Source organism: Scytonema sp. HK-05 (genome assembly GCF_963872035.1).
GTDB lineage: Bacteria > Cyanobacteriota > Cyanobacteriia > Cyanobacteriales > Nostocaceae > Kalymmatonema.
This window is the reverse complement of sequence record NZ_CAWMYC010000155.1, coordinates 1-43,570: the sequence shown is the minus strand read 5'-3', so window position 1 is coordinate 43,570 and position 43,570 is coordinate 1. Positions and strand designations below refer to the sequence as shown.

Annotated in this window: 39 protein-coding genes and 3 pseudogenes; 23 read left to right on the top strand and 19 right to left on the bottom strand. The window is 44.0% G+C overall.

Annotated elements, in window-relative coordinates:
* The coding region (locus AACT52_RS35990) for a CHAT domain-containing protein (RefSeq protein ID WP_143172954.1) at positions 1 to 1,657 on the top strand (1,657 nt) is incomplete at its 5' end.
* 262 nt (positions 1,658 to 1,919) lie between these two features.
* On the opposite strand, the pseudogene AACT52_RS41635 reads toward AACT52_RS35990, so the two are convergent.
* Positions 1,920 to 2,698 (bottom strand): annotated as a pseudogene (locus AACT52_RS41635) (Uma2 family endonuclease).
* 837 nt (positions 2,699 to 3,535) lie between these two features.
* On the opposite strand from AACT52_RS41635, the pseudogene AACT52_RS35975 reads away from it, so the two are divergent.
* Together AACT52_RS35975 and AACT52_RS35970 are read left to right on the top strand one after the other, a co-directional pair.
* Positions 3,536 to 3,841 (top strand): annotated as a pseudogene (locus AACT52_RS35975) (NAD-binding protein); the annotation flags it as partial.
* A gap of 492 nt (positions 3,842 to 4,333) precedes the next feature.
* Positions 4,334 to 5,536 carry a potassium channel family protein gene (locus tag AACT52_RS35970; protein ID WP_337251775.1) on the top strand — a complete coding sequence of 401 codons (1,203 nt, stop codon included), beginning with the start codon at positions 4,334 to 4,336 and terminating at the stop codon, positions 5,534 to 5,536.
* A 147-nt stretch (positions 5,537 to 5,683) separates the two neighbouring features.
* Here AACT52_RS35970 and AACT52_RS35965 read toward each other — a convergent pair whose 3' ends face one another.
* The 3 genes from AACT52_RS35965 to AACT52_RS35955 all read right to left on the bottom strand — a co-directional run bounded on the left by AACT52_RS35965 (position 5,684) and on the right by AACT52_RS35955 (position 8,320).
* The gene (locus AACT52_RS35965; protein WP_073635205.1) at positions 5,684 to 6,058 is read right to left on the bottom strand and encodes a hypothetical protein; all 375 of its coding nucleotides are present in this window, start codon (positions 6,056 to 6,058) and stop codon (positions 5,684 to 5,686) included.
* 214 nt (positions 6,059 to 6,272) lie between these two features.
* The gene (locus tag AACT52_RS35960; RefSeq protein ID WP_073635206.1) at positions 6,273 to 6,950 is read right to left on the bottom strand and encodes a tetratricopeptide repeat protein; all 678 of its coding nucleotides are present in this window, start codon (positions 6,948 to 6,950) and stop codon (positions 6,273 to 6,275) included.
* 44 nt (positions 6,951 to 6,994) lie between these two features.
* Positions 6,995 to 8,320, bottom strand: coding sequence for an Nramp family divalent metal transporter (locus tag AACT52_RS35955; protein ID WP_073635204.1), 1,326 nt, complete (start codon positions 8,318 to 8,320; stop codon positions 6,995 to 6,997).
* 253 nt (positions 8,321 to 8,573) lie between these two features.
* On the opposite strand from AACT52_RS35955, the gene AACT52_RS35950 reads away from it, so the two are divergent.
* From AACT52_RS35950 to AACT52_RS35935, 4 genes and pseudogenes are all read left to right on the top strand, one after another.
* Positions 8,574 to 8,906, top strand: a complete 333-nt coding sequence (locus AACT52_RS35950) for a YnfA family protein (protein ID WP_073635203.1) — start codon at positions 8,574 to 8,576, stop codon at positions 8,904 to 8,906.
* Between the two features lie 348 nt (positions 8,907 to 9,254).
* The gene (locus tag AACT52_RS35945; RefSeq protein WP_073635202.1) at positions 9,255 to 9,638 is read left to right on the top strand and encodes a YkvA family protein; all 384 of its coding nucleotides are present in this window, start codon (positions 9,255 to 9,257) and stop codon (positions 9,636 to 9,638) included.
* Between the two features lie 138 nt (positions 9,639 to 9,776).
* A pseudogene (locus AACT52_RS35940) lies at positions 9,777 to 9,986 on the top strand (ATP-binding protein); the annotation flags it as partial.
* 144 nt (positions 9,987 to 10,130) lie between these two features.
* Positions 10,131 to 11,054: a cation diffusion facilitator family transporter gene (locus AACT52_RS35935; protein WP_073635200.1), complete on the top strand. Its 924-nt coding sequence runs from the start codon at positions 10,131 to 10,133 to the stop codon at positions 11,052 to 11,054.
* A 35-nt stretch (positions 11,055 to 11,089) separates the two neighbouring features.
* Here the strand turns inward: AACT52_RS35935 and mutL are convergent, their stop codons facing one another.
* Both mutL and AACT52_RS35925 read right to left on the bottom strand, forming a co-directional pair.
* Positions 11,090 to 12,919 (bottom strand): DNA mismatch repair endonuclease MutL, encoded by a 1,830-nt coding sequence (gene mutL / locus AACT52_RS35930; RefSeq protein WP_073635199.1) that lies wholly within the window; start codon positions 12,917 to 12,919, stop codon positions 11,090 to 11,092.
* Positions 12,920 to 13,342: 423 nt separating this feature from the next.
* Entirely contained in the window at positions 13,343 to 14,389 is a 1,047-nt protein-coding gene (locus AACT52_RS35925; RefSeq protein WP_073635198.1) for an adenosine deaminase, read from the bottom strand.
* Between the two features lie 180 nt (positions 14,390 to 14,569).
* Between AACT52_RS35925 and AACT52_RS35920 the strand changes: the two genes are divergently transcribed.
* From AACT52_RS35920 to AACT52_RS35895, 6 genes are all read left to right on the top strand, one after another.
* A complete protein-coding gene (locus AACT52_RS35920; protein ID WP_073635197.1) occupies positions 14,570 to 15,913 on the top strand; it encodes an adenylosuccinate synthase in 1,344 nt (447 codons plus the stop codon).
* A 122-nt stretch (positions 15,914 to 16,035) separates the two neighbouring features.
* Entirely contained in the window at positions 16,036 to 16,626 is a 591-nt protein-coding gene (locus tag AACT52_RS35915) for a 50S ribosomal protein L25/general stress protein Ctc (protein ID WP_073635196.1), read from the top strand.
* Between the two features lie 98 nt (positions 16,627 to 16,724).
* Positions 16,725 to 18,272: a bifunctional aminoglycoside phosphotransferase/ATP-binding protein gene (locus AACT52_RS35910; RefSeq protein WP_073635195.1), complete on the top strand. Its 1,548-nt coding sequence runs from the start codon at positions 16,725 to 16,727 to the stop codon at positions 18,270 to 18,272.
* A gap of 9 nt (positions 18,273 to 18,281) precedes the next feature.
* Positions 18,282 to 18,782, top strand: coding sequence for a hypothetical protein (locus AACT52_RS35905; RefSeq protein WP_073635194.1), 501 nt, complete (start codon positions 18,282 to 18,284; stop codon positions 18,780 to 18,782).
* 243 nt (positions 18,783 to 19,025) lie between these two features.
* The gene (locus tag AACT52_RS35900; RefSeq protein WP_073635193.1) at positions 19,026 to 19,817 is read left to right on the top strand and encodes a YdcF family protein; all 792 of its coding nucleotides are present in this window, start codon (positions 19,026 to 19,028) and stop codon (positions 19,815 to 19,817) included.
* Positions 19,818 to 19,919: 102 nt separating this feature from the next.
* Positions 19,920 to 20,141, top strand: coding sequence for a hypothetical protein (locus AACT52_RS35895; RefSeq protein WP_041039143.1), 222 nt, complete (start codon positions 19,920 to 19,922; stop codon positions 20,139 to 20,141).
* A gap of 5 nt (positions 20,142 to 20,146) precedes the next feature.
* Here AACT52_RS35895 and AACT52_RS35890 read toward each other — a convergent pair whose 3' ends face one another.
* From AACT52_RS35890 to AACT52_RS35875, 4 genes are all read right to left on the bottom strand, one after another.
* Positions 20,147 to 20,413, bottom strand: a complete 267-nt coding sequence (locus AACT52_RS35890; protein ID WP_073635192.1) for a ferredoxin-thioredoxin reductase variable chain — start codon at positions 20,411 to 20,413, stop codon at positions 20,147 to 20,149.
* Positions 20,414 to 21,028: 615 nt separating this feature from the next.
* Positions 21,029 to 21,466, bottom strand: coding sequence for a hypothetical protein (locus AACT52_RS35885; RefSeq protein ID WP_073635191.1), 438 nt, complete (start codon positions 21,464 to 21,466; stop codon positions 21,029 to 21,031).
* 27 nt (positions 21,467 to 21,493) lie between these two features.
* Positions 21,494 to 21,910 carry a type II toxin-antitoxin system VapC family toxin gene (locus AACT52_RS35880; protein WP_073635190.1) on the bottom strand — a complete coding sequence of 139 codons (417 nt, stop codon included), beginning with the start codon at positions 21,908 to 21,910 and terminating at the stop codon, positions 21,494 to 21,496.
* Complete coding sequence (locus AACT52_RS35875; protein ID WP_073635189.1) at positions 21,907 to 22,197, bottom strand: hypothetical protein; 291 nt, start codon at positions 22,195 to 22,197, stop codon at positions 21,907 to 21,909. The genes AACT52_RS35880 and AACT52_RS35875 overlap by 4 nt, the downstream gene beginning before the upstream one ends.
* A 201-nt stretch (positions 22,198 to 22,398) precedes the next feature.
* Between AACT52_RS35875 and AACT52_RS35870 the strand changes: the two genes are divergently transcribed.
* Positions 22,399 to 22,527, top strand: coding sequence for a hypothetical protein (locus AACT52_RS35870; RefSeq protein ID WP_272937132.1), 129 nt, complete (start codon positions 22,399 to 22,401; stop codon positions 22,525 to 22,527).
* Positions 22,528 to 22,821: 294 nt separating this feature from the next.
* The gene (locus AACT52_RS41630; protein WP_443216683.1) at positions 22,822 to 22,953 is read left to right on the top strand and encodes a hypothetical protein; all 132 of its coding nucleotides are present in this window, start codon (positions 22,822 to 22,824) and stop codon (positions 22,951 to 22,953) included.
* Between the two features lie 182 nt (positions 22,954 to 23,135).
* On the opposite strand, the gene AACT52_RS35860 is transcribed toward AACT52_RS41630, so the two are convergent.
* Entirely contained in the window at positions 23,136 to 24,272 is a 1,137-nt protein-coding gene (locus AACT52_RS35860; RefSeq protein ID WP_073635188.1) for an AAA family ATPase, read from the bottom strand.
* 342 nt (positions 24,273 to 24,614) lie between these two features.
* Here AACT52_RS35860 and AACT52_RS35855 point away from each other — a divergent pair, with 342 nt between their 5' ends.
* Positions 24,615 to 25,175, top strand: coding sequence for a Uma2 family endonuclease (locus AACT52_RS35855; protein ID WP_073635187.1), 561 nt, complete (start codon positions 24,615 to 24,617; stop codon positions 25,173 to 25,175).
* Positions 25,176 to 25,191: 16 nt separating this feature from the next.
* Here AACT52_RS35855 and AACT52_RS35850 read toward each other — a convergent pair whose 3' ends face one another.
* Positions 25,192 to 26,274, bottom strand: a complete 1,083-nt coding sequence (locus AACT52_RS35850) for a beta-propeller domain-containing protein (protein ID WP_073635186.1) — start codon at positions 26,272 to 26,274, stop codon at positions 25,192 to 25,194.
* A 14-nt stretch (positions 26,275 to 26,288) separates the two neighbouring features.
* Positions 26,289 to 27,857 (bottom strand): NACHT domain-containing protein, encoded by a 1,569-nt coding sequence (locus AACT52_RS35845; protein ID WP_073635185.1) that lies wholly within the window; start codon positions 27,855 to 27,857, stop codon positions 26,289 to 26,291.
* A gap of 244 nt (positions 27,858 to 28,101) precedes the next feature.
* On the opposite strand from AACT52_RS35845, the gene AACT52_RS35840 reads away from it, so the two are divergent.
* Complete coding sequence (locus tag AACT52_RS35840; protein ID WP_073635184.1) at positions 28,102 to 28,686, top strand: Uma2 family endonuclease; 585 nt, start codon at positions 28,102 to 28,104, stop codon at positions 28,684 to 28,686.
* Positions 28,687 to 28,782: 96 nt separating this feature from the next.
* Here AACT52_RS35840 and AACT52_RS35835 read toward each other — a convergent pair whose 3' ends face one another.
* Both AACT52_RS35835 and AACT52_RS35830 read right to left on the bottom strand, forming a co-directional pair.
* A complete protein-coding gene (locus AACT52_RS35835; protein ID WP_073635183.1) occupies positions 28,783 to 29,346 on the bottom strand; it encodes a Uma2 family endonuclease in 564 nt (187 codons plus the stop codon).
* Between the two features lie 314 nt (positions 29,347 to 29,660).
* Entirely contained in the window at positions 29,661 to 31,613 is a 1,953-nt protein-coding gene (locus AACT52_RS35830) for a PP2C family protein-serine/threonine phosphatase (protein WP_073635182.1), read from the bottom strand.
* 237 nt (positions 31,614 to 31,850) lie between these two features.
* Between AACT52_RS35830 and AACT52_RS35825 the strand changes: the two genes are divergently transcribed.
* The gene (locus AACT52_RS35825; protein WP_073635181.1) at positions 31,851 to 32,285 is read left to right on the top strand and encodes an NfeD family protein; all 435 of its coding nucleotides are present in this window, start codon (positions 31,851 to 31,853) and stop codon (positions 32,283 to 32,285) included.
* Between the two features lie 275 nt (positions 32,286 to 32,560).
* The gene (locus AACT52_RS35820; protein WP_073635180.1) at positions 32,561 to 33,568 is read left to right on the top strand and encodes an SPFH domain-containing protein; all 1,008 of its coding nucleotides are present in this window, start codon (positions 32,561 to 32,563) and stop codon (positions 33,566 to 33,568) included.
* A 137-nt stretch (positions 33,569 to 33,705) separates the two neighbouring features.
* Here AACT52_RS35820 and AACT52_RS35815 read toward each other — a convergent pair whose 3' ends face one another.
* Complete coding sequence (locus AACT52_RS35815; protein WP_073635179.1) at positions 33,706 to 34,104, bottom strand: Fur family transcriptional regulator; 399 nt, start codon at positions 34,102 to 34,104, stop codon at positions 33,706 to 33,708.
* A 159-nt stretch (positions 34,105 to 34,263) separates the two neighbouring features.
* Between AACT52_RS35815 and purS the strand changes: the two genes are divergently transcribed.
* The 3 genes from purS to AACT52_RS35800 all read left to right on the top strand — a co-directional run bounded on the left by purS (position 34,264) and on the right by AACT52_RS35800 (position 36,439).
* Positions 34,264 to 34,542, top strand: a complete 279-nt coding sequence (gene purS, locus AACT52_RS35810; RefSeq protein ID WP_073635178.1) for a phosphoribosylformylglycinamidine synthase subunit PurS — start codon at positions 34,264 to 34,266, stop codon at positions 34,540 to 34,542.
* Positions 34,543 to 34,663: 121 nt separating this feature from the next.
* Positions 34,664 to 35,338: a phosphoribosylformylglycinamidine synthase subunit PurQ gene (gene purQ, locus AACT52_RS35805; RefSeq protein ID WP_073635177.1), complete on the top strand. Its 675-nt coding sequence runs from the start codon at positions 34,664 to 34,666 to the stop codon at positions 35,336 to 35,338.
* A gap of 297 nt (positions 35,339 to 35,635) precedes the next feature.
* Complete coding sequence (locus AACT52_RS35800; RefSeq protein ID WP_073635176.1) at positions 35,636 to 36,439, top strand: RNA-guided endonuclease InsQ/TnpB family protein; 804 nt, start codon at positions 35,636 to 35,638, stop codon at positions 36,437 to 36,439.
* A 56-nt stretch (positions 36,440 to 36,495) separates the two neighbouring features.
* On the opposite strand, the gene trpE is transcribed toward AACT52_RS35800, so the two are convergent.
* The 3 genes from trpE to AACT52_RS35785 all read right to left on the bottom strand — a co-directional run bounded on the left by trpE (position 36,496) and on the right by AACT52_RS35785 (position 40,772).
* Positions 36,496 to 38,043 (bottom strand): anthranilate synthase component I, encoded by a 1,548-nt coding sequence (trpE, locus tag AACT52_RS35795; RefSeq protein WP_073635175.1) that lies wholly within the window; start codon positions 38,041 to 38,043, stop codon positions 36,496 to 36,498.
* A gap of 91 nt (positions 38,044 to 38,134) precedes the next feature.
* Positions 38,135 to 38,557: a photosystem I reaction center subunit II PsaD gene (locus AACT52_RS35790; protein WP_073635174.1), complete on the bottom strand. Its 423-nt coding sequence runs from the start codon at positions 38,555 to 38,557 to the stop codon at positions 38,135 to 38,137.
* Between the two features lie 175 nt (positions 38,558 to 38,732).
* On the bottom strand, positions 38,733 to 40,772 hold the full coding sequence (locus AACT52_RS35785) for a DICT sensory domain-containing protein (RefSeq protein ID WP_073635173.1): 2,040 nt from the start codon (positions 40,770 to 40,772) through the stop codon (positions 38,733 to 38,735).
* Between the two features lie 1,558 nt (positions 40,773 to 42,330).
* Between AACT52_RS35785 and AACT52_RS35780 the strand changes: the two genes are divergently transcribed.
* Positions 42,331 to 43,356, top strand: coding sequence for a glycosyltransferase family 4 protein (locus AACT52_RS35780; protein ID WP_073635172.1), 1,026 nt, complete (start codon positions 42,331 to 42,333; stop codon positions 43,354 to 43,356).
* Positions 43,357 to 43,570 lie beyond the last annotated feature (214 nt).

Sequence of the window (43,570 nt, the reverse complement as noted above, 5' to 3'; positions counted from 1 at the left end):
TAGACGCTCCGTCGGCGATCGCACGGGCGTTGCCACAACCCTCAATAACATCGGTCGAGTCTACGACGATTTAGGACAAAAGCAGAAAGCACTAGAGTTCTACAACCAATCTCTGCCCCTAAGACGCTCCGTCGGCGATCGCTCAGGCGAAGCGATTACTTTAGGTAATATTGGTGGATTGTACCGGGATATAAATCGACCTACTGATGCCATCTCAAATTTAGAGCAATCTCTCAAAATTATCTTGGAAATGCGCCAAGGTTTACAGCGGCAAAATCGTCAAAAGTTTCTTGAGGTTAACGATTGGAGTGCATATCTCGTCGATGTCCTTATCGAGCAGAAACAATATGATAAAGCTTTTGAATGGGTGAACTTATTCACCACGGCTGAGTTAGCTGATTACACTCGCTTGATTAACGCCAAAGTTACCAACTTACAAGCACAGCTAACTCTTTCCAAGTGGAAGAGGCAAAATCAACAACTCGAAGCTTTGCGACAGCAACTACAAGATAAGTTTTCTGAGGAATTATCTAAACAAGTTCGGGAATTAGAAACGCAGGTTTACAAAGATGCTGAACGTATTTCCCAGAATTTTCCTGAAGTGGCAGAACTGTTTGAAACCACACCCCCAGATATTGAAAAGCTGAAATCTTCTATCCCAACAGGGACGGTTGTTGTTCAACCCGTCGTACTAACCGATTCCATCGCCATTTTTGTTTTAACCAAAGACCGTTTAAATGTCGTTAAAAGACCGATTCCCAGTGATTTTAATCAACTCCTCACGCAGTACCTCAAACAGGTACAAAATGAGGGTGATGATAGCTACATCGAAACTGGTAGCAGCCCACTGTACGATATCCTCATTCGTCCTGTGGAGAAAGAAATTCAGGCTTTGTCCCCCAAAGAGCTAAGTATTATCACGAGTGGGAAACTCCGCTACCTTCCTTTTGAAACTCTTTTTGACAAGGAAAAAAAGGAATTCTTAATCAAGAAATATCCCGTTAACTATCTTACCCGCATTTCTACTCGTTCTTTAGAACCACCGACAGCACAGAAGCTTGTACGCCAACAACAAACTGTCTTAGCATTTGGTAATCCCGTACCTCATGATCCACAAAATTTACCAGGCGCAGAGGAAGAAGTTAAAAATATCACCCAACTATTTCCATCAAGTCAAGCTTACCTCGGCAACGACGCCACCTTGAACAACTTCAAAACTTACGCCTCCCGCTTTCCCTTGGTGCATTTAGCAACTCACGGTTGCTTCCAAGAGGAAGATTGTAAAAAGTTGAACTTAAAAAAGAATACATTACTGTTTGCTGACACTCAATTTGATATTGCTGATGCTGCTCGTTTGGGGTTACAAGGTACGCAACTGCTGACTCTTAGCGCTTGTCAAACGGCTCAAGCAACCAATTCTTCTGGAGAGGGAATTGTAGGTGTTGCGTACATATTTGAGCGTGCTGGTGCTAAAGCAGTGATGGCGGGTTTGTGGGCGGTTGATGATAAAGCAACGCAGAGTCTGATGATTGAGTTTTATCAGAACCTCAAGCAGGGTATGAGCAAAGGAGAAGCACTGCAAAAAGCCAAGCTGAAGCAAATTGAGCGTCATCCTTATTATTGGTCGCCTTTTGTCCTGATTGGCGATGCGCGTTGAATAAAGTTGAATAAATTTGACTTTGCATATTATGAAGGGAGAATATAGCGGTTTGCAATTGGGTAAGATACACCGAAGAAATAATGAACCACAGATGGACACAGATGGACACAGATAAATTTGTACTTCATGCATCAGATCCCCGACTTCTTAAAGAAGTCGGGGATCTTATTTTTTCACAAATCATTTAGGAGTGCTATATTCAAATCCTGTGTATTATCGCCATTGTGTTGTCTTTGCAAATGATGTTTCATGTTGTTGACTACACTGAGGAACTGCTGGCAGCGTCAAAAATTTGTTGTGCAGTCAAGTTTAACTCAGGAAATGTTGGTGACTGGATACGCTCATCTCCCCTAAACTGGCTCACTTGGTACTCATCTTCAACTAACCAATAAATAGAGATAGTGGGTTGTTTGGGATTGCCAATTAAATTACGTCCACCAAGAGCAAGATAATCCACAATCCAGTATTCAGGAATGCCAATTCCTTCGTACTCACCATATTTTTTATGGTAATCATCTCGCCAGTTAGTACTAACGACTTCAATCACCAGAGGAATTGATGCACCTTGAGTAACAGTAGATTCCTTTTTCCAAAGTGGTTCCGCTGCCAAATTAGAACGATTTAGTATCAACACATCTGGCGAGTAACCTGATTCGCTCTCAGAGGATGTCTGAGAAGTCAAAAATGTCATGCTGAACGGAGCGACAGCGCAGTGAAGCATCTCACAAATTCACGGTGAATAGGGATTCTTCGCTCCACTTCGTTACACTCAGAATGACAAAATATACCTTATCCAATCTTTTCAGACATCCTCTCAGGTGGTTTGACTAGCGCTGTTTTAGGTATGGAATAGGGAAGCTTTAGTCGTTTAATTTCTACTGCTATTTCTAGGGTTAAAAAACCTATGATGTCTTCATGTCCTCCCAGTGGTTGCGGCTTTTTAACGATGACTCCATCGTGAAGTTCATAACGTCCATCTTCCGGTTTCAAGAGTGCAAACTCTTCAAATGTTACTAGTTTGCGTACAGCTTGAGTCATTTTTCTTTCTCCTCATTTCCTTGTTCTTCTATCCATTTTCCGATAAGGCTTGTGATTAGCAAGAAATCCTGTGTAGGGTGGGCACTGCTAGTCAAGCCATTGCAGTTCTAGAGTATCGGTGGGCAGTGCCCACCACTGTGGATCTTGTCTGTAAATCGTTCACACACTGCCCACCCTACGCTCAGCATAGTGATTAGCAAGAAATCCTGTGTAGGGTGGGCACTGCTACTCAAGCCATTGCAGTTCTAGAGTATCGGTGGGCAGTGCCCACCACTGTGGATCTTGTTTCTAAACGGTTCACACACTGCCCACTCTACGCATAACATAGTCATCAAAATATAATCGTTGGGAGGCAGCAGCCCACTTTTAGGCATTCCTATGCTGAGCATAGGAACCAGAGACAGGTACCCCTCTCCTTAGTAAGGAGAGGGGATGGGGTGAGGTTTGTAGAGCAATTTAGCTTCTATGGGTACAGTCGGCGTGTGCATATCCTGTGAAAATTTGGTTTTTTAAATTCTGGAATCTTGATAAACCGCTTTGTAGTTGTTATTATCAAACAAGATATATAAAATCTATTCCTAAAGACTTATGTTAATCCCCCCTGCGGCTACTTGCCAAAGGGGTATTTTAATGGATACCTGCAAAGGAAGGGCGATTCGCGGTTCATTAGACTTCTCCCCTTTTAGTAAAGCGCTGTCGGTTGCTCAATTTTTTTTAATATCCATATAATCCTAGTAAACACATACTGTTAGCAGTACCCAATGCTGCCATCAACAGAAAGTGCATCCTCCACATAGCACAAATTAAGACAAAAAGCAAGACCTTTTCTTAGTATGCGGGCTCAAAAGTTTAGGGCAACATTGTGTTGCAGTCCTAAAGGAGTACGATGTTAAAGTCAGCGCCATTGACGTTGTGCAGCCCGGAAGTTGGGAAGTTCCAGAAGTACCAAGCTTACTAGAAAAGTTAATCATAGGAGACTGCCGCCAACCAAGTATTTTAGAGCAGGCAGGTATACGTCAGTGTCGTTCAATACTTTTACTGACAAGAAATGAGCGGATGAATATAGAAGCTGCGTTTGCAGCACGGCGTCTTAATCCGCACGTTCGCCTGATTGTACGTTCTAACAAACAAAATTTCAACGAACTGTTGTGCGAAAACCTAGGCAATTTTGTTGCCTTTGAGCCTACCCATCTTTCGGCTCATGCCTTTGCTCTGACAGCCCTCGGTTCTGAAGCTATTGGATATTTCACCTTAGAGGGGCAACTCTTGCGAGTGATAGAGCATCAGGTACAACCAAACGAGCGCTGGTGCGATCGCAAGCCAGTACATAGACTCAATCTAACAACTCGCCGCATTTTGTGTCATACACCTGTTTCATCTGACGCACCTAAACAATTCTATGACTGGGACCCAGAGGCAGAAGTGCAGGCGGGAGACACACTCGTTTACATTGATGTTGCACACGAACTGGATTTATCTGAGCAAGATACAAGCAAATCTCACCACAAAAGGTGGCAGTGGCAACAGTTCGTCCGAAGCATCACACCAAAAAATCTTAAGCAAAAGATAGTGCTATTTTGGCAATCTTACTACCAAAGCCAAAATCAAATCCGGCGAATTGCGACAATCTATGCGATGACTGTAGTCATCCTGTGGCTCGTCGGAATAGTTCTTTACCGCTTGTATTATCCTCACATCACTCTGCAAGAAGCTTTCTATGCCACAGCAGTCTTGCTCTTGGGAGGGTACGGAGATTTATTTGGCGGCGTTGAGTTTGTATCGCAAGCACAACCCTCAGACCATATGCCGTGGTGGTTGCGGTTGTTCAGCCTGGGACTTACGTTGACAGGTCAAGCTTTCGTGGGAGTATTGTATGCACTGCTGACTGATGCTCTTGTCACTTCAAGGTTCCAGTTTTTCAACCCTCATCCTCCCATACCACAATCCAACCATGTGGTGCTTGTTGGCTTAAATCGCCTGGGGCAGAAGGTGGCTACTCTTTTGCAGGAACTCAACCAGCCGTTAGTAGGAATTCATACTACCACTCTCGACGAACGCACTTTACCCGAGATGCCCCTTATTGTTGGCAATGGTATCGAAGCACTTGCTCAGGTGAATCTCTCCTATGCCAAAAGCATCGTTTTAGTCGGGGACGATAACATGGAAAATCTGGAAATTGGTCTGATGGCTCATGCAATCAACCCCACCAGTCGCTTGATTATCCGCTCTCAAGATCGCCAATTTAGTGACAATATAGCTCCTCTGTTTCCCTATGCCAAAGTTCTGTGTGGCGCGGCTTTGTCAGCAGAAGTCTTTGCTTGTGCGGCCTTTGGAGAAAACGTTCTTAGCTTTTTTCACTTGAGCAATCAAATAGTCATGGTGACGGAATACAATATCGAACAGGGCGATACTCTCAATGAATTGCTTCTATCTGAAATAGCCCATGGTTACGGTGTTGTGCCGATTTTGTATCAGAAACGGCAAGAGAATTACTCGTTAATGCCCTGGGATGATGTCAAGCTTTGTGCTGGCGATCGCTTGATTATTTTAGCCACAAGCAGTGCCTTGCAGCGAATTGAATGGGGTGAAATGCTGCCTCGGCTTTTTAAGGTGCAGATTGAAAAAGCTTTGACTAGAAATGCTATTGCTGATGGTGCAGAAGAAATAGCGTTGATTACGGGATGTACTTTCACGACTGCTAGGCAATGGATGAATAATTTGCCTACAGTGTTGCCAACACCACTTTATAAACATCAAGCTCAGCATCTCGTCGGCAAGCTAAAAAAAGTACAAGTTTTGGCAAGTGTCATCTTCATTGGGCAACCATCAAATAGCTAACTTCACATTTTGCACCAGTTGCAGGATTTATAACATTTAAGTGGTTGTGCTGTAGTTATAGCGCTTATCAATTTCCACCCTACACCACAACCAACTTTGGTCGCGCAAAGAATGTTATTGCAGTGATACGACATGCGGTGTTAAAGCCTAATACACCATCGGTGCTTGATTTCGTAGAGCGCGTAAAGCATTCATGCAATATGGACAGTCACAGCCAAATAAGGCGATCGCCTTATCGCTTTCCTCTTCAGTAAAGTTCAACATAGCAATATTTTTGCCTGATGGATCTACTGCATTGACCCTAGATTGAGTTGTCGAGGCAGATGCTTGATTTGTTTGTGTAGCTCGTATACACACAAATTTATTGTAACTAGGATGTGGATGACGTATGCACGCCTCACCGTTTTTCGTGCGGATGACTGGCGAGACAGCATGGGCAGGATTGACCACTCCCAACACAGACATCATAGAGGCAAAAACTGTAGGGCTGGCAAGCAAACTTAGTATCAATTTCCTGTTCATGGGTTCCTTAAAAAAGTACCTGTTGACTCGAATTATCTAATTGCTCTCTACAGAGTAACTGAATTTCTACCCGGAGTAGTTCGCTTGACACTTTTTAACGCACAAAAGTTTCCGTTGCCGCTTAGTTTGATGAAAAAATTAGGGGGGCAAAGCTTATTGACTCAACAAACAAGCTTGTCAAAAAGGAGTTGACAATGCGCGAGCTTTATATTGTTTACCGCTGTAGCTGCTGCATGAGGGCTTGTACCTGTTGATAAGCTTGGGTATTTCCTTGTTCGCGGAAAAGTCTTGCAGCACGCTGTAGATCTTCAACAGCTTGCTTGTTATCTCCTAAAGCATACTGGGTAAGCCCTCGGTTGCTGTAGGCATCAGCTCGGTTAGGATTTCTATTGATAGTTTGGTTAAAATTGACAATCGCTTGCTTGTGATTTCCCAGCTTAAAATTGGCAAGTCCGAGATTGTAATAAGCATCTACAAACTGCGGATCTATTTTTATCGTCTGGTTAAAGTCTGCAATAGCTGCTGGGATATTTCCCAAGTCCGCATAAGCAGTTCCCCGGCTGTTATAAGCGTCTGTATGCTTGGGATTAAGTCTTAGTGCCAGGTTAAAATCTGCAATCGCTGTCTTAGAATCTCCTGATTGCACTCGTGCCAGACCTCGAAGACAATAGCCTTCGTAATATTGCGGATTCAGTCGCACAACCTGGTTAAAATCTTCAATAGCTCCACTGAAGTCGCCTTGTCCTAGCTTTAGCACACCTTGGTTATAATATTCTTGAAAATTAATTTGTTTTATAGGCGTCTGTGATGCCTGTGCATGAGCAACAGCAGGCATTCCTCCAAGTACAGCCGTTATTCCTAATATTGTAAGCGCTTGCTTGATACGTTTCATTGCCTTACCTCCAAAAGCAACCATTCTGCTTACCCTCATTCTAATTAAGAAGTAAAAGACAACCCGTTTGAAAAGGTTTGCACTAGCAACCAAGCATTTAAACCTACAATTACAGTTGCAACTAACCAGGATAAAGTTTTTAGCCATAAAGGATTGACAAATTCACCCATCAAACGACGGTTGCTTGTAAACATCACTAAAGGAACCACCGCGAACGATAGCTGTAAACTCAAAACAACTTGACTGAAAATCAGTAATCCACTGGTGCTGCTTTCACCAAACCAAATAATCGAAATCAACGCTGGAATAATCGCGAGTAACCTAGTTGCTAAGCGCCGCACCCAAGGTTTCAAGTGCAGATTCAGAAATCCTTCCATGACAATTTGTCCTGCTAACGTTGCGGTTATCGTGGAACTTTGTCCGGAAGCGAGTAATGCCAAAGCGAAAATTGCACTCGCTACATTCACACCTAGTAAAGGTGAAAGTAATTTATAAGCATCTTGGATTTCTGCGACATCTTGATGACCAGAAGAATGAAACGTAGCAGCCGAAATAATTAAAATGGCTGAGTTGATAAACAGTGCAAAAAATAAAGCGACTGTTGAATCAATGGTGCTAAATTTAATGGCTTCCCATTTCTTCTTAGGTGTCGGTTCCCAATCCCGTGTCTGTACAATTGATGAATGTAAATATAAATTATGTGGCATCACAGTCGCCCCTAAAATGCCAATGGCAATGTAAAGCATTTCGGGATTCTGCAAGATTTCGATTTTGGGAATATAACCTAATAAAATACTGCCCACATCAGGACGCGAAAAGATAATTTCTGCAGCAAAACAGATTCCTACGGTTGCGACTAACATCAATACCAAAGCTTCTGTATAGCGAAAGCCTTTATTAAGCAGCAACAGCAATACAATAACATCTAGCGCCGTAATGCAGACACCCAAAGCAAGAGGAATACCAAATAGTAATTGTAGGGCGATCGCACTTCCCAGTAATTCTGCTAAATCACAAGCAGCGATCGCTATTTCACAAAGTACCCACAAACAAAAGTTTACACGGGGGCTGAAATACTCTCGGCACGCCTGTGCTAGATCTAATCCCGTCGCCACCCCTAAGCGTACACATAGCGACTGCATCAAAATCGCCATCAAGTTAGAAAGCATAATTACGCTTAGCAGTACATAACCAAATTTAGCTCCACCAGCTAAATCTGTTGCCCAGTTCCCTGGATCTATGTATCCCACAGAAACGAGATATCCTGGTCCGGCATAGGCAAGCATTTTACGCCAAAAGCCGTTGCTGTTAGGGACATAGATGCTGCGGTGAACTTCAGGAAGACTGGGTCTGTGTTCGGGGCGAGTCATTTATTTGATCTCTGAAAACTTTCATATTGTTTTCATAATCTCAGAAAATTTGTCACGAACATCAATCATAAGATGTATATAAAGATATACATACGGAGAGAAACATTATACCGGAACTGGCACAATTGAGACTTTAGTAAATGATATTCGTGCTGTTATTAAGAGTGACTTTGCTTTCCTTTAACCTCCCAGAGACTGAAATCTGAGAAAATCTAAATTTTGTAAATTTTATTTACAATTAGGAGTTGCTCAACTGAAAGAAATACTGAAGTCCTTACTTAACTTTATTTGGGCTGGCTTGTTTGAGATAGGCGGTGGCTATTTGGTCTGGCAATGGTTAAAAGAAGGAAAGCCTATATGGTGGGGAATTGCGGGAGGTATTGGGTTAGCTCTATATGGTATCGTCGCGACTCTCCAGGCTGCAAACTTTGGTAGAGTTTATGCTGCTTACGGCGGCGTATTTATAGCAATGGCAATGCTTTGGGGTTGGAAGGTAGATGGGGTAGCTCCAGACCGCTATGATATACTAGGAGCTTTTTTGGCGTTACTGAGTGTATTGATTATCATGTATGCGCCGAGAACTTGAACTCTCCACGCTTTGAAAAACGTGAATTCTAGACTGTTGTTACGACCTGGGCTAAAAGCCGCACTCGGTAACGTTGTCTTGTGTTTTTTGTAAAACACGTTGACGAGGGTAAGACAGCCCTACCCGCCTCGACCCCAAGGGGCTGTGTGGCACTTTCCTTCCTTCCAACCTTGTTCGCGCAGCGTCTCCGCTACTGAGAAGATTTTACGTGTTGAAGGCAACGATTAAATTCTTCTCAATACAACGCCATATCTTCAGTTCGTGGCTAGGAACGTTTAACCTACGTTTGTTTTTGGAGTTTTTCATCCTGTAAATTCTTGGTTAAGAGCAAATCACGTCCCCAAAACTATGCAGCCATTAAAACAACTAGCCAAGAAACTTAAAAAAGAAACTTACGCCATTTACCTAGCAAGTAAAGACACCAGGATGCCTTGGTATGCAAAGCTATTGGCTGCGATTGTTGTTGCCTATGCTGTCAGTCCCATCGACCTAATTCCAGATTTCGTTCCCATCTTGGGCTATCTCGACGACCTAATCTTAGTCCCGTTGGGAATTTGGCTAGTCCTGAAGATGATTCCCCCATCTGTTTTAGCTGAGTGTCGCCAGAGGGCTGAAGCCACACAGCCTCAGGAGAAGCCCACCAGCCTGGTAGCAGCAGGTGTGATTGTGATTATTTGGGTAATATTGGGGAGTTTAATTGTGCTTTTGCTAAAACACTTCTTGAAACGATAAGCAACAGAGCTCTTTTATCTCACCTGCACTCGTTTGGCTCTGCCCTATGGAGTCGTAATGGGTTTGATTCTTATCCTGTGCGGCTTTACGGTTTACAGGTTAATCGTTCATATTCGTTGGCTAAACCTGGAGCGAGAGATTGGTATTACATCTTCTGAGCAGACACGGATTTTTCATCGTTTCTATAGAGTACAGCAAGACCGTTGCCGGCATAGCGGCGGGTCGGGATTAGGACTAGCAATTGCAAATGCGATCGCCCAAGCGCATCATGGCGACTTGCTTTTAGAGAGCGAATTGGGTAAAGGTAGTATTTTTACCGTTCGACTGCCTTTAGAAAGAGCTTTGTAGCCTCTACAGATTTAACAGTGCAATTAACTAATTGCTTGACTCTAGCATCACTAAGTCAAACTTTAGAAGTCTCAGGGCCGATGACGATTCTTGTAGAGTTTGTTACTCTTAGCCCTGAATCATTGTATCTACTGAGTGACCGTGATGAGTCGTCGAACAGCCCGCTCCTACGCTTTCCTGTCGATTGCCGCTGCAATCGTCACTATTGCCCTGAAGTTTGGGGCTTACCTGCTAACGGGATCAGTGGGGCTGCTTTCAGATGCGATTGAGTCAATTGTAAATCTAGTGGCAGCAGTGGTGGCACTGTGGGCATTGACCTATGCTGCCAAACCAGCCGATGCTGAACACACCTTTGGGCATTCCAAAGCTGAATACTTCTCCAGTGGTGCAGAAGGTGCGTTGATTGTAGTGGCAGCCATTAGCATTGCTTTTGAAGCCTGGGAACGCTTGCTACATCCAGAACCACTAACACAACTTGGACTGGGGTTGGCACTCTCGCTGTTTGCAACAGCAATCAACGGCGTTGTTGCCTTTGTCTTGCTACGGGCGGGACGGCGATTACGTTCTATTACACTTCGGGCTGATGCACACCACTTATTCACGGATGTAGTGACTTCAGGTGGTGTCGTACTTGGAATCTTCCTCGTCAAGGTAACAGGCGCTCTGGTGCTTGATCCAATTGTCGCACTTTTGGTGGCAGCAAATATTGTTTGGACAGGATTTCGTTTGCTGCGGGAAACCGGTAGCGCGTTACTGGATGCAGCTTTACCTAAAGAAGAAATTGACGCAATTCTCCTTATTCTCAACGAGTATAAACGCCAGGACATCCAGTTCCACGCCCTGCGAACCCGCATTGCTGGAACACGCCGCTTTGTTTCCTTCCATGTCCTTGTGCCTGGATCTTGGACAGTCCAGCAAGGACATGATTTGTGCGAAGCGATTGAGCTTGCCATCAGCAGGGCACTGCCTGTAACCCACGTCACAACGCACCTCGAACCTCTGGAAGATCCAGCCTCTTGGGAAGATCAGGAATTGGAGCGTCCGAGCAATCAGCACATCCAAGGATGACCGCATAAGTTGGTTCCCTTGTTGTCAAAATAACATTAGATACCGTGACTTTTCCCAATCACCCAATGACGTTTGAAAAAACGGGCTAAAGCAGACTCTTCCAAAGATAAATATATTGGGCGTCCGTGGGGACAGGTGCGGGGGCTGCGTGTGCGTTGCCATTGATCTAGGAGTGTTTGCATTTCTTGTAAACTCAGGGTTGTACCGTTGCGAATGGCACTACGACAAGCAACGGCGACTTGCGCTGCTTGCAACTCACCTCCCCAACTGAGTTCTAAAATTGCATCGGCACAGTCGTCTCGGTGTTGAAAAAGTGCAGGTACGCTGCGAACTGCCCAAAGTTGTTCGCCAAAGGGTTCTATATCCAAACCAATACGTTGCAGTTGCGAGACTTGAGCCGGAGATAATTGATAAAGAATGACTGGCGGTTCAATTGGAATAATTTTCCAATTCTCGCACAATTGCTCGTACAAAACTCGCTCATGGGCAATGTGCTGTTCTACTAACCACAGTCCACCTGGATGTTCCGCCACGATGTAGGTGTTATTAACTTGAGCAACGGCTTTGAGTTGTAGAGACGTTGGATGCACCGTCTCTCCATCCGTTTTGTCTTCTTCACTGGGAATAGAACGATTGACATTGTATCCGCCTTTTTCTTCTGCGGCTTTGAGTAATTTACCAACTCGGGTTGTGTGAACAGCTTCTTTAACAGACGTAGAATTAATGCGGAGTGCTTGGGCGATCGCCCCACTAATTTGTTCTTGCCAATGACTCAGTTGGTTGAGATAAATTTCTGATTTTGCTGGGTTGCGGTTCCAGTTGATATGTTCCGGAGAAATGAATAAATGCAGGAAACAAACTGGATAGCGATCGCGCGGTAATGTCCTATGAAATGCTGACAGGATAGTTTGCTCTAATTCCGACGACTTCACCATCCGTCCGTTCACAGCAACTCGCACCCAGTCTGGACGATGGCGATGACACCGATCAGGTAATCCTACAACCAAATGTAGTCCTGAGTTCTCAGTTCTCAGTCTTGAATTCTCACTCGTGAGTCTTGAATTCTCGCTTGTGAGTTTTGAGTTGTGAGTTGTCAGTTGTAGAGACGCGCCACCTCTCGTCTCTAGATTTCTCAGTTCTGAGTTCTGAGTCCTGAGTTCTGAGTTCTCAGGATTGGGTATTTCTAATTTCAACTCCTGTAAATCAGCTTCTTTGACTTGATGTAGAATCTGGGGCAGCAGTTGTCCTATCGCGGCGGAGGGACAAAGGGTGAACCACTCTTTGTCATTTTGCCAAACTTGCCAGGTAACATGAGGATGACACAAAGCGATTTGATGAATTGTTGCTTGCACTGCTTTCATTTGCTGTGCTAATGTTGGCAACGCCTGACGACGAGGTAAACAATTACCAAAGAGATTAGAGACACTCACCACTGTACCAGGAGCGATCGCAGCAACTTCTACGTACAATGCTTCCCCAGCATAGCCATACACAACCCGCCAGCCACAATCTCCACCTCTTGGACGACTCAATATTTCTAAATCTGCCAGAGTCGTCAAACTATGCAACGCCTCTCCACGAAACCCCAAACTCGTAATTTTCCACAAATCTGCACAATTGCGAATTTTACTGGTACTGTGTGCTGTTGCTGATTTGTGCAAGTCATCTAAAGTCATTCCGCAGCCATTATCTGCTACGCGCACACGCCATTGTTGCGGCCATAAGGACACTACAATCCGTGTCGCACCTGCATCTAGGGAATTTTCGACCAATTCCCGTACGACAGAAGCAAAACAGTCGATGACCTCTCCGGCTGTAATGAGATGTACGACTTCTGCTGGTAAAGCTTGAATAGTTGACATCAGAAACTACAGTGTAGAGGACGAGTCAACTCCTGTGATGACCAGAGCGAATTGTACTACAACGTTTTTGTAAAAATTTGTCCTGTTTAATAAGACTTAACTTATAGCGGTAAGAACCCGGAGTAAGGTACACAAAGAAATAATGAACCACAGATGGACACTCATGGAACACAGATGTAGACAAAGGAGGCGGCTTAAGGGAGGGTACACAGATAAATAATTACTTCATTCAAATGAAAAGCACTATAAGTTATTGAAGCTTACAGCAGTTTTTACCCCACCCGCCCTATCGGCACCCTCCCCGATTCATGGGGAGGGTTGGGGCAGGGTAATTTTCTTTACAAATGTTCATCCGGACATGAGACTACTCAGTACTTAAGACCGTTTTTGCTGACATCTGACAGCCAGTCAAACGCCTGTGGCAGTTTACGACTCCATGATGGCTAAAGCTTTAGCCGGTTCAGTGTTCAGCAACCCATTGAGTAAGGATACTGGACGCTGGCTGTAGGGCCAAGCAAAAGCATGACGGAATGCTGCATCCTGACAAGCTTGTAACTGTTGAAAGTTGATAATGTCATAAGTCAAGAGATTTTCATACTCAAACGGCAGACGCACATTGTGCAACCCGGCGTTATCAGTACAAATAGCGATGTCCACTCCGGCATCAAAACATCGGTCAAACACTAACTTGAGTTGACGTATGTCTTCCAAAGTCCCAGTTTTCAAGTAGGTTGTGGGGCAAACCTCCAAACACTGACCGCGCGTTGCCACCTCTTTAAGTAACTCAGGATACAGCAGGGGAATTTGAATGCCGTGACCAATCCGCATCAGATAAGGTAAAAGTTGGGGATAACATCCAGCAGTCGTTTCATAAAGATGACCTGTGGTGTTAATTCCAAGCGATCGCGCATAATCATACAAACTAATCCATTCCTCCATGCGATCGGCATAGTAGCTGTCTCCCCCAGCCACGTCTATACCACAAACATACTGCTTGTTCTGTGCTGCCAAATCAATAATCGCCTTATTTACCTCAAACGGTAGGCGTGTGTGCATACAGAGAATTTGGCTGGTGACTATTGGATATTCCGATATTTGGCTGGCTTTGCCCACAACTTCCACAATTTCCGCCATCTTGTCAATTCTCTCTGATTGACTCAGATGGTCTGGCGTGCGCAAATAAGGGGTGTAGCGCAGTTCTAGATAAGCCAAATTTTCAAAAATGTAAGCACCCCTAAGCAAGCGGTAGATAAAGTAAGGCAAAGTCTCCACAGTTTGCACGCTTTCTACCAAGGTGTGCAACTCCAGATACTCATCTAGAGTATTGCGTGGGCGCGTGTAAAACTCTTCAAACTCTGAATACTCAGCAAACCGGGAAATCATAAGAGACGAGTTGCGCTCGAAGTATCGCCACAATACACGAGGGACAACCGAACCGCCTAGATGCCTATGTAATTCTGCATATAAAGCCATAGTAGTCTTTTAACAACCGAAAAATTGTAATTATTATTAACAGTAACAAATAAAAAAACAGGTCATGAGATAAGACGTTGTTATCTTTTTTGTTGAATTTTTTCCTCCCATACATTGACATAGGCAAACAAATATGCTCATAATAATAATTTGTGGAAACTTTAGCTCTTTAATAAAAACTTGGCTAACGTCATTGTTATAGGTGCCCAGTGGGGCGATGAAGGAAAAGGTAAAATAACAGACTTGCTCAGCCGCTCCGCAGATGTTGTCGTACGTTACCAAGGGGGCGTCAATGCTGGACATACAATTGTAGTCAAGGGTCAAACCTTCAAGCTGCACTTGATTCCCTCTGGTATTTTGTATCCAAATACCGACTGCATTATCGGCTGTGGGACAGTCATAGATCCACAGGTTTTGATAGCAGAACTTGACCAACTAGAAGCACTTGGTGTTTCCACTCGCCATCTGCTAATTTCTGAGACAGCTCATATCACGATGCCTTACCACCGATTGATTGACTCGGCATCGGAGGAGCGAAGGGGTAGCCATAAAATTGGCACTACCGGTCGAGGGATTGGTCCAACTTATGCTGATAAATCAGAGCGGACTGGTATCAGGGTTTTAGATTTGATGGACCCTGAAGGACTGCGCGAACAGCTCGAGTGGACGATTAATTATAAAAACGTCATTCTGGAAAAGCTTTATAATATACCGCCGTTAGACCCGCAACAGGTGATTGACGAGTACTTGGGGTATGCAGAACGCCTGCGACCGCACGTCGTCGATACTTCTCTAAAAATATACGACGCGGTTCAAAGGCGGCGCAATATTTTGTTTGAAGGAGCGCAAGGTACGCTCTTGGACTTGGATCATGGGACATACCCTTATGTTACCTCCTCTAACCCAGTGGCGGGGGGAGCTTGTGTTGGGACGGGGCTAGGACCAACAATGATTGACCGAGTGATTGGGGTAGCGAAAGCTTACACCACTCGGGTAGGCGAAGGACCTTTCCCCACAGAAATAGATGGGGAATTGGGAGAATTATTATGCTCCCTTGGTGCGGAATTTGGCACAACCACCGGACGTAAGAGACGTTGTGGTTGGTTTGATGCGGTTATTGGTCGCTATGCCGTCCGCGTTAATGGTATGGACTGTTTGGCAATTACCAAACTCGATGTCCTCGACGAACTGGAGGAAATCAAAGTTTGTGTGGCTTATGAGATAGATGGGGAACGCAGTGAACACTTTCCTCGCAGCGCCCGTCAATTTGCTCAGTGTCGCCCCATCTACAAAACCTTGCCAGGATGGCGTACCTCAACCAGTCACTGCCGCTCCCTAGAAGAATTGCCAAGGCAAGCGCTAGACTACTTAAAATTCTTGGCAGAATTGATAGAAGTGCCGATCGCAATTGTCTCCTTAGGAGCGAGCCGCGATCAAACTATCATTGTAGAAGACCCGATCCACGGTCCGAAACGTGCTTTGTTGCACCCTGACGGCACGCCCGCTTCATTGCTGAGTGCGTAGGGGTGTAAGGCATTGTGCCTATACGAGCGTGATAGTATCAAAATCCGCCACTTGCTTCAACGGGGGAAACCCCCGCAACGCAGTGGCTCAAAAATCCAAAATCTAAAATCTAAAATCCTAACATGGAGTTAACAGTCGAATCTCAAAAGCGGCCAGAAGGCAGCAAGCCCAATGCTTTGCGCCGTTCTGGAAAAATCCCCGCGAATTTGTACGGTCATAAAGGTACCGAGTCAATTGCTATCGTCCTTGATGCTAAAGTCGTTGACCGCCTGCTCACTAAGGGTTCGATTAACAACACTTTGATTGACCTCAACATTACTGATATTCCTTGGCGTGGAAAAACCTTGCTACGGGAAGTTCAATCTCATCCAGCAAAACGTACGCCTTACCACCTGAGCTTTTTTGCTGTCGCAGGTCACGGTGACACGGATATTGAAGTACGTCTCAGTTTTGTGGGAGAACCAGTCGGTGTGAAGCAAGATGGTGGTGTATTAGACACGCACCTTACACTCTTGCCGCTGCGTTGTGCACCAGAAAACATTCCTGCAGTGATTGAAGTTGATATCTCTAATCTGAACATCGGAGATAGTTTGACTGTTGAGCAACTCTCCTTGCCTGAGGGTGCTAAATATTTGGGTGAACCAGGGCAATCTGTTCTGATTGTGTTGCCTCCACAAGGAAGTTCTGATACAGAAACAGAATCTGTGACCTGAGATACCTAAAGTTTGTTATAGTTACCGTTGAAACCAGGGGGCATACCTCTGGTTTTTTGTTGTTTGAACCGCCAAGTCGCCAAGGACGCCAAGAGAAGATGACAGAAGTTTCGATTCCGGCTTTAATTGAGCAAATGTTGCAGCCTGGGTTTTATCCGCATCCGGTGAAGGAACCGATTCAATTGGTTCAGACGCATATTTCTTATGTGCTGTTAACTGGGGATTATGCTTATAAAGTGAAAAAGCCTATGAATTTTGGCTTTTTGGATTTTTCGACTTTAGAGAAGCGGGGACATTTTTGTCAGGAAGAGTTACGTTTAAATCAGCGCGGAGCTGCGGAATTGTATTTGGAGGTGTTTCCTATAACTTTGGTGGGGGAGCAGTACCAACTAGGGGGAACAGGAGAAGCTGTGGAATATGTGCTGAAAATGCTTCAGTTTCCCACAGAAGCGCTGTTTAGCAAAATGTTTGAGCAGGGTCAGTTAAATGAAGCACTTGTAGAAGAGTTGGGACGGGTGGTAGCTGAATATCATGACACTAAAACTGTGACGAATGATTACATTCGCTCTTTTGGTGAGGTGGAGCAAGTTCGGGAGGCTTTTGACGAGAATTACGAGCAAACGCAAAAGTATATCGGTGGTCCCCAGACACAGCAGCAGTTTGAGGAGACAAAGGAGTATACAGATAAGTTTTTTGCCGAACGCCGCGAACTCTTTAACAGCAGAATTCAAAAGAATTATGTTCGAGAGTGTCACGGGGATTTGCACCTGGGAAATATTTGTTTGTGGAAAGATAAAATTTGGCTGTTTGACTGTATTGAGTTTAATGAGCCGTTTCGCTTTGTCGATACAATGTTTGACGTTGCTTATGCTGTGATGGATTTGGAAGGTCAGCAGCGTCCTGATTTGAGTAATGCTTATTTGAATACTTACGTTGAGGTGACTGGGGATTGGGAAGGGTTACAGGTGTTGCCCATTTATTTAAGCCGACAATCGTATGTCAGGGCAAAGGTGACTTCATTCTTGTTAGATGACCCGAGTGTCCCCTCTTCGGTGAAGGAGGAGGTCGCAAAAAAAGCAGCGAATTATTACAAGCTTGCTTGGGAATACACAAAACCCCGTCAAGGACGGCTGATTTTGATGTCGGGTGTATCGGGTTCTGGTAAAAGTACGACAGCACGGTATTTAGCTCGTCAATTGGGGGCAATTCAAATTCGTTCGGATGCGGTGCGAAAACATCTGGCGGGAATTGGGTTGTTGGAACGCGGTGGTGATGATTTGTACACAGCCGAGATGACTCAAAAAACTTATGCACGGCTGTTGGAATTGGGAATTTTGTTGGCAAGTCAAGGATATTCGGTGATTTTGGATGCTAAGTATGACCGACAGCAGTTGCGTGAGGAGGCGATCGCCTCAGCTCAAGAGCATCAACTTCCTTTGCAAATTATCTCCTGCACAGCACCGTTAGAAGTTTTGCAACAGCGACTCGATGACCGTACTGGTGATATTGCTGATGCGACTGCTAATTTATTAAAATCTCAGATCGAGCAAGCTGAACCTTTGAGTGAAAAAGAAAAACCACTCGCTAAAATTTTGGATACGACTCAATCAATAGAGGCACAATTAAAGAATGTAATTCAGCAATAGGCTTACCTTATGGCACCACCAAAGCTGACCTTCTCACCAAACTTCGTAACGCAAATCCTACTTGGGTTATTTTTCACACTCATATTTATAGCGACAGGCTACAACCCAGCCCTCAGTATTTTTCTGGGCGTCTTGGGTGGTTTAGCCTTAGGCTTGATAACGACATCAACCAAAAGTGGTCCCCGGGCTTCAACAGTAGCTACCTCTGAAGGCGTTGATGCAGGCTTGAAGTATTGGTTATTTTTCTTACTCGGCTTTGTGTTCGTGGGGTATAAACCACCGATGGGTATCTTTCTGGGTGCGATCGCTGGTATAGGCGGAGGGTGGATTATTGCTTGGTGGCAAAGTAAGGAAGAATCAAGAACTCAGCTCCCACAAGAAGAGTTAGAAGAGGGCGATACTGAAATTGCCAGTGAAAAACAACTAACCAGAGGACGTCAAGTCAGGAAAACCACTCGCCGTTTCCGTCGCCGCCCTGGAAGTATTAATTTCCGGTTTTGGGAAAGGTAGCCAAATAGAGAGATGAGGGAGATAAGGGAGATAAGGCGGTTTCTGAGAAAGAATTTACCACTTAAAGCGAGGCATCCCGCTAACCCACAGGAAGTTCAGCCAACCTCCCCGGTAATTTGTTTCCTGAAAATCACCAAAGGGAGAGTAGACATTGTTTATTTACTTCTGTGTAATTATCGTCCTCATCCCCCTCATCGTCCTCATTTTCCTCATCCCCATCATGTCAACTGAGAAATTTGCCAAATGTTTTTCTATCTCTCCAAGTTGCTACCACTGTTTTTCTATCCCCTAGGACTGGCTTGCTTATGCTTGCTGGTAGCACTTTTTATGTTATGGAAACGACCACGCACTGCGGCGCTAGCAATTGCGCTGGCGCTGATTTTATTGTTATCTAGCAGTAATGCCTGGGTTTCTCGCTTGCTTGTGCAATCTCTGGAATGGCAAAATCTTCCACCTGTTGAAATACCAACGGCAGAAGCTATTGTCGTTTTGGGTGGTGCTACCAGATCAGCTGTGCCGCCACGACCTACTGTAGATTTAAATGAAGCAGGCGATCGCGTCATTTACGCTGGTCAACTCTACCGCGAAAAAAAAGCTCCTGTGATCATTCTCAGTGGTGGTCGGATTAATTGGAAGGGAAGCGGTTCACCAGAATCGGCGGATATGGCTACTATCCTCACCTCTATTGGTATACCAGAAGCAGCAATTGTACAGGAACCTGATTCCCTCAACACTTATCAAAATGCGGTGAATGTCAAGAAAATTTTGGTGTCTCGCGGGATTCGCCGCGTTTTACTGGTGACTTCGGCAATTCATATGCCGCGATCGCTTCTCATTTTCCGTCGTCAAGGTATTGATGCCATTCCCACACCAACTGACTTTCTCATTAGTGAGGGTGATTTGGAAGAACTAACCAGCACCCCAAAGGCGGCGTTACTGAATGTGTTACCTGATGTTGACAACCTAAATTTATTTACCGCTGCTTTGAAAGAATACGTTGGTATTCTCGCCTATCGCTTGCGCGGATGGCTGTGAAAGCGAGTTATGACTTAGTAGCTATTGAGTACGTAATAATAAATAAAGATTTGTACAACAACTCCCCATTTTTTACTCTTATCTTTTTGCTCAATTAGGATTATGTCTCAAGAGTTACCGCTTATTATACCTGCCCCTCAACCGCAAGTTGAGGACACATTTGCCTCTTACCAAACAACTCACCAGTTCTATTACGAAGTTCAGGCGCGGTCAGAGCTGAAAAGACATTGTGAATGGTATTATACTACAGCAGAGAACCACCGTCAAGAGCTAGAAAGAATGCGCGGCGAACTAAATATAATGCAGTGGTTTCGCCGCAAATGACTGATTTAGAGGGTTTCTAATTCATTTTCACGCAAGTGTGCCTTGAATTTTTTACTAAACTGAACTTGAATCGGCAAGTTAGCGCTGACAGGTCTACCTTGCCATTGATTGATAATACCTACCACGTCACCTTCTGTGCCTTTGAGGTCAAAAGCTTTCCCGCGATGCTCAGGATGATGGTAAACTATGACGGATTCTTTAACGCGGACGCGATCGCCAATTTTCATATTAGTATTTACACCTAGCTTTTCCACAACTGTCTCCACAGCCATCCCTCTCTAAACTTGCTTTTTTGAAAAATAGACTGCTTGCTAAAGTTACCGTTAAATCATAGCCAGTACAGATGCGCTGTTGGGCGTTCCTGTAGCTGCTAGAGAAACAAAGCTCCCAAGTTCCCGCTTGTTGGGAAACCCCAACGGGAGAGCCAGTTGCCGTGAGAGCGGGAAACCCTCCTGGATCACTGGTCTCACCGCCTGTAGGACTTCTCTCTGCCTGTGCAGGCTTTATGATTTAATGATCAGCCTTCGTCCTTACTCCTTTGTTCTGCCAATCAACGAAGAGACGAACAGGGGTAGGGCAACATGAGAGCCGCCTCGTATTTGGGCAAGAGGTCTAGTTCTTATTATCTTCACTCTAGGATGCTCCCAAGGTCAACTGCTTACAGAGGAAGTTGCTCAAGCTGGAATGGTAGAGACTGTAGTGGATTTCTCTATCGATTTGGTGTTGTATGAAAAATATATGTCAATTTTCCAGGACTTGTTCCACAATTTAAATAGACCACATTGTAATGAAAGTGCATACTACGTCTCTACAGGGATTTCAATTTTAGGTATGTGGTTCATTGACTTGAAAACTGAAGATTTTGCCTGTAGAAATTCGAGGCAAATTTATTTCTTCTCTTCTTCGCCCTCTGGCTTAGTATATTTACAGAAAACATTCAGCCCAATTTTTAAAATATATAAAACGATAATTGTGGCGATCGCCCCATCAATAGGTATCCCATTTAAGGCTGCAACTGTCACCAATGAGCCGATAATACTGTTGAGTAAAGAAGCGCTACCAGGATTATTCGTGTATTCCTTGGGTTTACCGCGTAAACCTTCATCACCGCAGATTTCAGCGCGGATTTCATCAAGTACAAGTTGCAATAGAGATTTGCCCTTGCCGTATTCTTGAATGCCGAATTGTTCTTGCCAGAGAATGTCAAAACTAGCTTCTAAATTACCGTTGTTTTGTTCTAGGGTGGAAAGTGCTTTTTGTGCAGGTTCGTCTTTGAGAAGTTGTTGGATTTCTTGAATTTCAGAAGCGGTTAATTGAGTGTTCATAAATATATTTTTTAGCCAAATAATCTATCAAAGATTTGTTAATTCTTGAATTAACTGTTCAGGAGTCATAATTCGTGGAATCGTTACCGGAAAATCGACTGGGTTGCGAGTAATAATAGCATCTAAGCGATTAAGAACCGCAGTGCTGTATTGAATAGCGTCTTCAAAATCTTTAAAGTTGCTAGTTAGTGCCATTGAGATGACTGCTTGGTCTACTGTAGCGACTTGGCAGAAAGTTACAATTCCCTTTAAAAGGGATAAAGCAGATGCGCGACCTTTATCTTTGCGGATAATATAATAAAGGTCACTAAAAGTAGAAGCAGAAATGTAACCTTCTATTTGTTTTTGATAAATCAACGATAATACTTGTACGCTGTTACTGTAAAAGGGATGTCGTTCCAGAGCAAAATCAAGAATTATATTAGTGTCTAGCAAGACCTTCACAGATTATGTTTCTCCTTCAAATATTCCCATTTTGCTTGCTCAGGGTCAAAGTCTGAAGGAGTTGGTTCTGTGCTTTCTAACCATTCTTTCAAAATGGGGATAGAGCATTCTACAACTCTTTTTGGCTTTGCAGGCTGTGGTTGAGTTTGAGTTTCTGTAAAAGTTTCTACAGATGGTTCTGATTGCAAAATAATGACTTCCACTTTTCCAGGAGCAATATTAAGAGGTTCGTCAATAATTAAGTGACCTGATTCATCAACTGTTGCATTCAGCTTATAAGCTTGCATACTTTTGCTCCTTTTTGTTTCTAGAATATAGCCGTTCGGGAGTTGAGTGCAATACATCAAGTTAGGAGAACCACAGATGGACACAGATAAATAATTACTTCATCCAAACGAGAAGCGCTATAAAACACGGCTGTTGTAAACGTCGCGATGGGCTACGCCCCAACCTAGGCGATCGCATTCCCTCATCGTTTTATTGTTGGGATGGCGATCGCACTCACGAATCATCTGGTTGTCGTTACTTCCAGAGTTGCTGTCGTCACTCCCGAAGTTGCTGTCGTTACTCCCGGAGTTGTTGTCGTTACTCCCGAAGTTGTTGTCCTTACTTCCTGAGTTGCTGTCGTTACTCCCGAAGTTGTTGTTCTTACTTCCGAAGTTGTTGTCGTTGAGACCGCTTATGCATTCGTAACCATAGGATAAATAAAACTTATAACTTATCCCACATTGGGAATAAATCTTCCGCTTGGCACAGGTGCAGCTACACAGGCTAAACCTGCTTGCGCGGGTTTAATAACTTTGATTTTGCTGGAGTCCGCGTAGCGCTTATTCTAATCGCCAGGGCATTTTGTTCTACGACTAACTAATTTTCCTAAAATTAAGGTAGAAAAGCAAAAATCAACCAAAAAAATGTTGACAAACTATATTCAAGCAGCTTTGCACCAGGCTACTTATGAACTTTTAGATGACGGCACTTTTTATGCAGAAGTCCCTGGACTGCAAGGACTATACGCCAATGCTCCCACACTTGAAGGCTGCTGAGAAGAGTTGAAAGATTCTTTGGAAGAGTGGATTGTATTAGGATTACAGTTAGGGCATAGTTTACCTGTATTAGATGGAATTTCCCTTTCTTTTAAGAAGGATGTGGCTTAATGCCTTCTTTTGGAGCAATGAATCGAAGGGATTTGATTTATTATTTGAAAGCGCACTCCTCACCCGTCACACTATGCGCCCAAGTTCAACTGCTTCCAGAGGAAGTTGCGAAAGCTGAAATGATAGAGACTGTAGTGAATTTTTCTATCGATTTGCTGGAGTGTCAAAAACTCAAGCCAATTTTCCAGAGTTTCTTCCACATCATACTCATCAGCATCAATCATATGGGCAAACTGCTGTAAGCAACGCTCCGCTTCTGCTGATACTGCAGATCCGTCGGTTTTCGGAACGGCGTTTGTGGTAGATGTGCCCAAGGCATACCCGGAGGGTGAGGAAAATTGCACTAAGACTTTCAGCACCGATAATTTCCATTCTCTCTCTTGGCTAGAGGAGTTTGAAGGAATCATCTTCAGGAAATGCTGCTGATAATAAGCCTCTAAACCAGGGGGTTGTACAACTCTCGGATCGAACGTCTCTACAAACTCAAACGGTTCGGAGTAGAAACCCTCAGAGATGGCAGGTAAAATCTGGCTGAGGTACATAAAATTGTTTTCGCTTTTGGTAGTAAGCTGTGTGATGAATTCTTGCTCACTTGTGAAGTATTGCCGAATGTATGCTTGCACATCTTCCCGGTTTTGTTCTGGATATTCTGCTAAATCGAGAATTTGGGAAGGTGCTTCTATGAGCAAACCAGATTTCTTTTTTATGTAGGGACGGCGAGTGAGGAGGAAATACACCCCACGCGGGAGATATCTGGGGAGATAAAAGAGATTTGAGCCTGGGGTTTGGTTGGTGCGGTCAATTGCATCCAGGGCATCAATAGCAATGATAAACTTTTGCTGGGGTTCTAGCTCGTCGCTGACTTGCTGGAGGAGAGAATGTAGAGACGTTTCACCAGACGATGCAATTTGCGTGCAGATAGTCGTAAGAAATTCCTCAGCGTGATTTTTACCAGCAATTTGGGCGTTGTAATAGATAACGTGGGGATTTTCCGTCACGTATTTGGCGAGGATAGCACTTTTGCCGCTACCGGGTGCGCCGACAATGGTAAAGTAACCCCGGTTGTGGCGTTGGAGAAAATTGGATATGGCGGTGAAGACGAATGCACGACCAACAAAATTTTGGCTTTTTTCGAGAATAACTTGTTGAAATTCAGTTGGATGTCCTCTGGGGTTGTTTGTGGTTGGGAGTTTAGGGATTGAATTCATTGTCGTTTAGCATTGCTGAGAAAGAGAAAACAGGAAAATAATAAGACGTGAGTTGGATAGACCTCTCCCACCGAGCCTCCCTCTCCTACAAGGAGAGGGAGGAGCAACGTAAAAATCAGAGTTTTAAGCCTCTGCCAGTAAAAAAAGCTGCTCCTCTTCCCTCCCCTGTTAGGGGAGGGTTAGGGAGAGGTGGGGAGAGGTTTGGAGAGGGGTCAAATCACGATACAACGTAAAAATCAGAGTTTTAAGCCTCTCCCCTTGTAGGGGAGAGGTTTGGAGAGGGGTCAAATCACGATACATTAAACTCACGTTAATAAAATACAGGAAAAAGTGGAGGTGGCAATGTCTGTGCAATTACTAAGACGGAAATTCACAGTCGAGCAATACCACAAAATGGCTGAGTCCGGAATTCTGGCTGGGGATGACCGAGTAGAATTGATACGAGGAGAGATTATTGAAATGTCACCGATTGGGACAAAACACGCGGGTTGTGTCAATCGACTCGTTAACCTATTGATTCAGCGATTGGGAAAACGCATAATACTTGCTCCCCAAAATCCCGTCGTATTAAACAATAACTCCGAACCTCAGCCAGATGTGACATTGCTGCAACCCCGCGAAGATTTTTATGAAAACGCACATCCTCAACCAAATGATATTTTTCTGATTATAGAAGTAGCAGATACAACGGTTAAATATGACCGGGAAGTGAAAATTCCTCTTTATGCTGAAGACAATATAACTGAAGTTTGGTTAGTCGATATTAATGAGCAATGTGTGGAAGTTTATCGAGAACCTACCGCTGATGGATATCAGAGTGTTCAGAAGTTGACGCGGGGTGAAAGTTTAGCAATTCAAGCATTTGGTGATGTGAATATTACTGTTGATGAAATACTCGGTTGATCATCCTGATTTTGAATCATTCATTTACTCCCTTCGGTGGTGTAAGATTACCGATGTAATTTCTTCTCCCCTGCTCCCCTGCTCCCCTGCTCCCCTGCTCCCCTGCTCCCCTGCTCCCCTGCTCCCCATCACCCCATCCCCCCATCCCTTCCAACCGCAAAAAATGCACTGTCCCTGACGACTCCCCTGCCACAATTGTCACCCCATCCGGTGCAACGGCGCAGCAATTGAACGAACTCTCCCCTGTGAAAGTGAGCAGTTGTTCGCCAGTTTCCAAACTCCAAACTTTGAGTGTGTTGTCATATGAACCAGAAATCACGTTTTTGCCATCTGTTGTGACGGCGACTGCTTGTACCCAGTCGCTATGACCTGTGAAAGTGAGCAGTTGTTCGCCAGTTTCCAAACTCCAAACTTTGAGTGTGTTGTCAGATGAACCAGAAATCACCTTTTTGCCATCTGTTGTGACGGCGACTGCTTGTACCCAGTGGCTATGACCTGTGAAAGTGAGCAGTTCTTCGCCAGTTTCCAAACTCCAAACTTTGAGTGTGTTGTCTCTTGAACCAGAAATCACCTTTTTGCCATCTGTTGTGACGGCGACTGCTTGTACCGAGTGGCTATGACCGTTGAAGGTGCGTAGTAACCTTCCACCAGGGGGAATTAAGCTTGGTGTCAATGGACGCAACCAAGGTGAAACTTTCCTTTGCTTTGCTATCTCCAGCATTGCTTGAATTTCTGGCATTGCAAAGTGCTGCATTCGCCCTAATAATTGCCCTGCCAATTGCATTTTATCTTGTTGCAATATATGCGCTGAGAGTCGCAACGCCCCTTGAATTAATTTCAGCGCTTTTACTTTCTCTGGCTGATATTCTGGATGATTGAATAGTTCTGCATCATCAATCAAATCATAATCCTCAATCAGCGGCTGTACACCAAATTCAGGATGATTCATCTTTGCTGCGATGAAGTCAAAATCAGTCAGAAGTTTGTAATACTTTTTCAAGTTACCTGACTTGATGAGACTATCTAAGCGGTCAAGATAAGCCCGTAGGAGTGCAGGATCACTACTGTATCTCCCTAATTTGTCAGCAACTTCCCCCATATCAGACCATCTCTTTAATATAAGTAGTCAGAAATGCGTTGATCAACTATTTGAAATAGCTTCCGAGTACGCCGCAACTCCCGTTTGGCTTTCAAGAAATCCAGGAAACTGGTGTGATAAATGCTGTAACAGAGTTGTCCTTGAATTTCCCGCTTCCTCAAATACTCAACCCACTCATCCAGAACTTTTTCCACCTCATCTTCTTCTTTCTCAGCAATATCAGCAATCATCTTGAGGGTAGGTGATGTAGAAAATTGCACCAGAATAAATAGGATAATCACCATTAATTCTTTGGGGTCTTCCTTCATTCCCATCCGCACCCAATGCTGTTGATAATAATCCGGAAGACCTTGGGGTAATTCGTCTAAATTTGCCTTTTTATAAAATCCTTCAGCAATATTTGGTAAGACATAGCGTAAGTACATGAAATTGTTTTGACTTTTTTCCGCTACATACTTAATAAAAAACTCAGGTGAAATATGGCGAATTTCCATCCACTTTATCAAACCATCATGCTCTCGCTCATCATCGTTGATAAAGGCGCGAATATACTCTTTCACATCTTTACGATTCTCATCAGCATACTGACTCGCTGTTAAATCCAACTCCTGCTGCTTAACTCCTTCAGTGAACAAGCGTTTTTTATTGGGTGCATAGTGTCGCCGAGTTAAGAGAAAATATATTCTCTCTGGTAGAGTTTTGGGTAAATATAAAAGATTTTCTGCGCCTGGTTCTTGTTCCACTTCATCAAGAGCATCAACTACAATCACTAGGCGTTCATCACCAGCAAGTTTTTCACTAACTTTGGTCAGCAAAGCTGGTAAATCAGCATTTTCTGCATTCTGCAACTCATAACGATCAATCAACTGTTGAAAGATACTTCTTAAAAACTTTTCCGGTCGATTATTAGGCCTTGTAATATCATTGAAATAGCAGAGAGCTTTGTGATCATAGACGTATTTTGCAGCAATGGCACTTTTCCCCATCCCCGCATCACCGATCACAGTGAAGTAACCTTTGTTATGGTTTTGGAGGAAAGAATTAAATTCATCAAAGACGAATTGACGACCACAAAATCTCTTGATTTTTTCCTCAATGAGTGCTTTAAAGTCATCTGTATAAGAGGATTTTTCTGGAAGTGCCTTGAATTTTGAGTCAGCAAGAACTTCCGCTGGATGCCTAGTGCGTTTTGCGACACTGACAAAAACTTGATAGAATTCTTGAAACTCTGGCAGCAATTTTATTTTTGCTTCTCGTATCTCATCGCCCAAAATATTCCAATCAAGAAAATTTTCCGCATCGGTAACGAAAGCCGAAGGATTCTCATTAAAAGCTTTCCAAAAAGCTCTTTTCACCTCTTTTTCTCTAAAAAATGTGAGGATAGGCTCAGGTTTATCCACGCCATACTCTACTAAAGCGTAAGCATAAACCGCATTAACATCTTTTGGCGGCTGTGCAGGGTCAAGGTTCAAGTATTGTAAAACTTTAATGACAGTTTCATTCCGTTGAGCTTGATTAATAATTGGGGAAGCAGCAGCAGGAGCAATAGTTTTAATCGCATTAATGACGAGGTTAATATCCATTTTTCCTGTTGTTGGAGTATGATTTGATATTTGTACCTTATCGCATATTCCCTTGATAACTTCGTAGTGAGGACTTTAGTCCTCAACCACGTTAAGCAAAGGACTAAAGTCCTTACTACAAACAGTCGTTTGAATGCCTTGTTGTTTAGTATAGTTGTTTAGTATATAAGTTATACTCCTTATTAAGGATAAGCCGAGGCTAGCAGAGCTAATCCAAGACTTAGAGCAGGAAACACTGAAAAATATGGAGACAGAGGAGCGGTTTATCGCCAATGAGGTATCTTGGGAACAATATGAAGCGCTACTGGTCAAGTTGTCAGATAACTCCTCCTATCGCGTCACCTATTTAGATGGAGTCTTAGAAATCTTGTCACCAAATCCCCGTCGCGAGGGAATTAAGAAACACATCGGGACTCTGTTGGAAGTTTATTTTGAGGAAACTGACACCAAATATTTTCCGCTTGGTTCTACAACTTTCCGGAGACAAGAACAACGGGGAGGGACAGAAGCCGATGAAAGCTACTGCATTGGTTCAAAAAAAGACTTTCCTGACTTAGCTGTAGAAGTTGTTTTAACAAGTGGCGAGACGGATAAATTAGCAGTCTACAAAAGGCTGGGTGTGACAGAGGTTTGGTTCTGGGAAAAGTCTCAATTCTCTGTGTATCGCCTACGGGGGGATAAATATGAACGCATCCAAGCAAGCGAATTACTCCCCAATTTAGATTTAGGGCTGTTAGCTGAATATGTACGGCATCCCAACCCGCTTTTAGGAGTTAAAGAGTTTCGCAAACAAATTGGCGGTTCTGATACTCAAAGCACAAGTTCCTGACACTCGCGCTTTGAGTCTTTGATACTCAAAGCACAAAGTTCTAACACTGGCTATAGCTTTAATAGGACTTCTAAACTAACTGTTTTAGCTGTTTCTCTAACTGCTCATTTTTAGCCAACCAAACACCTGAGCAACAGTTAACTCCAAGTCTATCCCGGCTAACACTGGCAAACGCTCATCACCCTGCAAAAGTTCTGGTTGCTGATTTGGACGGAAGACCAAAATGGAACGGTCTTCTGGGTCTATTAACCAACCTAATTGGCAACCATGATCTAAGCAATAGAGAATATTGCCTGTGACTCGATTTGAACTTTGTTCTGGGGAAAGAATTTCAATTGTCCAGTCTGGAGAAAGCAGAAAATCATTGGGTGCTTCCCCATCAGCAGCAAAGGGAATACGCGACCAGTTGAAAACCGCTACATCAGGTACTATTGAACGGACACCAAAACTACACCGCAGTTCTGGAAAGGCATAAGCACTCTTGAGGTTTTCGGCAACATCGTTGATACTGTTGCATAGCCTTAACTGTAATCGGCTATGCTTCCCTTTTGGCATTGGCTTGTGAATAATCTCACCATTAATGTATTCCCTGGCAGGCTTTGTTTCTGGTAACTTGAGAAACTCCTCCAGGGTCAGGGAGTGGGTAATTACCGTGGACATGGCTCCTGAAGAAAAGCAAACGGGATATGTTTTTAGTCTAGCAGTACCCTACTCTCAAAAACAGTTTTTGCTTCTGGCTACCGCCACAACCGCTTGCATACCATTTAACACTCGCGCTATCAGTCTTTAAGCGACTTGCAATTAAAAAAATCTCCAATTTGTAGTGACGCAAATAATGGTGGGTTACGGTGCACTTTAGCTATCATGTAACACCTTAATTGTCGTACGCCTAACCCACCCTACATAATCGATAATTATTTTTTGGTACTCCTTAATACTCAAAGCACGAGGTTTTAACACTCGCGGGTGAGTCTTTACTTCTGAGGGGGACACACTTGCTGCACTTTCTCGGGAAGTTGCCCACACGTCTGCTGAAATGTTTCCGGACTCAGTCGCCACCAAGCAACTAATCCTAAACTCGTACCGCCCACAAGCAAAGCTAACAGTCCCCCAAACAGAACCCACCACTTTCGCCGCCCTTGAGGTTTAGCAGGGGTTTTGGTCGCTGTTTGTGCTGGCGGTTCTGAAACATCCAATTCCAGAAGTGCTTGAGAACTTGCTGCTAACTCAGATTGTGGTTCTTGTTCTTCTTGTTCTTCTTGTTCTGCCTCTATTATTTCTACAGGTGCTAGGGCGGAAGTCATTGGCACTATAGGGTCTCGCGAGACACGACAATAAATCAGAACCACTGACGTATTGTCATGAGTATTTTTCTGATTTGCCAAGCCAATCCACTGGCTAACAGCATCTTCCAACGAAAGTGTACCTTGTAGTACAGGGATAGCGTAATCCCGCCAAGAGTGTTCTACCCAGTCATTATCACTTAAACCATCAGAACATAGCAGTAATATACCGTCTTCTTCTAAAATAAATCGCTGAACCAAAGGACGCAGAAATTCGCCTTCTTTTGTCCCCAATGCTTGAGTTAGGGCAGTTGCATCTGGGCGTTGCAATGCTTTTCGATACAAACTACGACCATAGCGGACTTCCCGCCCCGCTACGTCATCATCTATTGTTAAAAGCTGGCAATAGTTACGCGTCATCCAGTATGCACGGCTATCGCCCACACTTGCTAAATAAAGTTCATGTGCATTTAATGACTGAAACCCGAGGGCGGTTTGGATGCTTTGCGGTAATTGCACTGCCATCACGAGTGTTGTACCCATGCGTTGGGTACCTTCGCGTTTTTGCTCGTCATTGCAGTTGCAAATTACGTTGTTTACAATCCGCAAACTTGCCTCTAGTTGTTTTTGGATCAAGTCCGGCGGTAAAATGTCTGCTTGTTCTTTCACTTCTGTCAGTAAGGCACGGAGTTGCAACTTTAAGGACTGCACTGCTAGTAGACTTGCAACTTCGCCGCCTTCATGTCCACCAATGCCATCACAAACAATCGATACCCGTGGTAATAATGGATCATCGGGGTCATTAGTGTTAGTGGGGTAGCAAGTATCTTCATTTTGCGTTTGTTGTGGACCAGTTTCTGTTGCTCCTGCAACCTTTAGGGTTAATGGCAAATCTGCTGCAGATGATAGAAGTAATGCATTGAGTTGACTCGCAATAGACTCTAAATTTGCTTCCTCGCTACGCATCTGCTGGACTATGTTGTTCAACTCTTGTCCCACTGGTTTTTTTGCAGTCGCTACCCAAGGTTGCCAACACTCGCCCAATTGTTGTAGAGACGCGCCATGGCGCGTCTCTAGACTATGGCTATGGCGCGTCTGGTCAAGTTCCAACAGTCGCACGCACCAACCTTGCACTCGCAAATTATCTGGAATCAGCAAACTACCAGCTACACCCAACTCTGATAACGGTATCCACAGTTGGAGAATTTGCCACAACCAGTTAACTTGTCTGACTGGGTTTGCTTGATCCCATGCATCTGTGATTGCTGGGTAGAGGTTTCCCGTCTCATCTATCGGCACATTTTCCAGCAAGACAATATCATCGTGAGCAATTCCATATGCCTGAGGAATGTGTAGTCTGTGTTGGTATAGCCGCAGGTAAGACACAATTTCTCTTGGCAATTCTTCGGGTATATCTGGCAATAATCCTGGTTGAGTATCCAGCCAAATATTAGGGGTAATAACCTCATACCTATTCGCCACCTTTTCTCCTGGTTGGATTTCGGCTACTGAGGAACCAGTTGCCCAAAGATAGCGGTAAACTAAGGGAGTTTGACAACTTGCACAAACACTATCCCCCACAGAATTAATGGGTTGAGTACAACTGGAATTTGTGCAATAAATTATCTGCTGTGTTGAAATCATGCAAGTGGGAATTTTTCGACAAATATAAGGGTTAATTCCGATTAAATTTGGCTGTCAAATACCTGAACGTTAGAATAGACTAATATTGTGTTGTTTTGGTTAAATATATTTTTACTAAAAGTCATCAAAATTTACCTTAAAAAATTAACTTTGGCTTTCTGGAAACAGTCAATGCATGAGTGTATCTAATCATATAAATGCATTGACAAGATAAAATGTATTGTCTGGGATGGCATTATGCCAAGTACTACTTTAATCTGGCTGTTTGCGGGATCAGGTCTATGTTTGATAGAACTGTTTCTGCCAACAGCTTTTGTTGCCTTCTTGATGGGAATTAGCGCTATTCTGGTGGCGTTTCTGTCTCAAGCGATTTTGGGCAAGTTATGGCTACAAGTTGTGGTTTGGCTGTTGCTTTCCACAGCGCTAGTCGTACTTTCCCGTCGATTTGTGAGATTGCCACGACGCAAGTCGAAAATTCAGGATGCAATTATAGCTGAAACTTTAACAGAGATTCCAGCTGGGAAAACAGGACGAGTGCTGTACGAGGGGAATTCTTGGCGGGCGCTTTGTGACGATGAAAAACTCAGCATACCACCCAATCAAAGAGTTTACGTCACAAGACGCGAAGGCACCACCCTAATTGTGATGCCAGAAAATCTGTTGCACTCGTAATTGCTTATAGGACTTACGCACTTTACAAATAAGTTGTTATATGTAGGAACGATACTACGTTAATCAACGGGGTTGTATGGTGGCAGTAAATCTTAAGACAAGGTAATTGTCGAGCGTTGTGTTTAAATCTTTCCAAATTATTGACAATTGCAGCCTAAAGTGAAACCAACAGCCTTTTACAAGCTGCTTGCAAAGACGGCGATAGTAAATGCATATGCGGGTGCATTTCTACAGTGCGTAAGTCGTAGCTTAATTAAAAAATTGGAAAATTCATTATGGAACAGTTCTTTTTACTTGTTTTTTTAGCTTTAGGCGGTTCTGCTATAGCAGGTTCTGTGAAAGTTGTGAATCAGGGTAATGAAGCTTTGGTGGAACGTTTGGGAAGCTATAACAAAAAGTTAGAACCAGGGCTTAACTTTATCGTTCCTGTTGTAGATAGAGTCGTCTTCCGGGAGACGATTCGGGAAAAAGTCATAGATATTCCTCCACAACAAAGCATCACCCGCGATAATGTCTCAATTAGCGTTGATGCTGTGGTTTATTGGCGCATCGTCGATATGGAGAAAGCCTACTACAAAGTGGAAAATCTCCGGATGGCAATGGAGAATTTGGTGCTGACTCAAATTCGTGCGGAAATGGGCAAACTGGAACTTGATGAAACTTTTACCGCCCGTTCTCAAATTAATGAAATTTTACTGCACGAATTGGACGTTGCTACCGACCCTTGGGGCGTAAAAGTCACACGGGTGGAACTGCGAGATATTATTCCCTCACAAGCAGTCAGAGAGTCGATGGAACTGCAAATGTCAGCGGAACGGCGCAAACGGGCGGCGATTTTGACTTCAGAAGGCGAACGGGAAGCAGCTGTTAATAGCGCCAGAGGTAAAGCTGATGCCCAAGTTTTAGACGCGGAAGCCCGTCAAAAAGCCGTCATTTTGCGAGCAGAAGCTGAACAAAAAGCGATCGTTCTCAAAGCACAAGCCGAACGCCAGCAGCAGGTTCTTAAAGCACAAGCTGTTGCTGAATCTGCGGACATTATTGCCCAAAAAATCCAAACAAACCCCAATGGTCACAAAGCGCTGGAAGTTCTGCTTGCTTTGGGCTACCTGGATATGGGTGCGACAATTGGCAAGAGTGATAGCAGTAAGGTCATGTTTATGGACCCGCGCACGATTCCCGCGACTTTGGAGGGTATACGCTCGATTGTCTCAGATAATCAAACTGACTCGAACCTCCTGAATGCTTACGGAAATACCCCAGTAAATAACAATCACGCCAGCTAAAAGGGTGAGAGAGGGAGGGACAGAGGGAGTGAGGGACGCAGATGAGGGAGAGACTCTTACTTTTAAATTTTGAATTTTGAATGAGCGAATTTTGAATTGATTTGTCCCCCTCATCCCCCTCATCTTCCTCATTCTTCCTACTCCCCAGCAGCTTGAGCTAGCTGGCATTGGCTGCACAAACCGAAAAACTCTAGAGTGTGATAAAAAATCTTAAACTTATGTGTAGATTGTAACTGAACTTCTAGGTCATGGACAGGGCATTGATTAATCGGAATAGAAGCACCGCATTGCAGGCAGGTCAAGTGGTGCTTGTCTTGCTGCGCTAAGCTATAAAGGGCTTCACCGTTAGCCAATGTCCGCACTTGCACCATGCCTTCAAGTTTTAAGGCTTCCAATGAGCGGTATACTGTTGCTAAACCCATGTTTTGGTTACGGTTACGTAATTCTACGTAAATATCCTGGGCAGAAATGCCTTGTTTGACGGTTTTAAGCAGTGTTAGAATACGCTCTTGACTGCGCGTGCGTATGGCTCTCATAGACAATAGTAAAAAAACAATAGTAAAAAAACGCCAATTTATAGTTGAAAATGTTCTCTTGGCTGACTTCTAGCTTAACTCTAATGACTTGTTATCTGATTGTCGCCTAGTTGAGACAGAAAGATATAGTATGAGCGTAGCAGTATTCAGCTTAAGCCAGTGCAAAGGAAGTATCTAGCCAAAATTTTTGTAACTCTCCGTCCTTCAGTTCTCGACCCTGCTGGTGTAGCAGTCCAATCTGGGCTGAAGCAATTGGGGTACGATGATGTTGAGCAGGTGCGGATCGGTAAGTACATTGAATTAACTCTCACCTCAACCGATGAAGGTACAGCCCGTCAGAACCTGGATCGGATGTGTGACCAAATGCTTGCAAATCCAGTCATAGAAAATTATCACTTTGATTTGACCGAGGTTGAGTCACAGACGGGAGTGTATTAAGGCAGAAAAGCAAGAGTCATTGGTCTTTTGTCTCTAGTTTAAAATGCTATGACAAAAATTTACAGACGCGCCATGGCGCGTCTCTACAATGACTAATAACTAATAACTAATGACTAATAACATGAAATTTGGGGTTGTTGTTTTTCCGGGTTCTAATTGCGATCGCGATGTTGCTTACGTGACAAAAGATTTGTTAAAGCAACCGACTCGCATGGTTTGGCATCAAGAAACTGATATTTCTGATTTGGATATCATTATTATACCAGGTGGTTTTAGCTACGGCGATTATTTGCGCTGTGGTGCGATCGCACGATTTTCACCTGTTATGCAGCAAGTAGTAACACACTCTCAAAAGGGCAAACCTGTCCTCGGTATTTGCAACGGTTTCCAGGTATTAACTGAGGCAGGGTTGTTACCAGGAGCGTTGGTAAAAAATCGGGATTTGCATTTTATTTGCGATCGCGTTCCTGTTAAAGTTGAGCGCACAGATCTTCCTTGGACGCAAGGTTATCAAGAAGGGGAAATTATCACTTTGCCCATTGCCCACGGAGAAGGGCAATTTTACGCTGATGCAGCCACGTTATCAGAACTTGAAGATAACAATCAAGTGTTGTTTCGCTACGAGGGAGATAACCTTAACGGCTCAGTGAATAACATTGCCGGGATTTGCAATTCTACGGGCAATGTGTTGGGGATGATGCCGCATCCGGAGAGAGCGTCTGACCCGATGTTGGGCGGTAGCGATGGGTTGAAGTTGTTCCAAGGGTTGTTGGAGAAAGTGGCGGCGTTGGTGTAGTTGCTAACTTAGGATGATTTCGCGCAAAGGCGCAAAGACGCAAAGAAACCAAGTTTTTTTTTGCGTCTTTAAGATTTCAACAAAAGGGGCGATTGGCTTTGCCACTGCCCCGAATCGCAATCGCCCTTCGTCCATTTTGAGAACCACTCACTATCTTGAGTAAGCAATTGATGAGAGTTGGTTGCCAAAGCTAAGCTTTGCTCCTAGTACAGTCAGTTCGCACCTCTGACTCTTCACCTTCAAGCGCTACATTAAAGCTACCGTAACAAACAATTAGGAAACCGTTGCAAAGGTGTAGTGACATCCAACACAGCTAAACGCTATTTCGGTCAAATAGCAAAAACTCACGCTCATATTGCTAATATCCGCAAAGATTTTCTTCAGAAAACGACAACCGACATTAGTCGAAAATACGTAAGGATTCGGATAGAAGATCTTAACATTTCTGGAATGATAGCAAATCACAAGCTCTCGGAAGCTATCTCTTCTTTGGGACTATACGAGTTTCGTCGGATGCTAACTTACAAGCAAGCGTTTTACGGCACTAAAGTAGAGATAGTTGATAGGTGGTTTGCAAGTTCCAAGACGTGTTCTAACTGCACAAACGTGCAACCAATGCCTTTGTCAGAAAGGATTTATGCGTGTAGGGCTGGATGTGGACACATTCAATGCCGTGATTTAAATGCGGCGATTAATTTAAATAATGCCCCTTTACAAAAAATACGTGCGGTGAGCAGCGCGTTGGACGGGTTCCCCGGCTTGAAGCGACTGCGTTCGGCAAAGCCGTGCCGGAGGCATACCCGGAGGGCAAGCGCGAAATTAACGCCTGTGGACAGGTTAGGAGCCGACTCACCACAGACGTTGCAGGAAGCAAACTTCAAAGAGTTCGAGTTGTTTGACTTGAGCGATTTGTGTAAGTTTTGTGTTGCACACAAGAGAATAGACAAGATTCCATCTGTGTCCATCTGTGTCCATCTGTGGTTAATTATTCTTTTTTTTAATAAATGCAAGAAGTCTGATATGGAGGCGATCGCCCTTAACTATTTTGGCTACTACCAAAGATCAAGTTGGCGACTATTGAGTCATCTACTCGATAGATGATGAAGCGGCTGTAGGTGTTAGTAGATACAATTTCTCACCCCACCCAAGCCTACGACTCATGAGCGCAAACAGCGAATTGCCTCCAGCAGCCCTCTCGCCTTATTTAACGTTTCTTCATATTCTTTATCGGGATCAGAATCAGCAACCAAACCAGCGCCTGCTTGCACGCTCACAGTATTATCCCGGAGAACCATTGTACGAATTGCTATCGCCGTATTCAATTGTCCTTCAAAATCGTAGTGTCCGTAAACACCAGAATAGACGCCACGACGACTAGGTTCTAACTCATTAATGATTTGCATCGCGCGAATCTTGGGTGCGCCGCTTACGGTTCCTGCTGGGAAGCAAGCTTTGAGTAAATCCCATGCGGTTTTCCCAGGCGCTAGTTTACCTAGAACATTACTAACAATGTGCATCACGTGAGAGTAGCGCTCAATCACCATCAATTCATCAACTCTCACCGTACCACTTTGACAAACGCGCCCTAAATCATTTCGTCCCAAATCAACAAGCATCACATGCTCAGCAATTTCCTTGGGATCTTTGAGCAAATCCTCTGCGAATGCTGCATCTTCCTGAGGGGTTTTTCCTCGTGGGCGTGTCCCAGCGATAGGACGTACAGTTGCTATCACCTCTGCTTGTGAATCTAGTTCTGCTTTTACCATCACTTCCGGACTGGAACCGATAATTTGCCAATCTTGAAAGTGAAAGTAAGCCATGTAAGGCGAAGGATTAATCTGGCGCAAAGAACGGTAAAGAGCGAAGGAGTCGCCAGTGTATTCTGTTGTAAGTCGCTGGGAAATAACAACTTGAAAAATATCTCCAGCTTTGATATAGTCTTTTGCTTTCTGGACATTGGCACAAAATTCAGCACGGGTGAAGTTACTTTTGTACTCCTGTGCTTCCCCTGCTTCCCCTGCTTCTCCTGCTCTCTTAGTCCCTGGTGGTGTCCACTCCATTATGCTCTTTTGGGGTGACACAGGCAGAGAGAGCTTGCTCACCATTTGGGTAACGCGATCGCACGCTTGTTGATACGCTGTTTGTAAAGACGCGCCATCCGAGAGTTCTACATCACGCAAATCAGCGTAGGCTATTGCCCAAATTTTCCGCTTCACCTGGTCAAAAATCAACAGATGGTCTACCTGCATCCACAACCCATCTGGGATATTTCTTTCATCAGTTTGATAAACTGGGACGCGTGGTTCTATCCAGCGAATCAATTCATAACCCCAGAAACCAAATAAACCCCCAATTCCTGGCGGTAACTCGGGTAATTTGACGGGTTGATATGGTTCCAAACAATTGGCTAATGTTGTAAAGGGATCGCCTTCAAACACAAGCTGCGAACCGTCGCGATGTGTTTGAGTAGTGTATTCGCCTCTTGCTTCTAGAACCCACACCGGATCACAACCCACAAAGCTATACCGTCCCAGTTTTTCCCCACCTTCTACCGATTCCAACAAAAAGCTGTATGGTTGTCCGGCGCATACTTTATACCAAGCCGATACTGGTGTATCTAGGTCGGCGACCCATTCTTGATACACCGGCACAAAGTTGCCTTGCAATGCTAGCTTGCAAAACTGCTCAAAATCGGGGAATATCATAAAAATTTCTCATATTATCAGCAATCAGCCATCTGCTGTCAGCTATTAGCAAGTTGCTAATAGCTGACAGCTAACGGCTGACCTCTATTTACTAAGACTCGAAAGTAGACTTACCGCTGAACTTGACTGCTGCTGGACTCGGGTTTTTACCGATATTGCGGTCTACATAACGCACTTTTTCACGACCTGGGTTGACTTTTTCTGGGAAGACACCATCAGCCGGATGTATGTACTGAATTTCTCCGTTCGGATAAATTCGGTAAACTTTGTAGTTTGTGATTTTCAATTTCCGCAAGACCTGACCGCCCAGATAGACGCCGTATTCCTTACGAGCCAAATACAGGAGGTTTTCACCTTGGCGCATAATGGCGGTACCGCCTGTAGGCAGTTCAAAAGGCTGCTCCTTGGGGCTAGTCCAAGTGATAGCGTACTTTTCTTCCACTTCTGCTTTTTTCAGCAAGCCGCCAGTACTGCCACCAAATATGGGGGTCTGTCCAGAGAGTGTTTCTGCCATAAAGTTTTCTCTCAACGTTTTTACGGCATCCTATCACCGCGACTAGGGTCATGTTGCGATCGCGTCATAGTCTGTAACAGTTGTTAGTCAATCCTTGATAATCCATAGTCAAAAATCTAGATTCCACAGGTTTTTGACTATGAACTCATAACTGCTGCTAAAGCGCTAAATTTCTTTATAGAGTTTTCTCTTGTGTCCCCTGTCGCTTGCTCCCTTTCCTTGGGCGTGACAGCTTTTGCTCTTGCCTCGCCTCAACTATGGGTATGGTAAAGTGAAACTGACTACCTTGGTTTTTGCCGTTTGATTTTGCCCAAATCTCTCCACCCCAACCATTGACAATTTGACGGCTAATTGCTAAGCCAAGACCTGTGCCACCAGTGGTGCGGCGCAACGCTCCTTCTTCTTGATAGAAACGGTCAAAAACGATTTCTAGAAGATGTGGTTCAATACCGCGTCCGGTATCAGCTACGGTGACTTCAACCATCTTTTTGCGATTGCGTTCAGCCTTAATGGTGATTTCTCCGTCTGATGATGTAAATTTGCAAGCGTTATCTACCAGTTTTGCCAGGACTTCCACCAGCCAATCTCCATCTGCTTTAACCAAAGGCAGGTTTTTTGCAAGCTGAGTTGTAATTTTAGGCAGCTTTTCGGAGGCAAACCGGGTGCGAATCCGACTGAGCGACAGTTCCACACATTCTTGTAAGCTGAGCGATTCTGGATGCCATTCTACTCGACCGCTTTCGAGATTAGAAAGCGTCAGGAAATCTTGTATGAGTTTGCGCATCCGTTCTGAGTCAGTAAGAGCAGTGTCTAGCATGACCTGCCGTAACTCTGGAGGCATATCCGGTTCGCTGGCTAGACTTTCCAAGCACACCTGAATGGTAGATAGGGGGGTACGGAGTTCGTGTCCGGTGATGGCTATCAAGTTGCTGCGGGTGCGGTCAAGGGCTTCCAACTGCTTGTTCAAGACTTCTAGGTTAGCATAAGCCTCCGCTTGGATCAGGGCGGCTCCCACTTGGGTGGCAATAGCTTCTACCAGGTCAAAGTCCCCAGCTTGCCAATCGTGTAAAGTTTCGTTGCAGTAGTGCAGCTCAACGATACCCAACAACCGCCCCTGGTAGAACACTGGTTCCATCAGCCAAGAACGAATGCCATACTTTTTCACGAGTTCCCAAAGTTCTTTAGAACTGGTGATGCGAGCGTCAGTTTGAGTATCAGTAATACAAACCCCTGCGCTTTGTAGTACCACTTCCCGAAATAGGAGATTGTTCTCCAACAGCCAGGTTTGTCGTAGAAGAGATGTTACACCAGGTTTCAAAAACTCATGGTCAATGACGGCTTTGGCATCCGTGCCTTGAGCGCGATAGATTAAACAGCGACACGCCCCTAAGTTTTGTCCCAGTTCTTGGGTTGCGACTTGGAGAATTTCATGGGGGTCGAGCGATCGCCTAATAGCGGTGCTAATCGTATTGACCAAGCGTTCTTTGCGTGCTTGAGCCGTGATGGAACGATATGCTTTGTGCAATTTGTACTGACTTGCTTGCAGGTAAGTCACCAAACGCTGCACAAAGGGGTCAGTATCTATGTCGCAAGCATATTCGTTCTGTTCTGCTATTGTTTCGCTCAGACGCTCCCCTATCCCAAACCTCTGGCGGCACAAGTGAATTTTGTCTGCCAGTTCTGGTCTGTAAACCAAAATCCTGTCCAATAGCAATTCAGCGGCTTTCAGGCTTACCCCCCGTTCTGCTGTCCAAATTCCTTCAAACCTTCGCGCCGTGTCCATATCCAAACTCGGGCTGATCTCCCGCAGTTGCTCATTTTTAGCAAGAGAACCCATGCTTTCCCGGCAAACCAAGCAAGTGGCATAGTTTTGGGCGATTACCACCAAATGCCACTCTTGACTTAAGCTATCATCGGGTTCAAAGGCGATCTTTTCGTAGTATTCCGAACTGTTGGTAAAATCTGTTTCGGGGGCTGATAATACGTATATTTGATTACTACGCTGAGCAAGCCGCTGATAGCGATGAGCTTCTTGACGGTAGAATCGCTCTCTTTGGAAGCTAGCAATGACCAGAGGCTGCTCCAAAGTAGCCGCCAACACCTGGTCTTCCATTGCATGGGAGAGCGCCGTTAGTGAAGCCTTGAAATATATTTGAGGTCTCAGGTTGGGTAGAGCCTGTAGCAGTTCACTCAGCACGGAAGTCGAAATGCTCATCAATTTCTTTAAGGAGCCACAATCTGGACAATATTGATGCCACAGCTGCATTGTACAAATTACAACGGACTCTTAAGTTAACGAGATAGTTGCAATATGTAAAGAATGGTGAAAGACACGTTGAGACCCTTGGCAGGCGCAGCACGTTGCTTGAGATGCAGCAACATTCTGTCTAGGGTTTCCCGCCAGCTAACCGACAGCAGCTTTAGAGCTATAGTAAGTATCCTACAGAAGTAGACTGGCGTCATCATACCGTGCTAAATCTTCAGTCCTGCGTTTTGAGTATGTCCCCGCTGATGATTCTCATGGTTGGTCATCCCCACAGGCACCCTACAGTATTTTTTTCAAAAATCAAACCGGATTGCCATAGTCAAGTTTTTTATTTTGTCAGCTTTGCATTGAACATAAGCTAAACGAGAACTTTTTTGATTCAGGAAAAAATCCTCTTTTCTCCATTCATAAATTTAGGGTTTTTCCACCATTTTCCTTTTTGCTAAAGCCATTTCAAGAATTGAACACAAACCACTACACTCTCAGGACTGACAACTCAGGACTATTATGTCTAACAAAAATCCCTAATGATCAAAGTCGCCGTATAAGAACCTGCATACGCAGAATTTATAAGTATTGTGTAGGTAAGAATCTACTTCCAAAAATGACCTGTACAAGCACACTTTCTTGTTGACATTCTTTTTAGGATATCATCAAAGGCTGCATTATCAATCAATTTATAAATTCCCACTATTATTTGATTTTGCCAAAAATTTGATTTTCATGCATAGTTAACTCAAGTATTTATGTTATTTGAAGACGCAACCGCTATCATCGTACTTTTTTATAAACTATTGTTAAAAAGTATAACTATTTACAAGTCTTCAGATTTTTGACTTTTGAAGTATGGATAAAAAAGTACAGAAGTGCTTGTAGTCACTGTTGAAAAAGTGTATTGCGGAATATAGCGATCTCATGTAATATTATTTTATCAATAATTTTCAAAATTCTTAAAACCATGTGATCAATCTGAAAATTTAGTGGGTGCTAAAAGCACTGAAGTCTGCAATAGCAGTCTAGTAAAACCACTAACTCATAGACAATAGACAAAGCAAGCTTTGATGGGGAGATGATCCCATCCATAAATTTCTTAACAAAAAAGCAGAAGAAATCATTCGTTAATGCCTTAATTCAAAAAAGATGGAGTGTATTAAAGTGACACCATTAAGGCTTGCAACAACAGTAAACACAAAGCATTCCATATTTCCCCAATTTTCTTACAGCAGTTTTCACTTTATTTAGACCACATTTTTTGCTCTTGCAACTTCTCTCCTGCAGCACTGGTCTCACCGCCTACATGGCTAACGCTCCTCCTGCATGCAGCAGGTTGTTGTCACCTCCTGCATAGCGCTGGCTCGTCTTGTGGCTTCTGGTAGAGAAGCCGCTCGTTTGTTTATGCGCCAGATAAAAAAGGTCTATTGACCTGAAAATAGCTGTAGAACTATGAATCTGTTGGTCATAGATTTCCTGGGTAAATACGTGCTACACATACCTGCTCAGGTGAAACATGAGAATCGCACAAATTTCTCCTTTATGGGAGCGTGTTCCTCCCTTTCGTTATGGCGGTACTGAACTAATTGTTCAATTACTTACAGACGAATTAGTTAGGCGCGGTCATGATGTTACCTTATTTGCTTCTGGTGACTCGATTACCAAAGCAAAACTTTGTTCAGTCCATAATCAAGCACTACGACTTGACTCTAATATCAAAGAGCCGACACTTTACGAGCAGATGATGCTTGCTGATGTTTATCAAAACGCCCATCATTTTGATATCATCCACTCTCACGTAGGTTGTCCTGCCCTTCCGTATTGCGGTTTTGTAAAAACTCCTACCGTACATACAATGCATGGCATTTTTACGCGCGATAACGAGAAAATGTATCGGCGTTTTGCTTGGCAACCTTTCATCAGTATTAGTGAGGCACAACGAGAACCGCGCTTAGGCTTAAACTACATTCATACCGTTTACAACGGTATTGATACAACCGTCTATCCCTTCCATCCCGAACCGACGCAACCTGCATACTTAGCATTTGTCGGGCGCTTCTCCCCAGAAAAAGGACCAGTGGAAGCGATTAAGATTGCTCGTGCTGCTGGCTTACCATTGAAGATGGCTGGCAAAGTTGACGTTGTTGACCGAGATTATTATCGAGAACAAGTAGAGCCTTTGATTGATGGCGAACAGATTCAGTACCTGGGTGAGGTTTCCCACGAAGAAAAAGTTAAACTGCTTGGTGGAGCAACTGTGACTTTGTTCCCCATCAACTGGCGAGAGCCTTTTGGTTTGGTCATGATTGAGTCAATGGCAACGGGTACACCTGTCATTGGCATGGGATTAGGTTCAGTACCAGAAGTGATTGCTCATGGGAAAACAGGTTTTATTTGCCATTCGCTGGAAAAAATGATTGAAGTGATTCCAGACGCCATGAAATTAAACCGTTCGACTTGTCGGGAATACGTTGTCAGTCGCTTTAGCGTTGAATCTATGACTTCGGAGTATGAGAGGGCTTATAAAATGGTCCTAGTCTAGAAGTCTGCACCTGCAACCCATCACTCCAAAAGTCACAAGACAATCGTGAAAATTGGTTTATGGGCAAGAGTGGATGAAATGGGGTAAAAAAAGGGACATGGAGTACCTTGTTTTTACCACCTCTAGAGTTTTGAGTTCAAACTTGGTCAATAAAAAATTTTTATTTTTATTTCAAAAATTGGAGACTCAACTAATATTATTTTAGTAATAATAG

Excerpts from the sequence above, each read along its gene's own strand:
- AACT52_RS35970 (WP_337251775.1), top strand. The coding sequence starts at position 4,334 with ATGACTGTAGTCATCCTGTGGCTCGTCGGAATAGTTCTTTACCGCTTG.
- AACT52_RS35965 (WP_073635205.1), bottom strand. The coding sequence starts at position 6,058 with ATGAACAGGAAATTGATACTAAGTTTGCTTGCCAGCCCTACAGTTTTT.
- AACT52_RS35960 (WP_073635206.1), bottom strand. The coding sequence starts at position 6,950 with ATGAAACGTATCAAGCAAGCGCTTACAATATTAGGAATAACGGCTGTA.
- AACT52_RS35955 (WP_073635204.1), bottom strand. The coding sequence starts at position 8,320 with ATGACTCGCCCCGAACACAGACCCAGTCTTCCTGAAGTTCACCGCAGC.
- AACT52_RS35945 (WP_073635202.1), top strand. The coding sequence starts at position 9,255 with ATGCAGCCATTAAAACAACTAGCCAAGAAACTTAAAAAAGAAACTTAC.
- AACT52_RS35935 (WP_073635200.1), top strand. The coding sequence starts at position 10,131 with ATGAGTCGTCGAACAGCCCGCTCCTACGCTTTCCTGTCGATTGCCGCT.
- AACT52_RS35925 (WP_073635198.1), bottom strand. The coding sequence starts at position 14,389 with ATGGCTTTATATGCAGAATTACATAGGCATCTAGGCGGTTCGGTTGTC.
- AACT52_RS35915 (WP_073635196.1), top strand. The coding sequence starts at position 16,036 with ATGGAGTTAACAGTCGAATCTCAAAAGCGGCCAGAAGGCAGCAAGCCC.
- AACT52_RS35910 (WP_073635195.1), top strand. The coding sequence starts at position 16,725 with ATGACAGAAGTTTCGATTCCGGCTTTAATTGAGCAAATGTTGCAGCCT.
- AACT52_RS35905 (WP_073635194.1), top strand. The coding sequence starts at position 18,282 with ATGGCACCACCAAAGCTGACCTTCTCACCAAACTTCGTAACGCAAATC.
- AACT52_RS35900 (WP_073635193.1), top strand. The coding sequence starts at position 19,026 with ATGTTTTTCTATCTCTCCAAGTTGCTACCACTGTTTTTCTATCCCCTA.
- AACT52_RS35895 (WP_041039143.1), top strand. The coding sequence starts at position 19,920 with ATGTCTCAAGAGTTACCGCTTATTATACCTGCCCCTCAACCGCAAGTT.
- AACT52_RS35890 (WP_073635192.1), bottom strand. The coding sequence starts at position 20,413 with ATGGCTGTGGAGACAGTTGTGGAAAAGCTAGGTGTAAATACTAATATG.
- AACT52_RS35885 (WP_073635191.1), bottom strand. The coding sequence starts at position 21,466 with ATGAACACTCAATTAACCGCTTCTGAAATTCAAGAAATCCAACAACTT.
- AACT52_RS35875 (WP_073635189.1), bottom strand. The coding sequence starts at position 22,197 with ATGCAAGCTTATAAGCTGAATGCAACAGTTGATGAATCAGGTCACTTA.
- AACT52_RS35870 (WP_272937132.1), top strand. The coding sequence starts at position 22,399 with ATGGCGATCGCACTCACGAATCATCTGGTTGTCGTTACTTCCAGAGTT.
- AACT52_RS41630 (WP_443216683.1), top strand. The coding sequence starts at position 22,822 with ATGTTGACAAACTATATTCAAGCAGCTTTGCACCAGGCTACTTATGAA.
- AACT52_RS35860 (WP_073635188.1), bottom strand. The coding sequence starts at position 24,272 with ATGAATTCAATCCCTAAACTCCCAACCACAAACAACCCCAGAGGACAT.
- AACT52_RS35855 (WP_073635187.1), top strand. The coding sequence starts at position 24,615 with ATGTCTGTGCAATTACTAAGACGGAAATTCACAGTCGAGCAATACCAC.
- AACT52_RS35850 (WP_073635186.1), bottom strand. The coding sequence starts at position 26,274 with ATGGGGGAAGTTGCTGACAAATTAGGGAGATACAGTAGTGATCCTGCA.
- AACT52_RS35845 (WP_073635185.1), bottom strand. The coding sequence starts at position 27,857 with ATGGATATTAACCTCGTCATTAATGCGATTAAAACTATTGCTCCTGCT.
- AACT52_RS35840 (WP_073635184.1), top strand. The coding sequence starts at position 28,102 with ATGGAGACAGAGGAGCGGTTTATCGCCAATGAGGTATCTTGGGAACAA.
- AACT52_RS35835 (WP_073635183.1), bottom strand. The coding sequence starts at position 29,346 with ATGTCCACGGTAATTACCCACTCCCTGACCCTGGAGGAGTTTCTCAAG.
- AACT52_RS35830 (WP_073635182.1), bottom strand. The coding sequence starts at position 31,613 with ATGATTTCAACACAGCAGATAATTTATTGCACAAATTCCAGTTGTACT.
- AACT52_RS35825 (WP_073635181.1), top strand. The coding sequence starts at position 31,851 with ATGCCAAGTACTACTTTAATCTGGCTGTTTGCGGGATCAGGTCTATGT.
- AACT52_RS35820 (WP_073635180.1), top strand. The coding sequence starts at position 32,561 with ATGGAACAGTTCTTTTTACTTGTTTTTTTAGCTTTAGGCGGTTCTGCT.
- AACT52_RS35815 (WP_073635179.1), bottom strand. The coding sequence starts at position 34,104 with ATGAGAGCCATACGCACGCGCAGTCAAGAGCGTATTCTAACACTGCTT.
- purQ (WP_073635177.1), top strand. The coding sequence starts at position 34,664 with ATGAAATTTGGGGTTGTTGTTTTTCCGGGTTCTAATTGCGATCGCGAT.
- trpE (WP_073635175.1), bottom strand. The coding sequence starts at position 38,043 with ATGATATTCCCCGATTTTGAGCAGTTTTGCAAGCTAGCATTGCAAGGC.
- AACT52_RS35790 (WP_073635174.1), bottom strand. The coding sequence starts at position 38,557 with ATGGCAGAAACACTCTCTGGACAGACCCCCATATTTGGTGGCAGTACT.
- AACT52_RS35785 (WP_073635173.1), bottom strand. The coding sequence starts at position 40,772 with ATGAGCATTTCGACTTCCGTGCTGAGTGAACTGCTACAGGCTCTACCC.
- AACT52_RS35780 (WP_073635172.1), top strand. The coding sequence starts at position 42,331 with ATGAGAATCGCACAAATTTCTCCTTTATGGGAGCGTGTTCCTCCCTTT.